Raw genomic sequence first — 56352 nt, forward strand, 5'->3', positions numbered from 1 at the left:
GAGGCCCTGTTTGTATGCGCCCAGCGCCCCGCGACCACCCGATCGGGACTCCCGTTCGATGCGCATCTCTCAAGATCGAAAAGACAACAGCTTCTTAGCGTCGCGTCTGCCTGGGCGAGAGCGCTGGTCCCGTACGCTTCCAGCGCGGCTAGGGTCTTGGTGAGGACCCCGGAAGCGTGTCGGTGCTCTGTAAACAGGTCGAGGAACCGTTGGTAGATCTCGCCGCGACCGGCCGGGAGCGGCTGGTCGGGGTGCTTAGCGTGCAGCTGGCAGAGCATGGCAGCCATGAGCGGGATACGGGCCAGACCGGTCAGATGGGAGCCCAGGTCTGTGGTGAACCGGTCAGCTGCTTGGTCTGGTTCGGGCAGCTTGAGAGCGTGGAACCAGTTACGGACGACCTGTTGCAGATCGTTGGGACTGAAGGGTTGCAGTTCGTGGCGGGGCACCTGGCCCAACCTGCCGAGTTCTTCGTCGGGCAGTGGGCGGGTGGCCACGATGAACCGGTACTGCGAACCGTGCTTGCCCCTGATGATGGCAGCCAGTTTGTCCAGGACCAGTTGGCGGGTCTTCGAGTCGAAGATCTCGTCTAGGCCGTCGACCAGGATCAGCCACGGCACACCCGGGAGCGGCTGTTGGTGGAAGAACGCGGCGGGCAATTCCTCCATCAGCCCAAAGTTGCTCAGCTCAGAGGTGACGGCCTTGGAGAGCGCTTCCGGCAGCACGCCCTCGGCGAGGGCGGCGGCCGATATCAGGACCGGGATCGCGATGACGTTCTCCCCGGACTGCACGCGTTCAAGCATCTCGACCAGGTGAGTCCGCAGCAGGCTGGACTTGCCCCCGCCGGGTCCGGCGAACACCACGCACGTTTCGCCCCGCGCCATGACCTCGCTGGTCGGCAGTGGCGCTGCAGCCGTCGCCAGCGGCTGATTGGCGCCGGTGTGGTTCGGGGTGTGGGAGAGGACCTGCTGACGCAGGTAGACAGCGGTCAGCGGTGGAGTGATACCAGGCAGGACCCCGGCATAGGGGTGTGCGCGTGCCGCGTCGACGGCGACCGTCAGATACCTCTCGAGCGCTTGTGCTGACACGTCCAGTAAGGCTTGCGGGTCAAGGTCACAGTCGAGCGCCTTTTCTAGCCGCTCACGTTCGGCCCGTCCCAGCTTCTCGACCCAGCGGTCCACCCGGCTGGCAGCCAGGCTGCCCAACCCCTCGTCGCCATGGTGCTCGCCGATGACGCCGATGATCCGGCCACCGCTGAACACAGCCGCGCCGGACATACCCGCCCAAGGGTCCGGCGGGGCCATGCTCGCTTCTTTGCTATGAGGCTCGGCGGGCGGGTCGACCTTCAACTCAAGCGTGCCCTGACGACGGTTGGAAAGTACAGAGCAGGTGGCGGGCACGTGTGCGGAGTCGCGGTAGCTCCTGCCCTCCGTATTCTTTCGCAGTTTGAAGCGGGGAAAGCCCATGGCGCGGCAGTGCAGCACTGTGTCGCGTTCGCCGATCCGGCCGAAGCGGACGGGCTCCACCTCGCTCATTCCCGGCATGTCGGGCACGGTGAGCACGGCAATGTCGATCCCAGCATCCGCCCACTCGAGCGTGGCCGCGATCGACCGCTCGCCTGGCCGGTTGGCGTTGAACCGGACCTGGATTCCGGTCGCGTCCGCGACCACGTGGGCGGCTGTCAGTACCCGGCCTGCAGCCACAAGGTAGCCAGAACCGCGGCGGCCGCCGCCGATCGGGAGGCTGACGATGACTTCGCCGACACGCTCGACCTGAAGCCACGAGGAGCCGTTCATACTCCGGTCAGACCTCCCCGTCGACCTCATTACCAGCGATCAGGGCGGTCCCGCGTGTCCCATCCGGCGCGATCAGATGCGGCTGCAGGGTGAGCTTGATCCGTTGTGTCTGCGACGTGTTCTGCTTCCCTGTGCCGCCTGCTTCGACCACCAAGAAGCGGATCTTGCCGCTCGCCCCGGCCTCACGGTCCACCGCCACGGTCGCCTCGATCTCCACGGGGCCGAGCTCGAAGCGGAGCGGGGTGGTCGATCCGTCCGCCATCGAGGCGTACAACTCCTGCCGCAACTGCCGGACCAATTCGGACAGTTCGATCATGTGCTGTTCCCTCGCTTCTGTGCCGGACCGACATCCTACGCAGCCGTCCGCCAGCAGTCGGTGCGTGCGGCGGCGAACATCCCTCGCTCCAGGTCCGGCTGGGACGGCGAGAAGAAGGTGGGCGGCCGCAAGCGGCGTACAAATCCTAGGGAATCTTGACAAACTTGATTCCGCATAATCGCCAGTTCGTCGTTGTGGAGGGCGAAGCCGTGGTTGAGGAGGGGGCGAGGGCGGGATCGCCGGTGAAGGTGCAGTCGGCGAGGTAGAGCGGGGAGACGTACAGGTCCCCGTCGGGCATGGAGGTCGGCATGGTGGTCTCCAAGGCTAAGGGGGAGGGTTAGCGCTGCCGTCGGGAGCCGACGTGCATGGCGAGCGTGGTCGGCGCGGACAGGGACGAAGGCGTGTGGATCGCCGGGGCGCGGGTGCTGCGGGCGAGCGCCGCTGCGGCGCGAGGGCCCGGCCTGGCTATGTCTGCGTGGGTGATCGAGACCAGGGACCGGTGGCGGTCGGGAATCTGGTCCAGGACACGCAGGACAGGGGTGGGGTCCGTGAACGCGGCGGCGGAGGCCGTGATGAGGTGCTGCGGGGTGTACCGGCTGAAGAAGGCCCGCCAGCTCGGCGTGTACACGGGGTCGGGGCCGGCGGACATGCGCCACGTCGACTTCTCGGGCGTGAGCAGCTCGTCGTACTCGTGCAGCCAGCCGTCGGCCATCTGATAGGCGGCGTGGCCGTCGGGGGAGACCGTACGGAACGGCCGGGTGCCACGTACAGCCTCCCACCGGTGTCGCGCGGTGAGGGACGCGGGGCTGATACCTGTGTAGTGCGGGCCTCCGCTGAGGTAGTCGGCGAAGTTGTTGTGCAGTCCGTCGACGAGGATCTCGGTGAAGGCGGCCACGATCTCGTTGGGCGTGTTCCGGTCGAACGTGGTGATCCAGTCGGGCACGCCGAGCGGGTCTTCGGCGTAGGTGATGGTCCACCCGCCGTAGAAGCTCTCCAGGGCGTTGGCGACGCGTACGCGCTGGCATGGGCTCGTGTAGTAGGTGTCGGTGCCGAAGGCGATGGTCTTGGCCCAACCGGGGGCGTGGTCGAGGGTGTCGAAGATGCTGCGGCTGTCGCCGGGACCGGCTAGGTAGCCGGGGCTGACCAGGACATTCGAATGCGGGGCGAGGGCAGGCGGAGCGGGGCTGGGCATGAGAGGGCCTTCGGGTGGTGGGGCACGGGCGGCTGAGCGGCCCGTGTGAGGGCGCGAGGGCGCGGTCGCGCGGAGGGGTCTGGCCGTGGGCACTGGAGTCACCTGGTTCGGGATGGGTGGGAGAGCGCGGTGACGTACGCAGGCACGTGTGGCTGCGAGTCGGGGACGTGCGAGAACAACTCGGGAGATGCCGCGGGACTGCGGCGCGTAGCCGCGCTCGCCTGTACGGCCAGCTGTGCTGGCGGGCTGAGTTGGGTGGGGCGAGTTGTCGTTGGGTGTGCCTTGCGGGCGAACTCCGCGAGTTCTGCGTACACCGGTGTGAGCCCCCGGGCCGCGGACGTCAGGGTGTACTCGGAGCCTCGACCGGAGAAGGGGCTCCTGCGGGGGATGAGCTGGTCGGTCTGGAGCTGCGTGATGCGGTAGTGGAAGGAGCCGGTGGCGAGTGCGGCTTCGGTTCGCAGCGCACCGTTGGGAAGGGGGCCGTGCTGCGCGAGGGCGTGGAGGAGGGGGATCGTGCCCTTCCCGCGGAGCTGGCCGAGGGAGTCTTCTACGCGTTCCGCCTCCGCGAGTGACGCCGTGCCGTCAGCGAGGTGGTTCCGGTGCCAGGCCGAGAGCGCACGGTGGACGTGTCGGGTGTCGCGGGCGAGCGGTGTGAGGTCGTACACCCCGACCTGGGGCCGGTCCCGGAGGCCGCTCGTCTGCATGCGGCGCACGATCTGGGCCATGGCGTGGACGCCTACCCAGGGAAGTGCGGAGTTGATGTCGGCGAGTCGCATGGGGCCGTGCTGCTGGATGGTCTGCAGGGTCCAGGTGGTCCAGTGGGGTGAGAGGAGGGCGACGGCCTGGTCGACGAGTTCGGTGCGACGGGTGGGTGCGGTGGAGAGGGCGGGCACGGTGGGGTTCTCCGAAGGGTGGTTGAGCGCCGTCAGCGGGACCGCGCGGCGCGTGACGACGCGGTGCGGTTCGTGACGGCGGTCGTTGCCGCAGGCTGCTGGGTTGTGGTGGCCGGTCGTCCGGCGCGGTACTGGGGGGAGCGGGCCCTGGCGGCTTGGGCTCGCCGGCCGTGCGGGGACGTGGCGGTGGCCGTCCGTTCGCGCTCCAGCCGGAGTGCCGCGGTGCGGTAGGCGGCCTGGTCCTGGCGTTCGCCGACCGCGAGGAGGTAGATCTCCCGTTTGTGCCGGGAGGAGGCGGGAGCGTCCCGGTACTGGATGACCAGCCGCCAGCGGGTCTCCGGGTCGACGTAGACCTTGTGGCAGCCCGTCAGTTCGCGCTGGAGGGCGGCGCCGCGTTCGTTGCCGTGGACCAGGTGCTGCAGTTCGAGCAGGGCCAGGTCGCGGATGTTCTCCGGTACGGCGCGCAGGTCGGCCAGTGCCTCGGGATGGGCGGCGAAGGCGTACCGTGCCCGGCTCATCGCGCGCTCCGTCGGGAGTGTGTCGGAGCAGGTTCCGTTGATGGCGGTGGGGAGACGGGCGCGGGAGCTACGGCGAGGCCGTCACCGTTGATCGTGGAGCGAGCGCGGGCGGCTGCCGCCCGGCGGCCTACGGCGTGCGGTGGGGCGGGTGCGAGAGGGAGCGGCGAGTTCCGCTCCACCACCCACGTGTCCGCCTCCTCGGCGCTGGCGAAGACGCCCTCCCGGACGGTGTAGGTGCGCATGTCTTTGGTCGTCTCTTCGAGAAAGAGGCGGTACGGCGCAGCTGAGGACTCGGGGTGCCTGTCGTGGACGAGGGTGCGTACCTCGACGCCGACGTCGAAGGAGCACGGGTTGTCGGTGTAGTGGTCGAGGACCTCGTACCGGTTGCCGGGGTTGGTGCGGAGCAGGTCCTCAAGGCGTGCCGTGAGGGCGTCGGCGGGACGGGGCCCGTGGCCGTGGGACACCTCGGCCGCTTCCTGTGGGCAGCCCCGGCGGATCAGCCAGTGCTGCGCCAGCGGAATGACCGGGTGGCGCTCGGACGCGAAGTCGAACGTGCGCTGCTCGACGTCCCGGGTGATGTGCAGCGTGACGTACTCCGCCGCCCCTGGGATGTCCCAGATCGCGGACCGGTCGTACAGCAGCAGGTAGCTGTCGCGGCCGTCGGCACTGTGGTGCTCGGAGAAGGGGACGAACATGTCGTCCGAGAGCGTGACGGAGAAGAAGTCGTCCGCGATCCGCTCGGTGGCGGCTTGGAAGCCGTCGAGCCGGTAGTCCGGCGCAGGGAGTTCGTACGCGTCGGCCATCTCAGACTCCGGCGGGCTCGGGGGAGGCCAGCAGCCGGTGGTGGGGGCGGGCCGCGCTCGTTGTGCAGGCTCCGAACGGGCCTTCCGGGATGCGGAGTTGGAGCAGAGCCGGATCGAGGTGATCGCGGTGCCAGGTGGAAGGGCCGGTGAGGCCGGCCTGGACGTCGGTGAGTTGCTGCCAGGCGAGCCAGAGGGCGTGGAGCCGGGCCACGGCCTCGGGGTGCTCCTGCCACTGACCGCACCACGGGCGGCCGGTGGTGATCTCCCGTCCGTAGACCGGCAGGAGCAGGTTGTGCACCCAGTTGGTCAGCGCGGCCAGTTCCTCGGCGTAGGCCTTGGCGCCGAGCGCCAGGATGAAGACGGAGACCGGGCCGCCGTCGGCGTCGCCTTCGGCCGGGGCGGAGGCCGATGCCGGGCTTTCGGGGTGCACGGGGTCGGCCGCTTCGCCGACGTCCTCGGACGGCTGGTCGTCGGTGAGTCGGGCGAGCGTCTCGTTCTGTTTGCGGCTCTCGGCGGTGAGCCGGGTGACCGTGGCGACGAGGTCGTCGAGGTCGTGGTCCGGTACGCGCACCGGCTCGTTCTCGTGGGCGGGTTCGGACATGGCTACCCCTGGTGCGAGTTCTGGTGGGTGGGGTGTCGAGGGTCCGGAGAAACGGGGGTTTGGCCCGGCCGGGAAACGGGTGTAGATGGCGCAGGTCAGTGCGGCGCACGATGGCGGCACACGGTCCGGGGCGGGGCCAGGATCCGCAGGGCGCGGGCCGCCTGCTGGGGCACGACTCCATTGCCCAGAGCGGTTAGTTGTGCGGGACGGCCCAGCCCGGGTGTGCCGGTCACCCAGCCGGGAGGAAGGCCTTGCATCCACTCCACGAACCGCGGGCTGAGGCGGCCCGCGTCGTCGGTCGGCCGGGGCGCGGGACGCGTGGCGGGCTCCCAGCGGGTGATCGCGGCGGAGTACGGCCCCCAGATCTCGGCCCGTCCTCCGTGGCCGACGGATCCCCGAACAACGGCGCCGACAGCGACCGCGTGAGCGGGGTCCCGTCCGTGGCACCCTTCCGCCGACCGGCCATGCGTGTGGGTGGAGCAGCCGGGGTGGGCCGCAGGCGCGCTGCCGCCGAGGGCAGGGTCAGGTCCCCATTGTCGTGGCGGTGGTTGGGCGAGCCCTTGGTGCCGTCCGAGGCCTTCGGGGTTGGCAGGAGCCACTCGACCTCGTCCGCCAGGTTCGGGCCGTGGCCGCCCTGCTTGCGTTTCGCCGGGTGCTGGCTGCCCCCGTTGACCCCCAGGTTGCTGGTCGGCGTCTTGAGCAGCGGTGATCCGTCCGGACGGCCAGGCGGCGAGGAAGATACGCTCTCGGCGGTGCGGGGCTCCGACATCAGAGGCGCGAAGCACACACCAGCGCGCATCGAACCCGAGGTCGGCCAGGGAGCCGAGTACGGTACCGAGTGCGCGCACAGCAGACTGGCCTGCGGTGTCTCCCAGACACCACGGGCAGGGTTCCACGTCGCCAGGGGAACCGGCGGGCGAGGTGAGGAGCCCCCGGACATTCTCGATCACCACCAGGCAGGGGTTGAGAGCTTCGATGGCACGGACGACGTGCAGCCACAGGCCGGACCGGGTGCCGTCAGCCAGTCCGGCGCGACGGCCGGCGACCGAGACGTCTTTGACAGGGGAACCCGGCCGTCAGGACGCACACCTCCGGGACTCCGGCCCAGTTCGCGGACGTGATGTCGCCGAGGTTTGGCACGGCCGGCCAGTGCCGGGACAGGATCCGGGCCGGTCCCGGATCGATCTCCGCATGCCAGGCGATCGTTCCGCCGATGACCGCCTGGACGCCGAGATCCAGACCGCCGTACCCGGAGCACAGGCTCCCGATCAACGGCGACATCTGGACCGAGGTCAGGTCAGCGGCCATGGCGGGGCGCCGGACTGTAGGCGAGCCGGACCGGACCTGGGGCGGGAGGCTCCACGGGCAGGCGGTAGATCGAGTTCGTCGGCCATGCCGAGCGGCTCAGGGCGGCAAGGACACGGGGCGGGGTGCCGTCGATCCGGTCGGCCGCGCGTCGCAGCGTGACGAACGTTTCCTGCAGCGCGTCCACCGTGAGGTCCAGCCGGTCCTGCGCTACGTCGAAGGCGTCCTGGCGGGCCTCGCGTCGATTCGCCGAGGCCGGGGCTTCCGCGTACCTGCGCAGGAACCCGAGCTGTTCGAAGGCCTCGGTGTAGTTGTTCATGGCACGTCCCACAGGGGCGGACGCGTCGGTGTAGGCGGCGATGACCGGGCCGAAGTCGAGTCCCGGGTCGCTGTCCGTGGCGCGGAAGAGGACCTCGTCCGACAGGTCCTTCACCAGCCCTGTCAGGGCGCGGAGATGATGGGACGCGGCGGCAAGGTCGGGCAGAGAGGTCTGCGTGTACGACCGCACGATGTCGGAACGGAGCATCTCGAACTCCCTTGCCAGGGCGTACAGTTCGTCCTTCTCCAGGCCCGCGCGGCCGGTGTGGTCGGTCATGACGGACTCCGATGGCTGTGTCGTTCGGGAAGCGCGGCGCAGGCGGCCTCGACCGGTACCGAGGGCGCGGGGGTGGCCGCGAGGCGGCTGCGGGCTCGGGCCGCGTCGATGCGGGCGGCGGGCGGCGACGCACCGGGGAGGCTGGCCGGCCGCCGCTGGGCGGGCTCGGATTCTGGTTCGTTCGCGAGGCGTAGGCGGCGGCGCACGTCGTCCAGTGGTCCGAGGGCGTGCAGGGCGTAGCTGATCAGCCGTCCCGGGGCCATGGACTCGTCGTCGGCGAGTGCGCGCACCTGCCGAGCGACGGCGGCGGCCGTGCGGACGAGCGAGGCCTGGACCACCTGCTCGCCGAAGTGCTCGGCCACACCGGAGAAGGACAGCGGATCGCAGATCCGCAGGACGCGTTCTGCGTCCAGTGTTCCGTCGGACAGTGCGCCCCGGCGCTGGGTTTCCCACAGCACGGTCAGCTGATCGATGGGTTCGCCTCGGTGATGCAGTGCGCCCAGGGCGCGGTAGATCTGCTGATGGCCGCTGTCCGCGAAGTCGCCGGGATGCAGCCAGCCGACGACGTCGAGCAGTTGCTCGGGCCGGGCGCTGATGCACCCGAGGAGGAACTCCTCGTCGGCGAGGACCTGTTCGTCGACAACTCGCGGCTGCTGTACTGGCGACGTGACCGGCTCCGGGGACGGCGCAGGTCGTGGCTCGGTGCCCCACCGGTGGGCGAGATCGGCGAGCACGTCGGCCAGGACCCGGGCATGGCGGACCGTCTCCTCGACCCCACGGCGGACGGCGTCGGCACGCGCGGCCTGGTGCAGGCGGATGGCGTGCTGGGTGACGCTGCGGTGGATGGCGCCCTCCAGGACCATCCGCCCGTAGACGGGCGCATGGGTGGGGCGCGGGCAGGCGGAGATCAAGGAGTGGGCGTACGACGCGGTGAGCCCACGGGTCCGGGTGCCGGCCTCCTGGACGGTGTCCGTCACCCAGGACAGCGGGATTGGGCCTCCGCTCTCGCCCGTCGTGGCTGGGTGGCCGTCGGCGTGGAGCCTGAGCATCGCGGCGTAGAGAGCGGCGTGTGCAGGACGGTGGAAGTGTTCGGGCCGCAGCCAGGGCGAGAGATGGTCGAGTTGGGAGGGGTCGAGGAAGACCGAACCCAGGACCGCTTGCTCGGCCTGGACGAGCGGCGTCACCGTCGCTCCCTCAGCGCGGACGTGCGCTCGGTACGCAGCTCTGCGACGGCACGGTCGGCGGCGGCCATGTCGGCGGCGAAGCGGTCAAGTTCGCCGGTGAAGACGGGGTCCGCAGCGCAAATGGTGCCGGTCGGGGTGACCAGCCACCATGCGCTGCCGCGGTGGACAGCGGGAGTGCCGGCGAGCCGCTCGGAAGGGCGGACGGATGCCCAGGTTGGAACGGGGTGGGACATGGGAGCACCTCAGGAAGAAGGGGAGGCCGAGCAGCGACTCGGGGATGCGGCGGGCTGTACTCCCGTGCGTCTCGTGCGCGCGACGCGCTGTTCCGGGGCGGTCATGCCACTGGGCCGAAGTCGTCGCGGTGCAGCTGCTTGGCCAGCGCACGCTCGGTGATGGCCGCGGTCGCCTGAGCGGAGGCGGCGCCGAGCCGCTCGGCGTCGGGCTCGCGGTACCAGGGCTTTAGGCCGAGGAGGGCGGGGCGCACGCCGGTGGCCAGCAGCAGCGCGGAACCCTTGGGCAGGGCCCGGATCGCGTCGGCCGGCAGCACGCGCTCCTGACGCATCGACACCGACGCGGACCTGCCCGACTCGCTTGTGGACACGGAGACGGTGCGTACGTCGTGGTCGCCGACGAGGCGGGAGAGCTTGTCCGCGAAGTCGGCGTCGTCGATGCCGGAGCCGACTAGTTTGATCGTCGCGGCGGACCAGAGGGCGTCCATGCCGGCCTCGCCCCAGACCCGTACGCCCTGACGGTAGGACTGCAGGATCGTGATCGGGATGACGCCGCGCGAGCCGAGGTGGGAGTAGAGGTCCGGGAGGTCGGAGATCTTGCAGACGTTGGCGGCCTCGTCGAGGATCGCGAGCAGTGGGGCGTCGAGGCGCCCGCCGTCGCGCTCGGCCTGGATGACGGCCGCGCGCATCACCGCGTCGGCGGCTGCGGCGATGATCGCCGAGGCGGAGCCGCCGCCGTCCTTCGACAGCAGGAACAGGGTGTCCTTGCTGGTCGCGAACGCCTCCGGCTTGAACTCCCGTACCTTCTCCAGGCCGTCGGGAGGGGTGGCCCAGGCGGCGATGCCCGGGTCGAGGAGGCAGCTGGCGTACTGCCGGGCGGTCTCGAAGATGCCATCGCGGGTCTCGATGGCTCCGGCCACGGTGCCCTGGAGCTGGGCGGCGACGCCGTCGAGGCCGGCGTCCTGCAGGAGGTCGATGGGAGTGCGGTCGGCGGGGGAGGCGAGCCAGGTCAGCACGTCGGTGATGGGCCGGTGGTCGCGGGCCGCCGCGAGGAACAGCGCGGTGAGGGTGTTGGCGGCGGCCGTGGACCAGAAGTCGCCCGCGCTCGACTCGTCCACGGAGGCGGTCACGAAGTGCCCGGCCAGCCGCCGGGCTCCGGCGAGATCGTGGGCGTCGGCGAGGATGTCCCACCACATGGTCCGCGGGGCGTGGGCGATCTGCTGCGGGTCCAGCGTCCACACCGTGCCCACCTGGGCGCGCTCGTCGAGCGTCGCCGTGAAGGCGTCGCGTGCCGCCTTGTTGGAGGTCAGCAGGACCGGGCCGGGGGCGCGCAGGATCGCGGGGATCGCGAGTCCGGAGGTCTTCCCGGAGCGGGGTGCCATGATCGCGAGGAGAACGTCCTCCCAGGAGGAGCGGACCTCGGTGGCACCTGGCTTCAGCGTGCCGAGGAGGACGCCGCGGTCGTCCGGGGCGACGGCTTTGGCCTTGGTGCCCTTCAGGCTGGGCCGCAGGTCGATGGCTTTGGCGGCGATCTTCTTGGGCAGCAGGTCGGCCAGGTCCCGTTGATCGGCCAGCCCGTTGGGGTTCCGGCGAACGCGCAGCCACAGCCGGGCGCAGAGGACGGCTGCCGTGGTGAGCGTGGCGGCGGGCAGCAGGTAGCAGCCGGTGAGGAGGGCGGGCCGGGCGAGATGCGGCCAGAGGAGTTCGGGATGCAGGAGCGCGTCGGTCGGCTGGAAGACGGCCCACGGATCGGAGCCGGCCACGGCGTTGGCGAGGTTGCCGAACAGCCAGGCCAGTGACCCTCCTGCCATACCGAGACCGGCGATGCAGATCAGGAGGTAGAGCAGAAAGTCGGTGCCGGTGGTGGTCGAGGGCGTACTGGTGCGCGGAGATGGCAAGACGGGATCCAGAGGGGTGCGGACCTACGGGTGGCTGCGGGGCGGCAAGTTGCTCTCGTGATCACGAGCGAGCTCCTGGTGGCTGCGGTTGTGAGCAGGAACGGCGGGGTGTCGGTCAGCGCGACCGACCAGGCCGGGGCGTGGTGGGAGGAGTTGCAGCGGGCTCTTCGGCGCCGGGCGCGGTTCCGGTGTGCGGGCGTGGGGCGGTCGCGTAATACCTGGCAACGCCTTCCTGCCAGCCCTGCTTCCGGGGCGACCCGAGCGCCCGCATCTGGTGGCCGGCGCCGCGCACGTCCTCGGCGAGGGAGGTGAGCGTGGCGGCGGCGTCCTCGCAGAGGTGGGACAGGTCCCAACCGGCATGGGTGTCGGCGACGTTGGCCTGTACGGCCGCGGCCTCGAAGAACTCACCGAGGCGGACGAGGACACCGTCGTCCGGGGCCACGACGTGCTCGACGAGGTCGGCCGCCCCCTCGTATGTCTCGGCTCCGTTGAGCCGGTCCGTCAGGGAGAGGATCTGCTGCCCGTAAACGCGTGTGCCCAGGGGATCGGTGGGCGTAGTGATCCGGGTGACGTCCAGGCCGGGATCGAGTTCGACCCGGTAGCCGACCACGGTGAGCATCCGGGCGGCATGGCTGGCCATCTGGTTCTCGCGCTTCTCACCCATGTCCCAGGGCAGGCGGTACCAGAAGGAGAGCGGGGCGGTCTCGATGACGAAGCCGGCGCGCTTGAGGAGTGTGAAGGCCAGTTCGTCCCCGCCCTCGGCGGTGACGTTGCCGGTCGGCTCACGGGTGATGACGACATCGGGCGTGGTGGACATGGGTGCCTCCGCGGGCGGGTCAGAAGTGAGAGTTCTCGGTGGGCCGGTCGCCCTCGGTGGCGGCGGCCAGCAGCTCGGGCAGGTCGCCGGGATCGGCGTCGCGCTGGTCCAGCCACCACCCGGCACGCGTCAGGGGCCGCACGGTGTCCTCGATGGCCACCCACTCCGCTTCGCTGGTGGTGCCTTCGAGGACCAAGGCGGTGTACGCGGTGGCCATGAGCTGGTGGCGGCAGCGGGTTCCCCAGGCGATGGCGCGGTCGGTGCCCTCCAGCGGGGGCATCCGGTACAGCGTCGACCATTCCTCGGCCTCGGCCTGCTCGGCGGCCCGCTTCTTCGCCAGCCAGTCGGCCTTAAACCCGGTGTCCTCGCTCTGGGTGGCGCGCCAGCAGTCGGTGCAGTCGCGCTCGGCGAGCCAGCGGGCGTAGCTGGCACGCCGGTCGGCCGGACGGTCGGACAGATCGGCTTGAGCGGTGTCCCCGCAAGCGTGGTTGATGGTCCAGATCTTCTTGACGGCCATGAGCCGGACTCCTTCGCGGAATCGAGAGGAAGGTCAGCGCGTACGGTGGCGGCTGGACGGGCTAGCCGGTGAACGGGCTGCTTCATCCGGGGAGTTGGGCAGGGAGGTCGGACGGCTTGGGGAGGATGCGCGAGCGGCGCGGGCACGGGCGGTGTGCGTGACCGACGGGAGCTCGTACCGGGGCAGCAGTGGTACGTCGGCCAGGGGCGGGGCGCCTTCCGGAGTCAGGTCCGGCATGACCGCCAGGTCGAGCTGGGCGGTGACGAGCTGATCGCCGAGGAACGCGACGTGGTGGGCGATGGTGCGCAGGTGCTGGCCCAGCTCGCGGCCGGTGGAGGTGTCCAGCCGATCGCACCAGGCGGCGGCCGTGTCGATGAACTCCTCCAAGTCGCCGACGACGCCGTGATGTTCGTCCAGGATCTGTTCCAGGACGTCGGCGACATCGGCCGAGCGGCGCAGCTCGTGCAGTTCCCCGGTCAGGGCGGTCAGCGACTGCCCGGGCAGCGTCTGGCGTTCGGGCACCCCGTCCGGCGCTGGGATCGGCGGCAGCATGATGCGGGGATCGGCGGCGACCGAGAGGCCGACGTCCTGGAACTCGCGGCTGGCACGCGCCACGGCCCGCACCGCCGCGTTGTGCGGGGTGTCGGCGGACAGCACGTAGAGATCGAGGGCACTGCTGTGGCGGAAGTGGTGCTCGCGTAGCACCTCGTCGAGGAACGGGTGATCGTCCGATATGGCGGCGACCACACCGAACTCCGGGTGGACACCGAAGGCGACGTCGGGTTCGAGTTGCGGTTTCATGCGGGAGATTCCCTTCGGGTTCGGATGACCTAGCGGGCGCGGATCGGCTGCCGGGGTGCCTGGGCGGGATGGAAGGCGACTGTGACGTCGGGCCGCTGCGGTACCGAAGTGCTCGCGCGCGCTGGGGAGATGGCGGTGGCTGCCGCCTGAGCCCGGCGCTGCCAGGTCGCCGGAGTCGGATCGGGACGTCCGTTGCCGCGGATGTAGGAGAACGCGTCGAACGCGAGGGCCGTGCTGTCCAGCCGCGTTTCGACGTACCGCAGATCGCCCTCACCGTGCAGCAGCACCCCCTCGCCGGTGCGTGTGTCGGCGCCGACCGCGCGCAACGTGCCGTCCGGATCGCGGACCTGGTCGTGCACGACGATCCGGGCGGCCCGGATGTCGGCATCGAGTGCGCGGGCGGAGGCGAAGACCGCCTCCCTGCCGCCGAGGACCTCCGCGACAGGGCTGTTCTCCGACTCCTCGAAGAGATCTCGACCGGGATCGGGCCGTGTGGCGGGCTTGAGGTCGTACGCGGCATCGGAGGTGACGCTGTAACGCGCGGCGCGCAATGACTGGACCGCCAGCTGTCCGCGCCGCGTCAGGTCGTGGTCCGGCTCGGTCAGCACGTAAAGGCGGCTGCCCGGCAGTCGCTCGAAGCCGACCCGCCGCAGCAGGTGATCGGCGACGTGGTGGTCGTGGGACAGCGCGGCGACGACGCCGTACTGGGTGTGGTGGGCGACGGTGATGTGCGGGCGTGTTTCCGCCACGAGAGGTGCACCTCGCAGAGGTCGGGGCCATGCGGAGGACGAGGATGTGGCCCGAAGACGGATTTGGCGGGGCCGGGGAAACTGCGCTAGCGGGATCGGCGTACGCGATCGTGTGCGAGGAGGCCGGACTGCGCCGCAGCGGCGGACCCCGTCGCTGGCGCGGCGCGATGGCGGTTCGCGTGCGGGGATCGGGCACGGGCGGCCTGGGCCTGCGCGGACTGCTGCGACTGTTCAGGTCGGCCGCGCAGGGCTCGCTCGGCTCGTGCCATCTCGACAAGCACGCCGCCGCTCTCCATCCAGGTCAGGGCGTAGTGTCAGCCCTCGGCATCGCGCTCGGCGACAGCCTTCGCGAACGCGGCCTCGGCGCGGGGGTGACCCGGCACGAGCACACCGGTGACGAACTCGAAGTCGGCCTGGACACGCGCGCCGCCCTCCAAAGCCTCGCGCAGCAGTCGCAGCCGGTACGCCCACCGCCCATCCATACGATCCTGCGGCTCCAGGATCGGGAGCGTCTCCACGGCGTGGGCGACCAGGGCGGGACCGTGGTCGAAGAAGGGAGCGAACACAGCCCACATCTCCGCGTCTCGCCGCTGCTGGCGCAGGTCGTAGCGCTCGTCGAGGGGCCAGTGATCGGCGTCGCACAGGCTGTCGGAGATCGCGTCCCATTCGGCGAGGACCCGCTCGCCGGCAACTACCGCGACGGCGACCTGTTCGATGCGTGCCTCACGCACGGCTTGCGCGTAGCGGGGAAGCAGCCGGTCGGCCACCGCTGAGGCCGCGCGCGCCGGGTCCGCGTCGACGACGATGCCGTGGGGTGCCTTCACCCGGTCCTCGACGTCACCGCCGCTGGGCTGCAAGGTGGCGACCAGGAACTCCCGTGTGCGCCGTGGACGGTCGACGACGACCAGCTCGCAACCGGTGTCGCAGGTGAGCACGGCGCTCCGGGACAGCACGAACTGCTCGAAGGCCCACCGCACATGCCCGAGGACCCAGAGCCGATCCGCGGGCGGGAACTGATCGGCGTATGCGGCGTGCTCCTGGGCGACGACGGTCCAGGAGCCGGGCAGCCGGGCGGCGAGACCCTGGGCGAACGCGGCAAGGTCCGCGCGCTTGTTGCTCCTGCGAGCCGCGGCGGAGGCCCGGTGTTCTGAGGCTGACGCGCCGGAACGAGACACAGACGAGGTGGCCTCGTACGTCGTCTGTGTCCGTTCAGCCATGACGGAGAGCCGATGCGCTGGGAGGCGGAGCCTGGCGGGCGTCGCGCCGCCGAAATTCATCAAGGACGCCGAAGGGGCCCGTGGCCAGGGGGATATGGCCGTGAGAGGCGTTGGCCGCGGTAGCGCGGAGGTAGCGCTGGACAAGCCGATGCACCACGCGGCGGATCTTGTACTGCTGAGGCATGAGGGCGGAGTTCCTAGGAGCACTCTGAGCGGGAAGAATGTGGGGGCTGAGACGTGGCACCGGCCCCCCGAGCGGGATTGATCAAGGACGAGTGATCGCGCCCATCCGAGCGTCCGTGTCGAACAGCTCGCGCTCCTGCGGATGCAAAAGATGTTGGGTAATGAACGACCGGCCTGCCACCTTCCACAGGCCTCGCCCCTTGGTGAGCGCGGAGACCGCCTGCGTCTCGACCCCGGTGAGCCCCAACAGGGAAGCCGTGGAAGCGAGTTGGTCGGCTTCCTGGCGGTAGATGATCCGGGTCGAGCAGTCGGTGAGCAGGCCCTCGGCCAGGGCTCGGCCCCGGGAACCGGCATCACCGGCGGCCAGCAGGTCGCTGAGGCGGTGGATGACCATCAGGTTCGCGATGCCCAGGCCGCGGGAGAGCTTCCACTGGCTCTGCATCCGTTCCAGCAGGGCGACGTGCCGCATCACGCGCCACGCCTCGTCGTAGATCACCCAGCGCTGTCCTCCGGAGGGGTCGGCGAGGGCGGACTCCATCCAGGCCGAGGCGCAGGTCATCGCCAGGACAAGCGCGGTGTCATCCCCCGCGCCGCCGAGGCGGGACAGGTCGATGGACAGCATCGGCGCGCCCGGGTCGAACGCCACGGTGCTCGGTGCGTCGAACATCCCCGCCAGGTCGCCGTGCACGAGCCGGCGCAGTGCGTGGGCGAGGTCCTCGGCGGCATGCCCGAGGTGGCCGGACAACTCGCCGAGCGCGGCATCGAGCCGCTCGGGGAAACCAAGGACATGGGCGACCTCGCCCAGCAGCGGCGTGGTGCCGTTGGCCTCGGCGTGGGCGACGACCTGGTCGAGCGCCACGTCGAGAGCGGTGTGCTCCATGGGGTGCAGCTCGCGCCCCAGGACCGTCTTCGCGAGCGAGCCGAGCAGCAGAAGGCGCCGCTTACGGACCTCGCCCGTCCAGTCGTCCTCACTGACGCCATACGGCCGGCCGGGCGCGTCCAGGGGATTCAGGCGTCCGGGCAGACCTGGGCCGAGCGCGATGGTCTGCCCGCCCAGCCCCTGGGCGACGACAGTCCACTCGCCCTTCGGGTCGCACGGCACGTAGATCCGGTATCCGAAGGCCACCGCGCGCACCGCGAGGGACTTGGCCAGGGCGGACTTGCCCATGCCGATGACCCCGGCCAGCAGGATGTTGGGATTGGTGAAGCCATCGAGATGCCCGTACAAGGCGAACGGGTCGTACGTGAACGCCGCTTCCGCGTGCACGTCGCGGCCGATGTAGATCCCCTGGGCGCCGAGGCCGCCCTCGGCGAGGAAGGGATAGGCCCCGGACGCGGTGGCCGTCGTCATCCGGTGGGCGGGCAGCTTGAGACGGCCGCCGCGGGCGGAGGCCGGGCCCGGTCGACCGGCGGCCGGGTAGGTGGCCCGCAGCTCGGGGTCCAGACCGGGCGCGGTGGAGGAGACTTTGGGGCGTGCGGCGTGCCGGGCCTGCTCCCGGGCGGCGGCGTACTGATGGCGGGCGGCGCGTGCCGTACGGCGGTCGCTCTTGCGCGGGACGAACAGCGGGCTGGCGCTGGCGCGGGTGGTACGAGTGGGCATGCGGGCGGTGCTCCTGGGAGTTCAGTGGCGGGTGAGCCCGGTGAGGGGGTCGCGCAGGTCGGCCGGGGTGTGGTCACGGCGGACGCGGGCGGCGGTGGCGAGGTGGCGCTGGCACACGGTGAGTTCGGGCGCGCCCTCAGGCCGCCGCGCTCGGCACGCGTCCCGGGAGGGGAGGCGGCCGGTGCCGGGGTGCGGGGCGGCGTGGAAGGCGGCGTGGAGGTGCTCGGCTGCCTGCCACAGCCGGATCCGGCACGCCCGAAGCTGGTCGCCCTCCGCCCTGGCCACCGGGGTGGTCCGGGCGGCGTGGGCATCGAGCAGCCCGTACAGCGCGATGACGTGGGCGTGCAGGGAGTCGAGTTCGGCACGGCCGGCGGCGATGGGGGCGACCGGAATGTTGATCGCCCGGTGGAAGTCGAGCGCGGCGGTGGCGAACGGGACGAAGTCCGGAGCCAGTTCGGGCAGGGGCTCGGTCGGCATGAGGGTGCCCTTCGGTAGAGCGCGAGACGGTGGTGCGGGTGCGTGCGCTACGGGCGGGCGAGGGGCAGGGCGGCGTTGGCGAAGGCCTCGGCCTGCTGCCAGGTCAGAAGGCGCAGGTCGACGAGGGCGGCGACGGCGGCCGTCTCGATCGCGGCGCAGGCGGCGTTGAGCTGCTCGTCGGTGTCGGCGCTCACGGTGAGCAGGCCGGTGAGGGCGACGTCGGCGTGGCCGGCGATCAGCTGGCGCTCGCGCTGCTTGATGTCGGCGTACTCGACCGAGTCCTCCTCGGAGTCGACCTGCCCCTTGCGCTGCCGCTCGGCGGCGTCCGCGATCACCGTGGCCTTGCGGCGCTGCACGTCCTTGAGCGCGGAGTCCAGGCCCTTGGGCTCGTACGTCAGCGAGAGGGTGCGGCGCACGCCGGAGGTGAACAGGAGCTGGTGCAGGAAACCGGGGGAGGTCTCGATGCGGGGCCAGTTCTCGATCCAGAACGCGGCGTGGTGGGCCGAGTCGGTCTGGATCCGGTCGGCCTTCTCGACCAGGACGACGGGGCCGCCGGCAGCGGGCTCGGCCTGCGCGCGGCCCGAATCGGACCACTGGTCCAGGGCGGCCGACGCCTTCGGGTCGTAGGCGGTACGGATGACGGCGGCGATCTCGGCCGCGTTCAGCCAGCCACTGGGCGCCAGGCCGGAGTTGCGGGCGGCCTGGTCGAAGGTGGAGGTGAGCTGGGCCAGGACGGCGAAGGCGCCGGTGAGTCCGCTGCCGGCCTGGTTGATCAGTCGGCGAGCGGCCTTCAGATCGAGGGCGAGCGCGACGTACGCCTCGTGCGGGGCGGCGGCCGGGCCAGCGGCGGCCAGCAGGTCGCGGTAGATCGGTCCGGCGAGGTGGGTCGCCTCGTCGCCGTGCTCGTGCCAGTAGCGGTTGAGCGCGTCGCCGGAATCGGGCACCGTGCGCTCCAGGACCTGGACCCGGGCGATGTGCCCGGTCCGCGACAGCGCCGCCAGTGTCCGCCCCCAGCCCGCCACGTTGCTGGACTGGGTGGCCGCGTCGAGCAGCGCGAAGGCACGCGACGAGACCTTCACGACAGCGGTGAGCGTGCCGTGATGCGCATCGTGCACCGCGCCGAACTGTCCGCGCGGGGCGGTGACCACGCGCAGGGACGCCGCCGTGCCCGGGAGATGGAGCAGGCCCTCGCGGCGCGGCCGGGCGGACGGCCGGGCGAGCCAGACCAGCTGGCCCCGGAAGCGACGCAGCATGTACCGAGCGGCGATGGGCGCCCAGTCGGCGAGGGACCGCCCACGATGGCGGACGTACACCGCTGCCAGAACGACCGCCCACAGCGGGATGAGTTTGAGCGCCCCGGTGACACCGGAGGTGAGCAGTACCGCGAGCAGCAGCAGCCCGGTGAGAGCGACGACGATCAGTTGGGGAGCCGACAGGCCGAGCAGGACACCGCGCCGCGAGCGATGCGGGAACTTCACGGTGGCCGGGCCGTCAGGCTGAGAGGTGTCGGAGAGCATGGCGAAGCCGTCCTTGGAACGGGAGAGCAAGAAACAGAAGGGGAGAAGACGGGGCGGACGGCGTCGGAGACGACAGGTGCCGCCCGCCCCGTAGCAAGGCGAGGGCTACGAGCCAGATCCACCCGGCGGCTCGGGGTAGACCCACCGCTGAGGCGTGGCACCACCCTGCGGCGAAGGACCGCTCACCGGTCCTGGACGCCGGGGTGCCGGCGGATCCAGGTGCGTGATGCGCGGCTGCGCCACCGCCGCGCCCTGGGGCGTCGGCCTGGAGGAGACCGGAGCCGCGTCGGCCGCCGCCTCCTGGCCGGGCCGCTGGATCAGCGGCTGCCCGCGGTCACCGTCGCTGGGAGGCCGCCGGATCAGCGCCTGGCCCTTGTCGCCGGTGGCGTTCGGGTCCTCACCGAAGCGGAAGTGGGTCTGCTTCGGCTGGTCGCCGTCGGTCGACCCGCCGGTCGGGTCAATACCGGAGGCGACACCGCCCCAGCCCTGGCCCGGAACCTTCGACGGGCCCTGCGGAGCCCGCATACCGGTGCCGGCCTGCATCGCGAGCTGGCCCGCCGTCTTCGCCGCACCGGCAGCCACCGCGACACCGGCGACCCCCGAACGGTGCAGGTCGTCCTGGCCGCCGCCGTCAGCCGCCCAGTGCACGAACTTGTAGGTGGCGTAGGGGCACAGCATCACCAGAACCATGACGACGATGCCCGCCATGGCGTCGGACAGGGCGGCGAGCCCGTCGGAGGCGTCGCTCTTGCCCATGGCCGAGACGCCCAGTAGGAACACGATCGTCATCAGCAGCTTGCTGACGATCAGAGTCGCGGTCGCCTCGATCCACCCGCGCCGCCAGCGCCGCGCGACTTCCCAGCCGCCGCCGGCGCCGGCGAACACCGCCAGCGTCACCAGGACCAGGATGCCGACCTTGCGGGCGACCATGACCGCCCAGTACAGGAACGCGCCGATGGCACATCCCAGGCCGACCATGGCGGGTATCGCCCAGCCCAACTCGTACATCGGACCGAGGTCGTTGACCTCGATGACGCGGCGGATCGCGTCGTCGACCGACGTGTCCGCCGCCTGGAACAACCCGGCGGACAGCGCGTCGACCACGGTCAGCGCGACGGTGGTGCACGCGATCGCGGCGAACGCGAACAGGACACCCGCCACCGTCCCCGTCACCGCCTGCGCGAGAGCGCGCTCGTCACGGCGCCAGGCGGCCCGCATCAACTGCAGACAGAACGTGCCGACGGTCAGCACGAGACCGATGGGCAGAAGCAACTCATAATTACCGCGGAACCACTCGGCGTTGAGATCGACAGCCGTGGTCTTGTCGACCGCCGTCGAGGCGAGATCCGCGGCGGACTGGGCCAGCTCGCCCATCGACTTGGCGATCCAGGCGCCGATGCCATCGGTGATCGCCTCGCCGGTCGAACCCACGACGCCGCCGACGGTGTCGCACACCGCGCTCATCAGGGGAAGGTCACAAGCCCCCATGAGGTCACCTTCTTTCGGGAATTAGGGGCGATCAGGGCGCGACGCTCGGCAGCACGCCGACCAGGGCACAGGCTTTGTCGGGGCGGCACTGCACGGCGAGCGTCGTGGAGCGGGACTCGGCCCCGGAACCGGAGCCCTTCCAGGCGATGGACTGCTTGCCGGTGACCGTGACGGCGTAGACGTATGCCTCGGTGATCGCGTCGGGATCCTGCGCCAGGGCGGTCTTGAACGCCTGAGGGAAGTGGCCCTCGCCGACCTGCGCGGTCGCGTGCTGGCGGTTGTCGTGCATCCGCGACCACAGCACCGGGCTGGGAACCTGGTCGGACACGGACTCCCAGTCGGCGTAATTCTTCTCGTCGGTCATCCACCGCTTGAGCCCGGCGACGTACTCAGCCCGGGAAACGGAGCGGGTGTCATACGTCCACAGCACCTTGGTGGCCGTCTTGGCGAAGACGATCGGATCGCTCGTATTGGGCGGCGCCGAAACCGCCACACGCTGGCTGGGGGTTGCCGTCGGTGAGGCGGGTCGCTGCGTGGAGTCCGGAGTCGGGGAGGGCTTAGCCGAGGCGGGGCCCTCGGCGCGGGTCAGATACGCGAAGAGCCCGGCAACGGCCAGCAGCACGGCTAGGACGACGCCACCGAGCAGAGCACGCCGCAGGACCGAAAACGGCGCCCCGTTGGTGCGCTCCTGGGCAGAGAGAGAACGCTTCCTCGACATCAGTGGACCTGCGTCCCCATCGCCGAGAAGAACGCGACGATGCCGTTGGCCGCGCCCAAGAGCAGCGCGCACCCGGCGGCGATGACCGTGCCCTTCTTCCCGTTCGCCTCGGCTTGGTGGCCACCGCTGTGGTGACCCCATGCCCAGACCATGGCGGAGATGGCCAGGGCGCCGACCACGGCGACGATCCCGAAGAGGTTGATCGAGGAGACGACGTTCTTCAGCACGCTGAGGCCGGGAAGACCGCCCTCTTTCGGTGTGATGCCGGGGTTGTACGCCAGATACTGGGCGCGCTTCATGAGCTTCACTTGGAACTCCGGTGCGATTTTGGGCGCGCGAGGGCCCGAGGGGAGATGGAGAGGGGGAGGGGGAGAAGAGGCCGGTCAGACGACCCGGCGGGCGGCGACGATCTCTGCACGCCAGCCGGCGAGGGGCGAGATCTTGACCACGTCGCCGGAGTGCGGGGCCTGCAGCACCAGCCCTTGGCCGATGAACATGCCGACGTGTTCGGGCACCTCGGCCGTGCCGCGGGTGAACAGGAGGTCTCCCGGCTTGAGGGCATCGACGCTGACCGCTTCGCCCTCCTTGACCTGCGTGTACGTGGTCCGGGAGATCGAGATGCCGCCGGCCTTGTACGACGCCTGCATCAAGGACGAGCAGTCGCACCGGCCCATCGGGTCCTGGCCGTGGGGAGCGGAACACGTACCGCCCCACTGATACGGCGTACCGAGCTGACCAAGGCCCCAACGGATCGCCGTACGAACCGACTTGGGCGCGCTGGCCGGGATCTCGTAGCCCTCGGGCACGGACCCCGCGGGAATCGAGCCGAAGGAGGACCCGTCGTCGCCGGTGCCGCACACGGCAGCTGCCGAGGAGGTCGGCTGTTCGGCCTCATCGCCGGTGTCGCTGTCCGTGCTCGAACTCCCGACCATGCCAAGCGACTCTGCGATGGCCTTCTGGAGGGCCGTAGCCAGTGGCTCCCACTTCGCGTACGCGTCGCGGTAGCCGCTCTTCTGCACCGCCTGCGCGGCCTGGGTGATGGTCATCGACTGCCAGCCCTTGACCTTGAGCAGGCCCTCGTAGAATTTCGTGGAGGCGTGCACAGGATCACGAACTTCAGTAGGCGTGCCCCAACCCTGGCTGGGGCGCTGCTGGAAGAGGCCGAGCGAATCCCGATCGCCGTAATCCAGGTTCCGCAGCCCCGACTCCTGCAGAGCCGTGGCCAGGGCAACGATCTGCCCCCGAGCCGGCACCTTCATCGCGACGCCGGTGGCCTGGATCGTCTCGGCATTCGGAATCTGCTCCTCGGGGTCATCCAGCCCAGAAACGGACACGGACCCCTTGTCGTCGCCCTTGAGGATCGACTTCACCAGCTTCGCGACCGCCGCGCTGTTCACAGTCTGTGCACCGTCTGCGGAACAAGCGGCCTGAGCACTGCTGGAACCAGCGAGAGCGACGGCGACCGGCGCTATCAACAACGTCGGGCAGAGCGCCACGGCCCCAGCCATGGCTACGACCTTCTTCACGGACGACGGCCGAACGCCGAACCGTAGGACGGAGAACTGGGCCCCGGGGAGGGATACGCCTCGGCATGCTGCATCGGCAGCTCCTTACTCGTAGGCAGCGCGGCGCAGGCGTTCTCGTCGAAAAGGCCACCGGCACCACGCCGGTCATGAATTCGCCATCCCTGAGGGAGGCAGGGGAACCAGGGCCGGGAGCTGATAAATCCCGGTCGCTGGCCCCTTGCTTACTGAAAAGCGGCAGCCAGCCGCGCTCGTAATCTCACTCGCCGCATGAGGAGAGCCCCTTTACCGGTCAGAGAATCAGTCCGTGGAGTGCCATGCGTGCTGCCTCTTGGATGAGGCAGCACGAATTGACACAGTTCAGCAGGGGTGGAACCAGATTCCGTACTGCGAACACGGCGAGACTGTAGAGACGAAATCCGGCCGCACCAAACGCCCGTTGCTTCGGGTAGCTTCGGGCTGCTGACCGGACATCCGCATCATTGGACGCGGCCGGAATTGGGAGTTAACCTCCAGCGCATCGCTCGTCCCGGCAACTGCGTCGACAGTTCCGCGGAGCGACCCATGTCGACGTGCGCGGCCCTCCGCTGGCGGAGAAATGCGCGCACGACCGCCTCCCCGAAAGAGAGAACCGCGCAATGCCGTACACCCTGTACCGAGGCGACGCGCTGACCGCCCTCGCCGGAATCCCCGACAACAGCGTCGACGCCCTGATCACCGACCCGCCCTACAACAGCGGTGGCCGAACGAGCGGCGAGCGCACCGGCCGCTCCGCGCGCGCGAAATACACCTCGGCCGACGCCGAGCACGACCTCGCCAACTTCCCCGGAGAGAACCGAGACCAGCGCTCGTACGGCTTCTGGCTCACCCTCCTGCTCACCGAGTCGTACCGCGCGACCGTCGAGTCCGGAACCGCACTCGTCTTCACCGACTGGCGGCAGCTGCCGACGACGACGGATGCGCTCCAGGCCGCTGGGTGGACGTGGCGGGGAATCGCGTCGTGGCACAAGCCGGTCTCCCGCCCGCAGAAGGGCCGACTCAAGCAGTCGTGCGAGTACATCGTGTGGGGAACCAAGGGACCCGTTGACGCCAACCGTAACCCCGTCTACCTACCCGGTCTCTACACCGCGAGCCAGCCCCGGAAGGACCGCGTGCACATCACACAGAAGCCCGTGGAAGTGATGCAGGAGCTGGTGAAGATCTGTCCGCCGGGCGGCACGATACTGGATCCCTTCACCGGTTCTGGGACGACTGGTGTCGCTGCCTTGCGGGAAGGCCGCCAGTTCATCGGCGTCGAGCTCTCCGAGCACTACGCCGATGTCGCAGAGCAGCGGCTGCGCGCCGAGCTGGCGAAGGACGACTTCGAGCTGGCCGGACCGGAGGCATGAGCACGAGAGCCGAGAGCCCGGGGCCAGCGGCCCGCAGACGCCGAAGGGCGGCTGGCGCATCGAGTCGCCGCTGCACCAGCCGCCCTTCCCGTTGCGTCAGGCCGCTTCGAACGCCCGCCGGATGAGCGGCGCCACTTTCTCCAGGTCGGCCGCCGAGACGACCCGTACCTCCAGGTCTCCGGTCCCCAGGTGCCCGATGCCGCGCATGTCCCGGGTGAAGCCCTCCTCCAACTCGACCGAGTCCGGGTCGAGTCTGAGATACACCAGGATCGCTTCGTGCTTCGGACGGAAGATCACCGAAGCCACGTTCACCAATCGCCGGTAGGCGATGTAGTGCTGCAGGGCCGCGACCTCGACCTCGCCCCACGCCGTGAGTGCCTCGTCCAACTCCCCGTACAGGCCTCGCAGACACTCGGGAACCCGGCTGGCACCCGTAGGCGAAGGAACCGCCGGTGCCGCCCGAGCGCTGTCGTCCACAGTGTCCCGGCCCCGATCCCGCCGGGTGGAAGCGGTGCTCAGCGAGCCGGGCGAGGAGTCGACGAGCAGCAGGCTCAACAGGCCGTCCTCGAAGACCCGATAGCGCACCAGGTCGATCCGCTCGGGCAGCCACTGCACGGCCACGCGGTCGTGGTGGGAGAAGCCGGCCGCGATGCAGACCATTCGTGGTCGACGCCAGTCGATCGACTCGGCGGCCTCGCTTCCCAGCACCTTCCGGACCAACGCTTCGAACTCGTGCTGCGCCGAGCGCAGCCAGGACAGATACGAGACGGCCTGCGACAGCACCCCGCTGTCGGAGCCCTTCTTGAACTCGATCACCACCGGGCTGCCGTTCTCGTCCAGCCCCAGAGTGTCGATCCGCCCCCGGTGCCACGGACCGGTCGCGTACTCTGACGCCACGAACCGGATGCCCAGCATCTGCTCCAGGCCGGCCTCGACCCGCCGCTGCAGCTCCACTTCCAGCGCTACCGTCGAGCCAGACAGCTCGATGTCCCGCCCGTCCGAGTCCTGCCGGAACAACATCAGGTCGGCCACCAGCGCCCCTCCCGTGATCTTTGCAACCAGACCAATCGAACGAACACGCTGGTTATTCCGCCCGAGGGCAGTCCGAAGAGCCGTTTCTAGACCGTCTGGGTGACAACTGGACGGTCTGCCAGGGATCTGGCAGAGGCCGGAGGCCGCTGCCATCCTTTGCAGTACGAGCCGCAACCGACGCCATGAGATGGGGTGTCCCAAGGGGATGTGACCGCACATCTCCCCAAGCGCCGGACACAACGCCGCGGCCTGCGCCTGTGGCCAGTGGGCCCCGTCCTCGCCCTGACCTTCGCCGTTGCCCTCTTGGTGTCCGCCGCGGTGCTTTACACCGGATGGGACCTGCTCGGTGCGCGGGGACTCAAACCCGAGCCTCACATCGACGCCACGACGCTCTTCGACCTGGTCAAGCTGTCCTTCGACGTCGTCGCCGGAACTGGAGCCCTGGTCGCCCTGGTGGTGGCATACCGAGGCCAGCGTGTTGACGAGGACGGTGCACTGCACGAGGCCACTCGCCTGCACACCGAACGCTTCACCACTGCGGTCGCCCAGCTCGGCGACGCGTCCCCCGCGGTACGTCTCGGTGGGGTGCACGCCCTGGCCGGCCTCGCCGACGACGCTCCCACCCGAGGGCTGCGCCAGACGTGCATCGATGTTCTGTGTGCCTACCTCCGCCTGCCTTACACCGCCGAGGCCGACCTTCCGGCGGACGACGATGAAGTCAGGCACGCCTACCTGTCCCTCCGGCAAGTCCGGCAGAAAGGTTAACTTCGCCGGTGCGCGGTTCTCTGCCGGTACGGTCACCTTCTACGCCGCACAGTTCTACGGCGGCACGGTCACTCCGCCGCACAGTTCTCCGACGGCACGGTCACCTTCAGCCACGCGTGGTTTCCCGGCGGCACGGTCGACTTCACGGGGGCGGACGGTGTGGCGCCCATGGGCCTGGTCCCGCCGAGCGGGTCCATCTTCCCCACCGGTCTTACCCTGCCCTCAGTGCGGTGCCCAACCCCGTCCTGACGCGGGAGGCCGCGGGAGTGTCGAACCGTACGTGTGTTCTAGGCGCTGGGCCTGCTGTGGTGAGTGGCTGGTGAGCTCTGTTCCTCTGCCGCGAGCCAGTCGCGGGCTACGACGACGGCGCGGCGGATCACGGCATCGTCCGCCCCGACACGGCTGTAGACGCCGATCTCCTGGTTGATCCGTACATTGACTGTGGGGTGCGGCTGGCCGGTGACGCGCGCGAGCTGGCCGACCAGGGTGTTGAGGTAGGCGCGGGGGGTCGGCCCGAGGTCGATTTTGTCCCTGGCCGGGCTGAAGTCGTCGTCCGGGACGGCGCCCGGGCTGGTGCACGGGGTACCGACGCAGTGGTCACGCGCTGTGCAGAGGATGCACACGTGCTCGTCGCAGCGGGCGCACGAGACGACGGCGCTGTCGCTGTGGTCGTAGGACCGTCCGGGGTTATCCCGGTCCCATTGGTCGGCCAGGGTGATGCACTTCCCGGTGCAGGGCCTCGCTTCCCGGAGGGCCTGCTCGGGCGCGGTCTCGCCCCGGGCCAGGAGCTCGGCGCGCATCTGCTCGAACCGTTCGCGGATCTCCGCGTTCCGGCGGGCGCGGGCGGCCTTGCACTTCTCGCGCTCGTCGTCGGTGAGGTGCTGCCAGCAGGCTGCCACCGGGACCGGCATGCGGTCGTACGCCGGCCAGTCCGTGATCTCGTGGCGGCACGGCCGCTGAGCACGGGTGAGACGGGTGCAGGACATACTGGGCCTCCGGTGGTGCGGGCGTCTGCTCAGCGCGAGACCCGCACCCACGGGGGAGGTATGGGTCTCGGCGCTCCGGGCCGTGTAGTTCCCGGGGTGGGTCGGACCGTGCACGGCTCGTACGTCTCTTGGGGCGGCGAGGCGGGTCGCCTTTCCCGCAGGGCCTCGTATGACCAACGAGGGGGTGGTTGCGACGTTACGCTCATGACGGCGGGGCCGTGCCGAACTCGGCGCGGACGATGGCGGCTTCGGTTCGCGGTCCAGGGCGCCCGGGACATCGGCGCCTGGAACTTCTCGTCAGCTCTCCGCCTGGTTTTCGATACGTGTGACGTGTTCGGGGCCGGGGTGGTCGACGCCGGGGACCATGGGGTTTTCGTAGTCGAATTCAACCTTGCCGAAGGCGTCGCTGGTAATGGGCGGGGGGTCGTTGTCGGCGATGATCAGTTGGAGGCGTTCGCCGTAGGCGTCAGCCAGTGTCCTGAAACGGCTGTAGATCTCGGCCGCGCGTTGCCGGTCGGGGGCGTTGTTGCCGAAGGCCTTGCGCGGTGAGTCGATGACTAGGATCGAGGGAACGAGGACGTCGGCGTGGTCGAGGCCGAAGGCGAGGAGGGTGAGGCTGTAGGCGAGGTTGACGGAGGTGGCGATGCCGCCGCCGGAGGCCTGCAGGCTTTCGAAGGGCTGTCCGTCTACCACGGGCAGGTAGCTGTCGCGGTCGATGACAGCCGTTTGGATCCATGGCAGGTGCCAGCTGGTGAGCAGGCGGCTGAATTCGGTGCTGAGGTCGCCGAGCAGTGTCTGGCTGGCTTTGAGCTGCTCGGTTTTTTCCTTGATGTCCTTGTTGACTTGTCGGCGCTCGGCCTTGATGTCGCGGATGTCCTTGTCGATGGCGCGGACGCGCGCCCAGGATTCCCGGAGCTGGGTGATGGCGTCGATGCTGGCTTTGAGTCCGGCGACGCGGGTGCTCGCATCGGCGATGGCGTCGAAGCGCGGTGCGACCGCATCGCGCGTCTGGGCGTCGAGCTGCCGGCGCAGGCTGGTGACGGTGAAGTTGCGTTGTTGCGACCGCTGTCGTGAGGCCTGCAGGTGCGCTTCGTCCGACTGCTCGATGTGCTGCGCGTCTTCAAGCTGCTGCTGCAGGACGCTGCGTGTCTCTTCGATGGCCGCCGGGTCGACATCATCCTCGACGGGATCGGGCTGGAGGCAGACGACACAGTGCCCGTCCTGAACGGCCCGTGTAGTCAGCGACTGCATACACCGGGGGCAGACGACGAATTCGAATGGGGACAGCTGGTCGATCGCGGTGGCCGACCGTGCGAGACGGGAGAGGTCGAGCTGGACCTGGGCGACCACCGCCCGTCGTGCCTCCACAAGGTCGGCGGCCGCGGAGACTTCCTCCTCGGCGTGCCTGGCAGCGTGGATTGCGGCCTGTAGTTCCTCCCGCAGCGCGGTGTCGGCCGCAGTCTGTTCCTCCAGCTCGGTGCGGAGGCTCGCCAGCGTGGACTGGGCCCGTCCCAGAGTGTCGCGCAGCTGTACGAGTTCGGCCCGTAGCTCGTCGTCGCTGCGGGGATCGGAGGCCGCGAGGAACTGGCCGACGTTGTCGTGCTCGGCGGATCGGGCCTTCAGCTTGTCCGTGAGCTGGCTCGCGGTGGCCTTGAGCTCCAGCAGCACGCTGTCGGTCAGCGTGAACATCAACCGGAAGAGCTCTTTGCGCTTGGGCTCGAACCAGGAGTCCAGGTGTCCGACGACCTGCCGGTCGATCTCGCGGGCTTGGAGATAGACGTAGGCGTACAGGTCGTTGAAGGTGAGGTTCTGCGGCCGCGCTACTCCCTCGCGGCGCGCGGCGATCTGTACGCGGGGAAAGCCGAGAGCGTCCAGCAGGTGGTCGGAGAGGGTTGGTCCGCTGCTGTCCGTGGTGCGCAGGGGCAGGGTGCGCTCAAGGGAGAAGGAGCGCGGGTCGAGGAGGTCGACGGTGTTGGCGGTGTCGCCCTCGATGGTGCGCCGTAGGACGAGGCGTTCGGTGCCGGCCACGACCTCGGCCTGGACGGACAGGACGTGGTCGCGGACGGCCGGGGTGAGCATGGCGGTGCCGCCGAGGACGTGTTTGAAGAGCATCAGGAGGCTGGACTTGCCGGTGCCGATGGGGCCGGTGATCACGGTGGCCGGGCGGTTGAAGCGGTAGGTCTTCTCCGTCTCGGCGGTGGTGACCGTCAGGGAGAGGATGCGCAGGTTGACGGCCATGTCAGATCTCCGTCCGCCAGGGCCGGTCCACCGCGTCGGGCAGACGGTCGTAGATGAGGTTCTTCAAGGCCGATCCTGTTTTGTTGAAATGCTTCTTGAGGAGCTTGATCCGGCTGGCGACGACGGACCACTCCGGTGTGGCGGCCAGGGCGGCAGCGGCAGTGGCGCCCTGCTCGGTGACGCGGAATTCGGCTCGGGCCGTGTCGCCGTAGGTGATCAGGCCGCGGGCGGCGAGGGAGCCCAGAATGCTGTAGTAGCGCTGATCCCAGGGCCCGTACTTGTAGCGGGTCATCCGGCTCTCCACCGCCAGCCGCTCCTCCGAGGACGGGGCGGTTCCTTCCGGCCAGGAGGCCTGACCGGCCGGCAGGAGACGCTCCAGCATCGCCGGGTAGCGCAGCAGGAAGTCGAGTTTGGCGAGCTTGGTCAGACCCGCGAGGCTGCTCTTGGTGGTGGTGAACTGCGCAATGAGCAAGAGAACCCGCGCTTCGTGATACTGGCTCTCGCGCTGCTCGGCCTGCCGCCGCAGGGTTCGCATACGGCGTGCCGCCGCCTCGAAATCAGCGCCCGGCGTCATGACGCTTCACCGTCGGCGTCGAAGCTCTCGGAGAAGTAGAAGAGGCACTCGTCGCAGAGTTGGTAGGCCAGCCCCAGCAGATGCTGGTCTTTCACCAGGAACGGAGGCGGCGTGGACAGCCCGTCGACCTTGAGCCGCTGGGCGAGCAGGTCATTCATCATGCTGCCGTACGCGCTGCCGTCCTGGATCTGCGAGCGGGCGTGGCGCTTGCACTTGAAGACGACTTCCAGGACATCCGTGGACAGGTTCAGAAGATCGATGTCGTCTCCGGCCAGGCCGGAGCGTCGCTCGGACCATGTGGCGTACCAGGCCGAGCGGAGCCGTTCCGCGAACGCCGCCTCGTCCGAGGGGACCAGGCCGCGCGACAACTTGCGGTCGAGTCTGGCGCCCCCCGGCGCCACCAGGGGGACCTGGCCCCGTGGGAACGTGGCCAGCTGGACCGACGTGTACGCCATCTCTGCGTGGAGGACGTCGCGGGTGATGGTCCGTCGCGCGATGCGCTGCCGCATCTGCGTGCTGTAGCGGACGCGGCTCGGATCGGCGAGGTACGCGGCGAGTTGGCCGCGATCGCTCTCGTCACGATTGGCGCGCTCGATCCGGTCCACGATGTTTCGGTAACTGGCCGCCATGTCGACATGCGTCAACTGCAGACGCTCGACCGCGGGCACCAGCAGACTCTGGATGTTGACGTCCGTGATGTGGGCGCGCTGGGGAGGATCGCAGGAGATCTCCAGGACCGCGAGGAACCGTTTGACCTTATCCGCGAAACCTGCCGGTATCTGGATGTCCGCGAGCTGCACCTTGGGAGTTTCGGGAACGTTGCCGTACGGCTCGTCCCAGCGAATCTTCAACATCTGGCGGGCGATCGTGTCGACCATGGCTGACAGGCCGCCTGTGATCTCGGGCTCCGGCCCGCACATCCGAGCTAGGGGACCGGCATTGTCCTTGCCCGGGCTCATAGCGCCGTTGGTGGCCAGCCTGAGCCGCACGTTTGCGGCGCACTCGCAGGCACACCACCGGTCGAAGAGGTGGGTAAGGCCGCCGGTCTTGCACAACTTGACGAGCGTCCAGGGGCCTTGATCCTCCTCGCGGTGCTTGACCGAGACGAGTTCCACGGACCCGTCTGTGAATGCCACTACAAAGTCTTCGTGCCATTCACAGACGACGAAATCGATCGCGTCTTCCGTGAGCATGGCCAAGCAGTCCCGCGCGGCCACCTCCGCTTGGTAGCGGTAACGGCCCAACGTCTCCGAACCGCTGTCTTCACTCGGGGCGAGCCCAAAGACCGCGTGCGGCGAACCGTCCGGGCCTGTAGCAGTCTCAGGAGCCCCGGCCCTGGTGGCTCTGCCCGACGCATCGACCATCAACGTCCCCCGCCCTGGCCCCGCATGAGAGCGCGTACTCTTCCACGTCTGCTCCGCCAGCGGACGTGAAGATCTCTACCCGTATCACACTCCAGGTCCATCACGTAACTGTCCGTCGCGGGATTGATGGTGTCGGTTGGAAGCGGCTCGTCTTGGGCGGTGCTCCGACGGTCGCACGCTTGCCGTCGGTGGCCTTGGGCGATGCCACCTTTGGGCTCTGGACAGGCTGCGTCGAGGCGGGGCTCCTCGCGCGGGTCAGATACGCGAGGAAACCGGCGACGGCCAGTAGCGCGGCGAGCCTAGGCCGCCCAGCAGAGCATGTCGCAGTACCGAGGAGGGGCCCGTAAGTGCGTTACTGCGCGGAGCGGGAACGCGTCTTCGACATCAGTAAACTTGCGCTCCCATCGCCGAGGAGAACGCGACGATGCCGTTGGCTGCACCGAGCAGTAGCGCGCAACCGGCGGCGACGGTGCTCAAGGCTCGACTGGGCATCCCGTTCAGTGCTGCTCACTACCCCCGTGGTGATGGTCCCATCGCCCAACAGTGCACCGAACGTCTTCGCAGCGCACGCCGGCCACTTACTCCCCGCCCCGTGTGCGTGTGTATGGTCCCTGGGCGCGCGCCCTGAGTATCGAGATGGATTGTTCCCAGCACCTGCAGGGATGGTTCCTCGCTGGCGCGCCAGAACGCGCTGGTGACTGACTGTTCCCCGCGCCCGCGGGATGCCTTCTACTTCGCGATCACCCTGGACGGGTATGCACCCTGCTTCCTACACCCGCAGGGACGGTCCCCAGCGCGTGAGCCGTGCGCTGGAGGCGAGCTTCGGAGCGCAGCCGGGTGAACCGCTTCGGAGGCGCTGCCCAGTGTTACGGCGCCCGGGCGTGGCAAGCGCTGCGTTTGTAAACACCCCATAACTGGGACTGCGGTCAGCATCGTTCCTTCAGGGCGAGGTGATTTTCACTGCCCGCGGGAAGGGCCGTCCGTAGGCGAGTCGCGGTGCGAGTCCGAGAACGCCGAGGTGAGTGTGGCGCGCGAAGCCAGAGCGGAGCCCTCTCCGGAGATCTGACAATCTGTCAGTAAAGTCAGCATTGGGTCAGCATCAGTCCGATCAAAGCTGACTACGGCTGGCGAAACCTGCACTTCGACGTGCAGTGGAACGAGTGGTGTGACGGAGGTTTGCTCCAGCCGTCTGTGTGAACCGGGCGGGGTGCGTTGCACCTCGCCCGGTGCTGCGGACGTCGGGCTGTGAAGCTCCTGCTCAGCGCACTCGGCCTCGCGGTTTCAGCGGCACCGGCGGCAGTTCCGGCGCCGGGAGAGGCACTCCGTCGTACCCCTTCACTTCCCCAAACCGCGAACCGTTCATCCAGTCCTCGCGGGCCTGTTTGATATCCTCCTGCGTACGCCCGACGAAGTTCCACCACATGATCAGCTCCTCCTCGAACGGCTCGCCGCCCAGGAGCATGACCGACGCGTCCGACTCCGCGCGCAGGGGGAGCTCGGAGCGGCCGCAGCCCAGGTAGAGCATCGAGCCCGGGAGTACCGGAACGCCGTCGACGTGCACCTCGCCGGACATCGCCAGGACGCCGTACTCGAAGTCGGGATCCAGGGGCAGGCGCAGGTCGGCGCCCTGGGTGAGGGCCAGGTCCGCGCCGACGATGGGGGTGAACGTCGTTCCGGGGGACGACGCGCCGTCGACGGAGCCGAGGATGACCGTCGCGGTCAGGCCGGGGGCCGTGACCGTCGGCAGGTCGGGGTGGTGCTCGAACCTCGGGTCCGTGTGGCGGTGGGTGTCCGGGAGGGCCACCCACAGCTGCGCGCCGTGCAGGTACCGGGCATGCGACCTGGGGCTCTCCTCGGAGTGGCTGATCGCCCGGCCCGAGGTCATCAGCCCCAGCTCGCGCGGGCGGATGGTCTGGAGGCTGCCGGTCGAGTCGCGGTGCAGCACCTCGCCCTGGTGCAGCCAGCTGACCGTCTGGAGCCCCATGTGCGGATGCGGCGGGACCTGCATCCCGGGCTCGTCGGCGATGTCGTCGGGGCCGTAGTGGTCGACGAACGCCCAGGCACCGATCATGCGGCGGCCGAGGTTCGGCAGCAGCCGGCGCACCTCGGTCGACTCACCGAGCTGCACGTGGCGGGGGCTCAGCAGTTCACGGACGGGCTCGGCGACGACGAATCCGCGGCCGCCGCACACGCTCGGAACAGGCGCGCGGTCAAGGTTGCTCATGCCGGACAACTTAGCGGCCGAAGGTCCCCGTTGCCGAGCGCTCAGCCGGTCGTACGGAATCCGTCCCTCACCTTGTCGAAGACCGGACGGTAGGTGCTCCACTTCGCGTCCGGTGCGGAGAGGTAGATGTCGTACTCCCGGCCGCCCTCCGTGCCGTAGCCCAGATCGATGGCGCGGAAGACGCGGGCCCGGCCCCGGAAGGTGAACTCCCAGACCGCGGCCGGCTGCCCGCGGAAGGCGGTCCGCTGCATCCGCAGCCTGCGGTAGGTCGGATAGTTGACCTTGGTGTTGGCCTCGATGTCGGCGAAGTGGGTGACGGGGTTCGCGCCGGCCGGTTCCACCGTGCCGACGGTGACGCCGGCCAGGCCGGTCGGGTCCTTGTAGGTGACCTCGTCGGTGGCGCGGGTGCCGGCGGTCCAGTCGTCGGGGACCGGGAAGGAGACGCCGAGGCTCTTGTCGGTGACGAGGCGGTAGCCCTGGGGGACGGGAGAGGGGGCCGGGCTCGCCGCCGCCGTCCCGGTTGCAGTCCCCGTTGCCGTCCCCGCCGCCGGGTGCTTGTCGGCGGGCGTGCGCGGGAGTACGAGGGCCGCTGTGACCGCGGCGGCTGCCGCGAGGGTGACCGCCGCGGCGGTCAGGGCGAAGCGGCCACGCCGGGCGCGCCGCCGCCGGCGCCCGGTACCGGCGGCCGTCGGCTGCGTCCCGGTCGGCTCCGGGACCGGTGCGGGCGCCGGCTCCGTCGGCTGTCGCCGTGTCGTCTCCGGCACCGGCGCCGTCAGTGTTCCCGACCAGGTCGCCAGCAGCGCGCGTTCGGTCTGCTCGGCCGAGGGGCGGTCCGCCGGGTCCTTGGCGAGCAGCAGCTGGACGAGCGGCTCCAGCGGGCCTGCCTGCTTCATCGGCTCGACGGGGTCGGTGACGATGGCGTACGCCGTCTCCATCGCGGTCTCGCGCCGGAACGGCGGCCGGCCCTCCATCGTCTGGTAGAGCGTGGCCCCCAGCGACCACAGGTCCGAGGCAGGTCCCGGGGTCAGTCCGCGCAGCCGCTCCGGGGCCATGTACGGGATCGAGCCGACCATCTGACCCGTCTGGGTGAGCGTCGACGAGCCGGCGGTCAGCGCGATGCCGAAATCGGTGAGGACCACCCGGTCGCCCGGGCCGAGCAGCACGTTGCCGGGCTTGACGTCCCGGTGCAGGACTCCGGCGGCGTGCGCGGCGCGCAGCGCGCCGATCATGCCGAGGCCGATCCGCGCCGCCTCCTCGGGCGGGAGCGTCCGGCCGCCGTCGAGGAGGTCGGCGAGGGTGGGCGCGCGGACGTACTCCATGACGATGCAGGGACGACCGTCGTCGTCCACCACGTCGTGCACGACGACCACGTTGGGGTGGACGACCCGGGCGGCACTGCGGGCCTCGCGGCGGGTGCGCTCGTAGAGGGTGGCCAGCTCGTCGTCGGACAGGTGCGGGCGGGGGTGCAGCTGCTTGAGCGCCACCTGCCGGGCCAGCACCTCGTCCTCGGCCCGCCACACGGTGCCCATGCCGCCGCGTCCGATCCGCTCGGTCAGCCGGTACCGCCCGGCGACCAGCCGCCCCTCGTCCGACACCGCCCGTCCTCCGCCAGCTCTGTCCGCGTTCGATGAGTCCCGTCAGTCCCGTCACGATAACCGCCTGTTGCTGGTCACCTGTTCGGATCTGTCGGCTGCCGTGGCGGCAGGCCTCGGAAGGTGGGGTCGGCCGGGTCTTTCCGGCTGTGAATCGATCGGAAAGGGGGGTGCGGGGCAACGATTGCCGGTCGTCGCCCCGCGCCGGTGTGCTCGGGTTCACTGCCGCGTACGTCAGCGCGCGGTCAGTTTCCACAGGTGGTCGGCGGTGCCGTTGTCGTCCCACTGGAGGACCTGGGCGCCGGAGGAGGTGCTCATGCCGGTCACTCCGAGCAGCAGCCCGCTGTTGTAGTTGGCGATCTTGTAGTAGCCGTCGCCGGACGGGATCAGCTGCCAGAGGTGGTCGGCGGTGCCGTTGTCGCCCCAGATCAGGGCGGTGCCGCCGTCACCGGTGCCCGCGTTGGTGATGCCGAGCAGCAGGCCGCTCGCCTGCTGCTGGATCTTGTAGAGGCCGCTGCCCGCGGCGACCAGGCTCCAGTTCTGGTCGGTGCCCGTGGTGGCGGCCGCCTGGACGACGGCGGTGCCCTGGGCGGTGCCCGCGCCGCTGGTGTCCAGGGCGAGACCGCTGTTCCTGTTGGTGATCTGGTAGCGGCCGGCCAGCGAGGTGGCGGTACCGCTCGGGGTGATGGTCAGGTGGTAGCCGTCGGAGGCGTTCATCGTGACCGGTACGGTGATCGAGCCGCCGCTGACGGTGTAGTCGGTGTCCGAGATGGTGACCGGCCCGGAGACGGCGGTCGTGCGGCCCTTGGACGGCGTGTACTCCAGCTTGACGTGCACGGTGCTGCCGAAGGCGGAGAGCGACGAGAGTCCGTTGACGGTGACGGCACACGAACCGGTGCAGCCGCCGGTCACCACACTGATCTGGTTGCCCGCGCCGTTGCGGGCGGCGAAGCCGTCGATGCCCGTCTGCGCCGGAGGCGTGGTGACCAGCATGTTCCCCGACATGTCGCCGTACCACTTGTAGAGCCAGTAGGCGCCGTTGGGCGAACCGCCGGTGTCGGTCAGGGTGTCGCCGAGCGTGCCGTAGTGGTTCCAGAAGGCCAGTTCGGCGTCATGGACGCCCGCCCGCTCGAACTTGGCGACATAGCTCGCCAGCGGTCCGGGGACACCGACCTCGCTGGTGGTGCCGTACTCCTCGATGGCGATCGGACGCGGGCTGATGCCGAGGCTGGTCTCCAGGGCGCGGTAGGCGGCGACATGGGCGGCGATGTTCTGCGAGCCCTGCAACTCGTGCCAGGAGACGATGTCGGGCACCGTGCCGCTCGCCTTGGCGTCGGTCAGGAACGTGGTCATCCAGCTCTGGTTCCACGCCGAGTAACTCGGGCCCTGGACCGGGGTGGTGGAGTCCTTGGCACGGACTTCCCTGTACGTCGTCGCCCACCCGGAGTCGAAGGCGCCGGCCGACGAGGTGCTCCAGGTCCAGTCGGGTTCGTTCCACAACTCGTAGGCCGAGATGTTCGTAGCGCCGGAGGACTTCACTGCGGCGACCTGCTTGTCCACGGCCGACAGCCAGTCGCTCCAACTCACCCACTTGTAGGGGAAGTCGGGGTACCAGTCCGGCATGCGTACGACGACCTTGGCGCCGGCCTTCGCCGCCTCGGGTGCCACGGTCAGGGCGTCACCGCCGGGGCCGGGTTCGCCGTTGGGCAACTGCGAGCCGCCGGGCGCCATCTGCACGAGGGTGTTCGGCTTCAGGGGCTCGACCAGGCTGTCCGCCGGCACGCTCGCGGTGTCCAGGCCGTACAGGCTGCCCGATGCCACATGGGTGACCGGGCGCAGGGTCTGGTTCGCGTTCACCGCGAGGGTGGTCGAGGAGGTGGGCGCCGCGTGGGCGGGCACCGCGGTGCCGAGGGCGGCGGTGAGCATCACGGCACCGAGGGCGGCTCTGAGAGGTGTGCGGCTCATGGCATGGGTCTCCTCAAGGAGTTGGGGGTGTCAGTCCTTCACCGCGCCCGCGGTGACGCCCGCGGCCACATAGCGCTGGGCGAGGACCAGGAGGACGGCCGCGGGGACCGATGCGACGACGGCGGTGGCCATGATCGCGTTCCACTCCTGGTTGTTGTTGCCGATGTACTTGTAGATGCCGAGCGTGATCGGCTTCCAACTGCCGCCGCCGTCAAGGGTGTTGGCGAAGACGAAGTCGGACCAGGCCCACAGGAAGCCGAACAGCGACACGGTGACGATCGCGTTGCGGCTCAGCGGGAGGACGACCGATTGGAAGGTGCGCCAGGGGCCGGCGCCGTCGATCCGGGCGGCCGAGAGGAGTTCGCCGGGGATGCCCGACATGAACGCGGTGAAGATCATGACGCCGAAGGGCACGGCGATGGTGGAGTCCGCGACGATCAGTCCCCACCAGGAGTTGAGCAGGCCGAGGTCCAGGAAGATGCCGTAGAAGCCCATCGCCATGACGATCCCGGGGATCATCTGCGCGATGAGGAGCGCCAGTTCGAGCGCCCCGCCGCCGCGCGGGCGCAGCTTCGCCAGTGCGTAGCCGGCCGGGGCGGCGATCAGGAGGGTGAGGGCGACCGTGCCGATCCCGATCAGCAGGCTGGTGCCCAGGTAGGGGAGTTGGTCGTCGAGGACCGCCCGGTAGCCCTCGAAGGTCGGGTGCAGCGGGAGCAGGTCAGGCGGGTCCTTGCGCATGTCCTGCTGCGGGGTGAGGGACACGTTGACCATCCAGTACACCGGGAACAGCATCAGCGCGGTGAGGCAGAGGCCGATCAGGGTGTAGGCACGCGACTTCACGCTTCCTGCCTCCTCTGGACGCGGATGTAGAGGAGGCCGAAGACCAGGGCGATCAGGATCAGGATGTTGCCGACGGCGGCACCGGGACCGAATTTGGGCAGCAGCGTGCCGAAGCCGAGTTGGTACGACCAGGTGGCCAGGGTGGAGGAGGCGTCGCCGGGACCGCCCTTGGTCATGATCCAGATCAGGTCGAACACCTTGAGGGTGTAGACGAGCCCGAGCAGCAGGGTGATCGCCGACACCGGGCGCAGCAGCGGGAAGGTGATCCGCCGGAACTGCTGCCACGCGCCCGCCCCGTCCAGGGCCGCCGCCTCGTACAGCTCACCCGGGATGTTCTGCAGGCCGCTGTACAGGATGACCAGGTTGAAGGGGATGCCGATCCAGATGTTGGCGACGATCACCGAGGTCAGCGCCCAGTCCGGCGAGGTCAGCCAGCCGACGGGGGCGACGCCGGCGAAGTGCAGGAAGTAGTTCACCACCCCCGACTCGCTGTTGAACATCCACGACCAGGTCGACGCCGACACGATCAGCGGCAGCAGCCAGGGGATCAGGAACAGCGCCCGCAGCACGGTCGAGAGCCGGAAGTGCCGGTTGAAGAAGACCGCGAGGGCGAGCCCGATCACGTACTGGAAGGCGATCGACACGAAGGTGAAGACCATGGTGTGCCGCATCGCCGGACCGAACGTCGGATCGTCCAGCACCGTGCGGAAGTTGTCCCAGCCGGAGAACGGCGCGTCACCCGCCACGAAGGAGCGCACGGAGTAGTCGCGCAGGCTCAGGTCGAGGTTGCGGTAGAGCGGATAGGCGTAGAAGGCGGCGAGGTAGGCGATCAGCGGGGTCACGAAGGCGAGCGCGGTCAGCCGACGTCTGCGGCGCAGGGAGCGGGCGTCGGATCCGGTGCCGGTGCCGGTGCCGGTGCCGCTTGTCCGCGCCGCGGCGGCCGGTGCTCGCCGCGGTCGGTCCACCCGGGCGACGGTCATGCCGGACCTAGCCCTTCTGCGCGCTGGACTGGGCGGCCGACAGGGCGTCCTGCGGGCTCTTGCCGCCGGAGAGGGCCGCCTGGACGGCGGTCCACAGGGGCTGCGAGATGGTCGGGTACTTGGTGCCGAGACCGCCGCTGGTGCGGCCCCGCGCCGCCGCGACCGCCGCCACCCACGGCTTCAACTCCGCGTTCTTCGCTACCTGTTGGGTCTGCACGGCGGAGGTCGGCGCCACGTACATGAGCGTGGTGTCGGTGGCCAGCAGGTTGGTGGCGCTGGTCAGACAGCCGACGATCTTCTTGCTGACGTCGTAGCGCGAGGTGTCCTTCTGCACGGGCACCGTGACGAACTCGCCGCCCGTCGGCACCGGCGCCGAACCGCCGTTCTGCGCCGGGATGTTGATGACGCCGTAACCGAACCCGGCCTTGTCGGCGTTGCCGAGCTGCCAGGTGCCGTTCTCGCCGAACGCGTAGTCCCCGGTCGCGAACTCCTGCCAGCTGGTGGTCTGGGTGTTCTGCAGTACGTCCTTCGGCGCGTAACCGGCGTCCACCCACTGCTTCCACAGCGACAGCGCGGCGACTCCCTTGGCGGAGTCGAGCTTCGTGAGGTCGCCGCCCGCGCCCCAGAACCAGGGCAGGAACTGGAAGCTGCCCTCCTCCGTGTTGATCGCCGAGAAGGTGATCCCCTTCTTCCCGGCCGCCTTGACCTTCTTCAGTGCGGCCGTGAGCGACGCCCAGTCCTTGACGGAGGCCGGGTCGACGCCGGCCGCGGCGAGGACCTTCTTGTTGTAGTAGAGCGCGAGGGTGTTGGCGCCGATCGGGACGCCGTAGGAGGCCCCGTCGATCGTGCCGGCGCCGATGATGTTCTTCTGGATCGACGAGGTGTCGAGCCCGAGGTCGCTCGTCTTGTTGAGGATCCCCGCCTCCACCAGCGTGGAGACCACCGGGTTGTCGACCAGCATCACGTCCGGCGCGTTGCCCTGCTGCGCGGCCAGCAGCGCCTTGTTGCCCAGGTCGGTGGTGTCGTACGCGGTGCGCTTGAGCTTTACCCCGGCCGCGGTGCCGCACGCGGTGACCTGCTTGCCCCAGTCCGAGGATGCGTCGAACTGCGGGTACGGGTCCCAGAAGGTGTACGTCCCGCCGGCCGAGGACGACGATCCCGAGGAGCCGGAACCGCCACCGCAGGCGGTGAGCGGGAGAAGCGCGGCCGTGGTGAGGGCCATGAGGGTACGGCGGGTGGGTATCACGGGGTGACCTCGTTGTCGTAGGACGGGGTGTCTCAGGAGGTGGGGAGCCAGACGCGCATGCTGCCGTCCTCGCGGTTGGCCCAGACGTGGTAAGGGATCGCGGTCAACTCGACCGGCTCGCCCTCGGGTTCGGCCTCCGAACCGGTCACGGGGGCGTACGGCCACCAGCCCCGGCCGGCGATACGGCGCCGCCGGCCCGCGGCCACCACGGTGGTGACACCGCCGAGCAGGTCCGGGCGGTGCTTCACCGCGAGCGGACGGGACGGGTCGAGGACGATGTCGTCGAGGCCGCCGCCCGGGTGGTCGACCTGCTCCAGGCAGTGCACGAGCGGCCCGCGCTCGATGGCTACACAGCCGCGTACGGCGTCCACCCGCGGGTCGGCGGCCGTCAGCCGCGGCTCCAGGGCGAGTTCCAGCACCACCTGGTCGCCCGGTGCCCAGGTCCGCGCCAGCCGCAGCCAGCCGTCGTCCGCCGTCGCGTCGTACGTCTCCTCCCCGCACCGCGCCCGGAACTCCCGGCACCACTGAGGGATGCGCAGCGACAGCGTCCACGGGCCGTCGGACGGGGACGGCGTCTCCTCGACGGTGAACGCGATCGTGCCGTGCCAGGGATAGTCCGTCTCGGCGCGCACCCGGACCCGGTCGGTCGCATACGTCCCGGTGACGAACTGGTGGACCTGCAGGCCCTGTTCGTCGCCCGACGCCAGATAGTGCTCCAGACTCGCCAGCAGCCGCATCACGTTGGGCGGGCAGCAGGCACAGCGGAACCAGCGGGTGCGGCGGGCCGACTGGTCGCCGCCGGTGTCGGTGTGGCCGTCACGGACCTGGAGCGGGTTGACGTACAGCCACCGCTCGCCGTCCAGCGAGACCCCGGCCAGGAAGCCGTTGTACAGGGTGCGTTCGATCAGGTCGGAGTAGCGGGCCTCACCGGTGAGCAGCGCCATGCGCCAGCTCCACTGCACGGAGGCGATCGCGGCACAGGTCTCGCAGTAGGCGCGCTCGTTGGGGAGTTCGTAGGGGTCGCCGAAGTCCTCCTGGTCGTGGTGCGCGCCGAGCCCGCCGGTGAGATGGGTCTTGGTGGTCGTCATGGCGTGCCACAACCGCTCGCCCGCGGCCCGGAGTCCGTCGTCCCCGGTCTCCGCCGCCAGGTCCGCGGCCGCCGCCAGCAGGTACAACTGCCGTACGGCGTGGCCCTCGACGTTCGTCGCCTCGCGCACCGGGACCCGGTCCTGGCAGTAGGCCTCGCCGCCGAGCAGGCCGTGGCCGTGCCGGTCCACGAAGTAGCCCGCCAGGTCGAGGTAGCGGCGCTCGCCGGTCTCCCGGTACAGCTCCACCAGGGCCGTCTCCACCTCCGGGTGGCCGTCGATGCCGTCGACAGGCCTGCCGCTGCCGGGGAGGCCGAACACCGAGTCGATGTGGTCGGCGAACTTCCTTGCCACGGCCAGGAGTTCCGGGCGGCCGGTGGAGCGGTGGTGGGCGACGGCGGCCTGGATCAGATGGCCGGCGCAGTACAGCTCGTGCCCCCAGCGCAGGTCCTGGTACCGCGCACCGTCCTTGACCAGCTGGAACCAGGTGTTGAGATAGCCGTCGGGTTGCTGGGCTTCGGCCACCAGGGCGACGATCCGTGCCACGTCCGCGGAGAGTGCCTCGTCGGTGCCCTGGGCGAGGTGCCAGGAGGCCGCCTCCAGCCACTTGTAGACGTCCGTGTCGACGAACGGGTACGCGCCCTGGAACACGCCCTCGGCTGCGCCGGCCGCCAGCCGCAGGTTGTGCAGGTTTCCGGCGGACTCCAGAAGGTCCGGGCCCTGGGGGAGGGAGACGCGGGCGTTGGTCGCCCGGCGGTCGTGCCAGAAACCGCCGTCGACGGTGACGGCCGCCGGGCGCAGCGCGGTGCGGGCATCGGGGGTGAGGCGGACCGGGCCGGCGGGGGAGGGCAGGGCGGAACGGGTGCGGGGCATGGCTCTCCGGGGTGGGGAGGGGCGGGGTGCCTGGACACGCGGTTTCGAAATACCGAACGCAGTTTGAAAAGTCGATCGCACGGCGATGAGGAACCGTTTTGAGCAACCGTTTTCTCGCCGAGAAGTACAGGGCAGTCGGGCAAGGGGGTCAAGACGCCTGGCGCAGTTTTTTCAAGTTGCCCGGCAGGGGTGGTACTTCGGATGGACGGCTGCGACGATGTGGGGCGGCTCTGCCGTCGGGAGACTGGTGGTGGCGTCGAGGATCCGCCGTCCAGGAAAAGGCTTGCCCGTGACCTCTGCTCCAGACTCTCCGCCCGCCGGCCGGGCCAGGCTCGCCGATGTCGCCGCGCTCGCCGGTGTCAGCGTCGGTACCGCCTCCAAGGCACTGAACGGCGCCGGCCGGATGCGTCCGGAGACCCGGCAGCGGGTGCTGGACGCGGTGGAGGCGCTCGGGTTCCGGCCCAACCAGCACGCGCAGAGCCTGCACAGCGGCCGCAGCTGGACGGTCGGCCTGATGACGACGGACGGCATCGGCCGGTTCAGCACCCCGGTCCTGCTCGGCGCCGAGGACGCCCTCGGCGCCGGGAAGATCTCCGTCCTGCTCTGCGACACCCGTGGCGACGCCATCCGCGAGCAGCACCATCTGCGCACCCTCACCGACCGCCGGGTCGACGGCATCATCGTCGCAGGCCGCCGTACCGACCCCCGCCCACCGCTGACCGGCATCGACCCGGCGATCCCGGTCGTCTACGCCCTCTCCCCGTCGACGGACCCCGCCGACACCTCCGTCGTGACCGACGACCGCGGCGGCGCCCGGCTCGCCGTGGAGCACCTGCTCGCCACCGGCCGTACCCGCATCGCCCATGTCACCGGACCCGAGCACCACCAGGCCGCCCGGGACCGCGCCCGGTACGCCGTCCAGCACCTGGCCGAGGCGGACCTGCAACTCGCCGCCGGGCGCGTGCACTTCGGGGAGTGGAGCGAGGCCTGGGGGCGGCGCGCCGCCGACGCGGTGCTGCGGACGGCCCCCGACACGGACGCCGTCTTCTGCGGCAACGACCAGATCGCCCGGGGTGTCGCGGACGCACTGCGCGAGCGCGGCAAGGACGTGCCGGAGGACATCGCCGTGGTCGGCTACGACAACTGGGACACGATGGCCCTCGCCTGCCGCCCGCCGCTCACCACCATCGACATGAACCTGGCCGAGATCGGCCGGATCGCCGCGCTGCGGCTGCTCCAGGCCATCGACGCGGAGCCCGAGCCCGGGGTGCACACGGTGCCGTGCCGCCTGGTGGTGCGCGAGTCGAGTTGACGCAGGACGTCCGCCGAGTCTTCATCGACCTGCCCTTGTCAAACTGACGGTTGCCTAAGTCAATCAATTGACTTACATTCGGCAGGGCCGTGCAGACCCGAGAGGCCCTACGGAGGCCCGACCATGACCCGAGCACAACCCCGGCCGGCAGCGGCAGGGGAGTCCGCCGCGTCGCGGACGAACGCCGTCGTCGCGGTGCTGGCCTTCGGCGGGATCGTGGTCTCGCTGATGCAGACCCTGGTGATCCCCATCGTGCCCGAGCTGCCGAAGCTGCTCGACGCCTCGGCGTCGAACGCGGCCTGGGCCGTCACCGCCACCCTGCTCGCGGCCGCCGTCGCCACGCCCGTCATGGGACGGCTCGGTGACATGTACGGCAAGCGGTTGATGCTGCTGACCAGCCTGTTCCTGCTCGTCGCGGGCTCGGTCACGGCCGCGTTCAGCGACTCCCTCGTCCCGATGATCGTCGGACGGGCGCTCCAGGGCATGGCCTCCGGCATGATCCCCCTCGGCATCAGCATCATGCGCGACGAACTCCCCGCCGAACGGCTCGGTTCCGCCACCGCCCTGATGAGCGCCTCCCTCGGCGTCGGCGGCGCCCTCGGCCTGCCCGCCGCCGCGCTGATCGCCGACCACTTCGACTGGCACATGCTGTTCTGGACCTCGGCCGCGCTCGGTGTCGTCGCCGCCCTGCTGGTGCTCGTCCTCGTACCGGAGTCGAAGGTGCGCACCGGAGGCCGCTTCGACCTGCCCGGTGCCCTCGGCATGGCGGCGGGCCTGGTCTGCCTGCTGCTCGGCATCTCCAAGGGTGCCGACTGGGGCTGGGGCAGCGGTACGACACTCGGTCTGTTCGGTGCCGCAGTGGTGACCCTGCTCGGCTGGGGCCGGTACGAACTCCGTACCCGGGACCCGCTGGTCGACCTGCGCACCACGGCCCGCCGCCAGGTCCTCGTCACGAACCTCGCCTCGGTCGCCTTCGGGTTCTCGATGTTCGCGATGTCCCTGGTGCTTCCGCAGCTTCTCCAGTTGCCCGAGGCGACCGGCTACGGTCTGGGCAGGTCACTGCTCGACGCCGGTCTGGTGATGGCCCCGACCGGCCTGGTGATGATGGCGACGGCACCCCTGTCCGCCCTCGTCTCCAAGAACTTCGGCCCGAAGACCACCCTCATGTGCGGCGCGGTGATCGTGGCCGCCGGCTACGGGCTCAACATCGTACTGATGGACGCCGTCTGGCAGCTCGTGCTCGTCTCCTGCGTCATCGGCGCCGGTATCGGCTTCGCCTACGGCGCGATGCCCGCGCTCATCATGGGCGCCGTCGACCCGCACGAGACGGCCGCCGCGAACAGCCTCAACACCCTGATGCGGTCCATCGGCACGTCGACCGCGAGCGCCGTCGCCGGGGTGATCCTGGCCCAGTTGACCACCGTCTTCGGCACGGCCGCCGTGCCTTCCGAGAACGGCTTCAAGGTGGTCATGGCGGTGGGCTCGGGGGCGGCGGTCCTTGCGCTGGCCGTGGCCGCGTTCATCCCGCGCCGGAAGCCGGTCGCGGCGAAGGGCGCGGTGACGGCTGCGGTGGCGCCTGCGATGGCGCCTGCGGTGACGGCCGAGGCGGCGCGGCCCGTGGCGGAGCCGGGGCCCGAGGTGCCGCCGGGCGCGGAAAGGGACCCCGTCGCCCGCCCCGGGACGTAGTTCGCGGGACCTCTCAGCCGTGCTCGGGCTGCCGGGCCGCCCACAGGCCGCGGACGTGGCCCAGGTGGCGGGTCATGATCTCGTGCACGGCCTGCTCGTCGCGGGCCAGCAGCGCGTCGAGGAGCTCCAGGTGCTCCTCGGCGGAGGCCTTCAGGCGTCCCGCCTTCACCAGCGCCGTCAGCCCGTACAGCCGCGAACGGCGCCGCAGGTCCCGTACCACCGCGACGAGTTGGTCGTTGCCCGCCAGTGCCAGCAGCCCCAGATGGAAGGCCAGGTCGGCCTCGACATAGGCGATGAGGTCGCCCTTCAGCGCCGAGGTCACGATCTCCTGGGCGACCGGGCGCAGCGCCTCCAGGTCGGTACGGTCGGCCGTGGCCGCGAGGGCGACGGTCGTCGGGATCTCGATCAAAGAGCGGACATGCGTGTACTCGTCGAGCTGCTTCTCGGAGACGACGGTGACCCGGAACCCCTTGTTCGGGACGATCTCGACCATGCCCTCCTTCACCAGTTCGAGCATCGCCTCGCGCACCGGGGTCGCGGAGACACCCAGGCGGGGGGCGAGCCCCGGCGCCGAGTACACCTCGCCGGGGCGCAGTTCACCGGCGATCAGCGCGGCACGCAGGACGTCCACGACCCGCTCCCGGAAGTTCGGCTTCCGGCCGCCGAGCGACGGAATGGCGGGCTTGGCGGCGGTGGGCGAGCTGGCGGGCCGGTCGGCCATGGTGGAACTCCTGGAGGGTCGTCGGGGGAATCAGAGTACGAAGCCGGCCGGGAACGGGTCGGTGGGGTCCAGCAGGTACTGCGCGGTGCCGGTGACCCAGGCACGGCCGGTGAAGCTGGGCAGGACCGCGGGCAGCCCCGCGACCTCGGTGGTGCCGAGGAGCCGGCCGGTGAACCGGGTGCCGATGAACGACTCGTTCACGAACTCGGTGTCCAGGGGGAGTTCGCCGCGGGCGTGCAGCTGGGCCATCCGCGCGCTGGTGCCGGTGCCGCAGGGGGAGCGGTCGAACCAGCCGGGGTGGATGGCCATCGCGTGCCGGGAGTGGCGGGCCGTGGCACCGGGGGCGACCAGGTGGACGTGGTGGCAGCCCCGGATGGACGGGTCCTCGGGGTGGACGGGCTCCGCCTCCGCGTTGATCGCCTCCATGAGGGACAGGCCGGCCCGGAGGATGTCGTCCTTTCGGGTGCGGTCGAAGGGGAGGTCGAACTCGTCGAGGGGGAGGATGGCGTAGAAGTTGCCGCCGTATGCCATGTCATATGTTACTGACCGCCCGTCAGAAAGCACGATCTTCCGGTCCAGCCCCACGGAGAACGACGGCACGTTCCGCAGCGTGACGTTCCTCGCCGCGCCGTCCTCCACTGCCACCTCGGCGACGACCAGGCCCGCCGGGGTGTCCAGCCGGATGGTCGTGACCGGCTCCACGACCTCCACCATCCCGGTCTCCACGAGCACGGTCGCCACGCCGATCGTGCCGTGCCCGCACATCGGCAGATAGCCGGAGACCTCGATGTAGACCACGCCCCAGTCGCAGTCGGGCCGGGCCGGCGGCTGCAGGATCGCCCCGCTCATCGCGGAGTGCCCGCGCGGCTCGTTCATCAGCAACTGCTTGATGTGATCGCGGTGTTCACGGAAGTACAGCCGCCGCTCGTTCATGGTCGCGCCGGGAATGGTGCCGATCCCGCCGGTGATCACCCGGGTGGGCATGCCCTCGGTGTGCGAGTCGACGGCGTGCAGGACGAGTTTGCTGCGCATGACACTCCTGGTGAGTAGAGAGTCGGAAGCCGGTCACGCCAGTCCGGCCGCGACGGCCTTCTCGGTGGCCGCGCGGATTACGGCCTCCTGCTCGGGCAGCAGCGGCACGCGCGGCGGGCGGCAGGCGCCGCCGTGCCGGCCGACGATGTCCATGGACAGCTTGATCGCCTGGACGAACTCGACCCTGGAGTCCCAGCGCAGCAGCGGATGCAGCTGCCCGTACAGCCGCTTGGCGGTGTCCAGGTCCCCGCCCACCGCGGCGCGGTACAGCTCGACCGTCGCGGCCGGCAGCGCGTTGGGGTAACCGGCCACCCAGCCCTTGGCACCCGCGATCGCCAGCTCCAGCAGGACGTCGTCGGCGCCGATCAACAGGTCCAGTTCCGGGGCCAGTTCGGCCAGCCGGTAGGCGCGCCGGACATCGCCGGAGAACTCCTTGACGGCGTGGATGCACCCCTCGCCGTGCAGCTTGGCGAGGAGTTCCGGGACCAGGTCGACCTTGGTGTCGATCGGGTTGTTGTACGCCACCACCGGCACGCCCGCCTTCGCGACCTCCGCGTAGTGCGCGAGCACCGAACGCTCGTCGGCGCGGTAGGCGTTGGGCGGCAGCAGCATCACGGCCGAGCAGCCCGCGTCCCGGGCCTGCTCGGCCCAGCGGCGGGCCTCGGCCGAGCCGTAGGCGGCGACCCCGGGCATCACCCGCGCCCCGCCGATCGCGGCCACGGCGGTCTCGACGACCTTGGCGCGCTCCTCGGGGGTGAGTACCTGGTACTCACCGAGCGAGCCGTTCGGTACGACACCGTCGCAGCCGTTCTCTACCAGCCAGGCGCAGTGCTCGGCGTACTTGTCGTAGTCGACGCCGAGGTCGTCGCGGAGGGGGAGGGCGGTGGCTACCAGGACACCGCGCCAGGGGTGGGGGTGGGGGGTGGTCATCGGGGCTCCTCCGTGGTGGTGGGTGGTGGTATGTGACATAGCACTGGTCACTGCTCGTCCTCGGTGCCGCCGGCCCGCCCGAGCACCCCGAGCGGCACCGGCCGGGCGAACGGCCTGCGTGCCGCCGTCTCCGGGCAGCCGGCCAGACCGGCGACCGCCGGCCCGCACATCCGCCCCTGGCACCAGCCCATCCCGGCCCGCGTCAGCAGTTTGACGGTCCGTACGTCTCCCGCGCCCAGCTCGGTCACCGCCCGCCGGACCGCCCCGCCGGTGACCTCCTCGCAGCGGCAGACGACCGTGTCGTCCGTGACCTGCTCGGCCCAGTGCGCGGGCGGCGCGTAGGCGTCGCCCATCGCCGCCGCGAACCGTCGCAGACCCGCACGAGCCCGGGCGGCCCCCGCCCAGCCACGCGCGTCCGGCTCCCGCCCCGCCAGCCGCGCGGCAACCGACCGGCCCGCGATGTGCCCTTCGGCGAGGGCGAGGTCCGCGCCGCCGATGCCGGTGGCCTCGCCCGCCGCCCACACCCCCGGCACATCGGTGCGCTGCTCGTCGTCCACGTGCACCGCGACCCCGTCGATCCGGCAGCCCAGGCCCTGGGCGAGGTCGGTGTGCGGGAGCATGCCGTGCCCGACGGCCAGGGTGTCGCAGTCGATGCGCCGCCGGGTGCCCGGCCGTACCCGGCCCGCGGCGTCGAGTGCGGCGACGGTGACGGCGTCGAGCCGCTGGTCGCCGTGCGCCTCGACGACGGTGTGGTGGACCAGGGTGCGCACCCCGTGCCGGAGCAACCGGGCCGTGTAGTGGGCGCCTTCGGCGAGCTTGGCCGGCCGGGTGGTCAGTGCTGGTGAGTGCCGTACGAAGGCCCGCGGGTCGGCGGACTCCACCAGCGCCGCCACCCGGGCGCCCGCCGCCGCGAGCCCGGTGGCGACCGGCAGCAGCAGCGGTCCGGTGCCGGCGACGACCGCCGTACGGCCCGGCAGCACCAGTCCGCCCTTCAGCATGGCCTGCGCCCCGCCCGCCGTGACGACACCGGGGAGCGTCCAGCCGGGGAAGGGCAGCACCTTCTCGTAGCCGCCGGTCGCGAGCATTACCGCGTCCGCGCGCACCTCGACGGGCTCCTCCTGCACCGGGCCGAGCAGCGCGTGCACGGTGAAACCGGTCCGCCGCCGCGTCACGCACCACACGTGATGGTCCCGCAGATGTGTCACCCGGCCTGCTGTGACGTGCAGTTCGAGACCGTCGCGCAACCGCTCCCAGTCGCGCCACCGGTGGTGCAGTGCCTGCGGGCGGCCGGCGCCGAGCCCGGCGGCGGGCTGCCGGTAGAACTGACCGCCGGCCTCCGGCGCCGCGTCGACCAGGATGACGCGCAGGCCGTGCCGGGCGGCCGCCAGGGTGGCGGCGAGCCCGGCCGGGCCCGCGCCGATCACGGCGAGACGGGGTGAGGTCTCCGGCCGGCTCGCGTCAGTCATCGTGACCGGTGCCCTGCTGCGTGCGGATCGCATCGCCCGGCTGCACGGGCACCAGACAAGCCCGTTGGTTGGGGCGGCCGTTGACGGTGACCAGGCAGTCGAAACAGACCCCGATCCCGCAGAAGACCCCGCGGGGACGGCCCTCGTCGCGGGTGGTCCGCCAGGACGTGACACCGGCGGACCAGAGCGCGGCCGCGACCGTCTGGCCGGGCAGCGCCACGATCTCGCGGCCGTCGAAGGTGGCGGTGAAGGCGGGGCCGGGCCGGGCCCGCGCCAGCTCCAGGGGGTTCACAGGGCCTCCTCGCCGAAACGCTCGGGACGGAACGGGGTCAGGTCCAGCTCGGGGTGTTTGCCGCTGAGCACCTGGGCGATCAACTGCCCGGTACCGGTGGCAAGTCCGATGCCCGCGCCCTCGTGCCCGCAGGCGTGGAAGAGGCCCGGCGCACGGGGGTCGGGGCCGATCGCGGGGAGGTGGTCGGGCAGGTAGGGGCGGAAACCCAGGTAGGTGCGCAGCGCCCGGACCCCGGACAGGAACGGGAACAGCCGGGTCGCGCCCGCCGCCAGCGCCCGCAGGGCCGGCAGCGAGAACGACCGGTCGAAGCCGACGCGTTCCCGGCTCGCGCCGATCAGGACCGGCCCGGCCGCCGTGCCCTCGACGACCGGCGAGGTCTGCAGGGCGGCCGAGTCGCTGGCCACGTCGGCCACGTAGTCGGCGGCGTACACCTTGTGCCGTACCCGGCGCGGCAACGGCTCGGTGACCAGCACGAAGCCGCGCCGGGGGAGCACGGGCAGGCGCACACCGGCGAGGGCGGCCACCTCGCCGCCCCAGGTCCCGGCCGCGTTCACCACGGCCGGGGCGTGGATGTCGCCGTGACCGGTACGGACGCCACGTACGGCACCGTCGGCGCCGCGCAGCACCTCCGTCACCGTGCGGCCGGTCGACAGGCGGGCGCCGGAGGCCCGTACGAGGTGTGCGGCGGCCAGCGTCGGCATGACCTGGGCGTCCTGGGGGTAGCGCACTCCGCCGGTCAGGCCGGGTGCCAAGTACGGCTCCAGTTCGTGGAGTTGGTCAGCGTCGACGTTCTCCGCCGTCACCCCGGCGGCCCGTTGCCCGGCCGCGAACCGCTCCAGGGCGGCCAGCCCTTCGGGGTCGGCCGCGACGACCACCCCGCCCTTGGGCTCGTACTCGATCAGGTCACCCAGCTCCCCGGCCAGGCCGGTCCACAACCGGCCGGACAGCAGGGCGAGTTCGAGTTCGGGTCCCGGCTCCTTGTCGGAGACGAGCAGATTGCCCTCGCCCGCCCCGGTGGTGCCGCCGGCCACCGGGCCGCGATCCACCACGATGACGTCCAGCCCCGCCCGGGACGCGTACAGGGCGCAGGCGGCGCCTACCATGCCTGCCCCGATCACTACGACGTCGCAGGTCAGTCGCATGCTCACGGCAGTAATATGTCACATGGCACACCTCACCGGAAGACCGCCGACCCCCACCGCCCGCGCCGCATCCACACCTCGTTCCGCCGAATGGCGCTCCCGAGTTGACAGGAAGACGATGGAGTGGTGGACGGGAGTTCGAAGGGAGGACACCGGTCATGCTGGAGATCAAGACGGTCGACAAACCGGACGAGCGGCGCGACTTCCCCCGCGGCCACCTGGAGTCCGTGCACCTGACCGGCCTCGACTTCGCCATCGCCACCTTCGAGCCGGGCTGGCGCTGGTCGGAGTCGGTGGCGCCGATCGCGGGCACCGAGAGCTGCATGGTTCACCACAACGGCTATGTGGTGCAGGGCAGGATGCACCTCGTCATGGACGACGGCGGCGAGGGCGAGATCGGCCCCGGCGACGTCTTCGTCCTTCCGGCGGGGCACGACGCCTGGGTCGTGGGGGACGAGCAGTGCATCGTGTACGACTTCGCCGGCGGCATGGCGACGGACTACGCGAAGGCCAGCGAGGGCTGAGGAAGGCCGAGGAGGGCAGGGGTGCCCGGCGGGTGCCGTCACCGTACGTAGGTGGCGGCACCCGGCGTGTCACACCGGCAGCAGCCGCGCGATCAGCCCGCCGAGCTGGCGGGCGGTGCGGCACTCGTGCATCTCCACGAGTTCGGCGTAGTCGGGCGCGGCCGAGTCGCCGGTGCCCCACAGGGAGTGCGGCTCGGGGTTCAGCCAGTAGACGCGCCGCGCCTGTCCGGCGATCCGGCGGACGGCGGCGAGGTTCGGGTCGAGGTTGTTGGTGCGGGCGTCGCCGAGGACGAACACCGTGGTGCGCGGGCCCACCGCGGCGCCGTACCGCTCCGCGAACTCGCCGAGCGCGACGCCGTAGTCGCTGCTGCCGTGCCAGCCGGTGAGCGTCGCCTCGGCGCGGATCCGGGCGCCCAGCCCCTCCGGATCGGCCCGGCCGTGCTCCAGGAGGCCGGTCACCTCGTCGATCCGGTTGACGAAGGCGAACACCCGGACCTTGCTGAACTGGTCGTGCAGCGCCTGCACCAGCAGCATCGTGAAGTCGGAGAACCCCGACACCGAGCCCGAGACGTCACACAGCAGCACCAGTTCGGGGCGGACCGGCCGGCGCCGGCGCAGCACCGGCCGCATCGGCACCCCGCCCGTCGACAGCGAGCCGCGCAGGGTGCGCCGCAGGTCGATGGTGCCCCGCGCGGCCCGGCGGCGGCGCGCGGCCAGCCGGGTCGCCAGCTTCCGCGCCAGCGGCTGTACGGTCCTGCGCAGCTCGGTGAGCTGCTCCCGCCCCGCGGACAGGAAGTCCACCCGGTCGGCGCTCGGTGCCACCGCCCGCCGGGCGATCCGATCCCGGCCGCGCCGCTCGGCCACCCGGCGCCGGGCCTCCGCCGCGACCATCCCCCGGAAGTCCTCGATCCGCCGCCGGATCTCGTCGTCGAGCAGCCGGTCCGCGAACCCCGTGCCGCCGCCCCGCGCCCGGACGTCCGCCCGCACCCGCGCGAGCAGCGTCTGCGGCCGCAGCCGGTCCAGGGTCTGGTACGACGACCAGCCGTCCGAGCCCGGTGAACTCCCGTATCCGCCCAGGCCGTCCACGGCTTCGGCCGCCAACTGCCGCAGCAGCGCCGTGTCGTCGTCCGCCAGGGCGGCGGCGAGCCGCTCCCGCAGCTCCTCCCGGTCACCGGACCCGCCGTCGGAGCCACCGCCGGGCCCGCCCACCGCGCGCGGGAAGTACAGGTCGAAGACCTGGTCGAACACGGCCCGTTGGCCGGTGCCGTGCAGCAGGGTGGCCGCCAGCCCCTCGCGCAGCAGCACCCGGTCCGCCAGACCCAGCGCCGCCACCGCCAGGCCCGCGTCCACGGTCTCCCCGGTGCCGACCCGCACCCCGTGCGCCCGCAGCGCGCCGACCAGCCCCGTCAGCCGGTCGGCGAGGTCGGCCGGAGCATCCGCCGTCACGTCGGCCGGTGTGCTCACAGCGCGTCCAGGTCCAGCTTGGCGGCCGCCTTCTGGATGTCGTCCTGGTGCTTGAGGATCACGCCCAGGGAGTCCCGTACGACCTGCTCGTCCAGCGTGTCGGCGCCCAGGGCCAGCAGGGTGCGCGCCCAGTCGATGGTCTCCGCCACCGAGGGGACCTTGCGCAGGTCCATCGCCCGCAGCGCCCCGACCACCCGGACGACGGACTCGGTGAGTGCCTCGGTGAGTCCCGGCACCTTCAGCCGTACGATCCGGCGCTCCAGCTCCTCGTCCGGGAAGCCGATGTGCAGGAACAGGCAACGGCGGCGCAGCGCCTCGGACAGCTCACGGCTGGCGTTGGAGGTGAGCACGACGAAGGGGCGGCGGGTCGCGGTGACCGTGCCCAGTTCGGGGACTGTCACCTGGAAGTCGCTGAGCACCTCCAGGAGCAGGCCCTCCACCTCGACGTCGGCCTTGTCGGTCTCGTCGATCAGCAGCACCTTGGGGTCGTCGCCCCGGATCGCGGTGAGCAGCGGGCGGGGGAGCAGGAACTCCTCGCTGAAGATGTCGGTGCGGGCCTCGTCCCAGGTCTCGTCCCGGCCGGCGCTGATCCGCAGCAGCTGCTTGGCGTGGTTCCACTCGTACAGCGCCCGGGACTCGTCCACGCCCTCGTAGCACTGCAGGCGCACCAGCCGGGCCCCGGCCACCGCCGCCACGGCCTTGGCCAGCTCGGTCTTGCCGACTCCGGCGGGGCCCTCGACGAGGAGCGGTTTGCCGAGCCGGTCGGCCAGGAAGACGGTGGTGGCGACGGCGGGGGAGGCGAGGTAGCCGGTCTCCGCGAGGCGCGCGGAGACGTCGTCGACGGAAGTGAACAACGGGGCCTCCGGCTGGTCAGGGTCGTGGAACGCACACGGGGAGCAGGTCAGGCTCCTATCTAAGCGCTTGTTCAGCTCCCCTGCCACCCTGTATACCGATCGGTTTCCTCGGGGCGTTCCGCGCGGTAACCTCGGCCGTATGGCCACCACAGACAAGGCGTCCCCCCGGGACCGGCTCCTCGAGGCCGCCGCCGAGCTCTTCTACCGCGACGGCGTCTCCATCGGTGTCGAGGCGCTGTGCAGGTCGGCCGGGGTCTCCAAGCGCTCGATGTACCAGCTCTTCGACAGCAAGGACGAGATGCTGGCCGCCAGCCTGGAACGCCGCAGGCACCGGTACGAGGCCCAGCTCACGCCCGCCGACACCGCGGCGGCCACGCCCCGCGAGCGGATCCGGTACGTCTTCGAACGGCAGGCGAAGGGCGCCGCGGACCCCGATTACCGCGGCTGCCCCTACCTCGCCGTCCTGGTCGAGCTGAAGGACCCCGAACACCCGGCGAGCGTGGTCGCCACAGCGGTCAAGGACCGGTTGGAGAGCTTCTTCCGCGAGCAGGCCGAACAGGGCGGCGCGGCGGACCCCGCCGTCCTCGCCCGGCAGCTGATGCTGGTCTTCGACGGCGCCAGCGCCCGCGCCGGTGCCCGCATCGAACGACTGGACGACGGCCTGGCCACCGGAACGGCCGACGCCCTCATGGACGCGGCCGGCCTGGAGTAGCCGACCCGGACGGATCACCACAACGAGCCGGGCCGGTCGCCCAGCCGATGCAATGGAGGCGTGACCGCGCCCCCGAACGACTGCCTCGTGCGCAACGAGTGGATCTGCGGTGCCTATCTGACCAGCCGCCGCCAGATCCTCCTCGACGCGGTCGGCCAGCACCTGCGGCTCACCGCGGTCGCGGTGCTCATCGGGCTCGTCATCGCCGTCCCGCTGGCCGTACTGGCCCGCCGCTGGCGCTGGTCGGCCGGACCCGTCCTCGGCGTCACGACCATCCTCTACACCATCCCGTCCCTGGCGATGTTCTCCCTGCTCCTGCCCCTGTACGGGCTCTCGGCCACCCTCGTCGTCGCCGGCCTGGTGCTGTACTCGCTCACCCTGCTCGTCCGCAACATCCTCGCGGGCCTGCGGGCCGTCCCCGAGGAGACCCGACAGGCCGCCCGCGGCCTGGGCTACGGCCCGATCCGCCTCCTGCTCACCGTCGAACTGCCCCTCGCGCTGCCCGCCGCGATGGCCGGCCTGCGCATCGCCACCGTCTCCGCGGTCTCCCTGGTCACCGTCGGCGCGATCGTCGGCTTCGGCGGACTCGGCAACCTGATCTACGCCGGCATGAACACCTACTTCAAGGCCCAGGTGCTGACCGCCTCCGTGCTCTGCGTGCTGATCGCCGTCGCCGCCGACCTGCTGCTGCTCGGGGTGCAGCGGCTGCTCACCCCGTGGACGCGGGCGGCCCGCGCGTGAAGACGCTCACCGACGCGTGGGCCTGGCTCACCGACGCCGCGCACTGGGCCGGCGACGACGGCATCGCGCACCGGCTGCTCCAGCACCTCGTCCTCACCGTCGTCTGCCTCGTCATCAGCTGCCTGATCGCGCTCCCGGTCGCGCTGGTCCTCGGCCACCTCGGCAAGGGAGGCGCGCTCGCCGTGAACATCTCCAACGTCGGCCGGGCCGTCCCCACCTTCGCCGTCCTGGTGCTGCTCCTCCTCACCCCGATCGGCAGCTGGGGCGAGGGCCCCACCGTGGTCGCCCTGGTGCTGTTCGCCGTACCGCCCCTGCTCACCAACGCCTACGTCGGCATGCGCGAGGTCGACCGGAGCATCGTCCAGGCCGCGCGGGGGATGGGGATGACCGGGCGGCAGATGCTGTTTCGCGTGGAACTGCCCCTTTCGCTCCCCATGATCCTCACCGGGGTGCGGATCGCCGCCGTCCAACTCGTCGCCACCGCCACCATCGCCGCGCTCGCGGGCGGCGGCGGACTCGGCCGGATCATCACCGCCGGATTCAACCTGGCCAGCACGCCCATGGTGGTCGCCGGAGCGATCCTGGTCGCCGTGTTCGCCCTGATCGTCGAGGGCGTCTTCGAACTCGTCGAACGGCTCGCCCCGGTCTGGCTGCGGGGCTCGCGATGAGACTCCGCACGGCGGCCGGCGCCCTGCTCCTCGCCCTCACCGCCTGCACCACCGGCCCCTCCCTGGAGAACCGCGGCGAGGTCACCGCGCCCCCGGGCGACAGCAAGCACCTGACCATCGGCTCCGCCGGCTTCACCGAGAGCGACCTGCTCGCCCAGATGTACGCCCAGCTTCTCGACCAGGCCGGATACCGGACCTCCCTGATCACCGTCGCCAACCGTGAAATCTACGAACCGGCCCTGGAGTCCGGGCAGATCGACGTCGTCCCCGAATACGCGGCCACCTTCGCCGACTGGCTCAACGCCAAGACCAACGGCCCCGACGCACCCCCCGTCGGCTCGCCCGACCTCGCCACCACGATGAAGGCACTGCGCCGCCTTGCCACACCCCGTGGCCTCACCGTCCTCGACCCGGGACGGGCGGTGGACCAGAACGCCTTCGCGGTCACCGCCGCCTACGCCCGGCAGCACCACCTCAGGACGCTCAGTGACCTCGGCGCCTCGGGACTGAAGGTACGGCTCGCGGCGGGGGACGAGTGCGTGCAGCGGCCGTACTGCGAGCCGGGGCTGAAGAAGGTCTACGGCATCGACATCACCGGCGTCGATCCCAAGGGCGTCGGCACCACCCAGGCCAAGCGGGCCGTGCAGAGCGGGCAGGACCAGATGGTGCTGACCACGACCACCGACGCGACGCTCGGTCAGTTCGGCCTGGTCCTCCTCGC

At 70.6% G+C, this 56352-nt stretch carries 54 protein-coding genes (1 of these 54 only partly in view); 9 read left to right on the forward strand and 45 right to left on the reverse strand.

Translation table 11 applies throughout. The annotated features are described in order from the left end of the window. From ACWGKQ_RS02540 to ACWGKQ_RS02660, 25 genes are all read right to left on the reverse strand, one after another. Positions 1–1793 (reverse strand): trypsin-like peptidase domain-containing protein (locus ACWGKQ_RS02540; protein ID WP_453290011.1); only part of this gene is annotated, 1793 nt, incomplete at its 3' end. Positions 1794–1800: 7 nt separating this feature from the next. Next, on the reverse strand, positions 1801–2109 hold the full coding sequence (locus ACWGKQ_RS02545; RefSeq protein ID WP_453290012.1) for a trypco2 family protein: 309 nt from the start codon (positions 2107–2109) through the stop codon (positions 1801–1803). A gap of 337 nt (positions 2110–2446) precedes the next feature. Next, positions 2447–3301: a DUF317 domain-containing protein gene (locus ACWGKQ_RS02550; protein WP_453290013.1), complete on the reverse strand. Its 855-nt coding sequence runs from the start codon at positions 3299–3301 to the stop codon at positions 2447–2449. A gap of 98 nt (positions 3302–3399) precedes the next feature. After that, the gene (locus tag ACWGKQ_RS02555) at positions 3400–4194 is read right to left on the reverse strand and encodes a winged helix-turn-helix transcriptional regulator (protein ID WP_453290014.1); all 795 of its coding nucleotides are present in this window, start codon (positions 4192–4194) and stop codon (positions 3400–3402) included. Positions 4195–4226: 32 nt separating this feature from the next. Beyond that, positions 4227–4712, reverse strand: a complete 486-nt coding sequence (locus ACWGKQ_RS02560; protein ID WP_453290015.1) for a hypothetical protein — start codon at positions 4710–4712, stop codon at positions 4227–4229. Continuing rightward, positions 4709–5515, reverse strand: coding sequence for a hypothetical protein (locus tag ACWGKQ_RS02565; RefSeq protein ID WP_453290016.1), 807 nt, complete (start codon positions 5513–5515; stop codon positions 4709–4711). Before ACWGKQ_RS02565 ends, ACWGKQ_RS02560 begins: the two co-directional genes overlap by 4 nt. A gap of 1 nt (position 5516) precedes the next feature. Beyond that, positions 5517–6116: a DUF4913 domain-containing protein gene (locus tag ACWGKQ_RS02570; RefSeq protein WP_453290017.1), complete on the reverse strand. Its 600-nt coding sequence runs from the start codon at positions 6114–6116 to the stop codon at positions 5517–5519. Positions 6117–6211: 95 nt separating this feature from the next. Next, a complete protein-coding gene (locus ACWGKQ_RS02575; RefSeq protein WP_453290265.1) occupies positions 6212–7141 on the reverse strand; it encodes a DNA cytosine methyltransferase in 930 nt (309 codons plus the stop codon). Next, positions 7134–7424, reverse strand: coding sequence for a DNA cytosine methyltransferase (locus tag ACWGKQ_RS02580; protein WP_365351051.1), 291 nt, complete (start codon positions 7422–7424; stop codon positions 7134–7136). Before ACWGKQ_RS02580 ends, ACWGKQ_RS02575 begins: the two co-directional genes overlap by 8 nt. Further along, the gene (locus ACWGKQ_RS02585; protein ID WP_453290018.1) at positions 7414–8016 is read right to left on the reverse strand and encodes a hypothetical protein; all 603 of its coding nucleotides are present in this window, start codon (positions 8014–8016) and stop codon (positions 7414–7416) included. Before ACWGKQ_RS02585 ends, ACWGKQ_RS02580 begins: the two co-directional genes overlap by 11 nt. Next, the gene (locus tag ACWGKQ_RS02590) at positions 8013–9200 is read right to left on the reverse strand and encodes a DnaB-like helicase N-terminal domain-containing protein (RefSeq protein WP_453290019.1); all 1188 of its coding nucleotides are present in this window, start codon (positions 9198–9200) and stop codon (positions 8013–8015) included. The genes ACWGKQ_RS02585 and ACWGKQ_RS02590 overlap by 4 nt, the downstream gene beginning before the upstream one ends. Then, positions 9197–9433, reverse strand: a complete 237-nt coding sequence (locus ACWGKQ_RS02595) for a hypothetical protein (protein ID WP_453290020.1) — start codon at positions 9431–9433, stop codon at positions 9197–9199. The genes ACWGKQ_RS02590 and ACWGKQ_RS02595 overlap by 4 nt, the downstream gene beginning before the upstream one ends. Before the next feature lie 101 nt (positions 9434–9534). Beyond that, positions 9535–11328 (reverse strand): type IV secretory system conjugative DNA transfer family protein, encoded by a 1794-nt coding sequence (locus tag ACWGKQ_RS02600; RefSeq protein ID WP_453290021.1) that lies wholly within the window; start codon positions 11326–11328, stop codon positions 9535–9537. Positions 11329–11443: 115 nt separating this feature from the next. Beyond that, positions 11444–12145 (reverse strand): hypothetical protein, encoded by a 702-nt coding sequence (locus tag ACWGKQ_RS02605; protein ID WP_453290022.1) that lies wholly within the window; start codon positions 12143–12145, stop codon positions 11444–11446. A 19-nt stretch (positions 12146–12164) separates the two neighbouring features. Beyond that, entirely contained in the window at positions 12165–12662 is a 498-nt protein-coding gene (locus tag ACWGKQ_RS02610; protein WP_453290023.1) for a hypothetical protein, read from the reverse strand. A gap of 33 nt (positions 12663–12695) precedes the next feature. Next, complete coding sequence (locus ACWGKQ_RS02615; protein ID WP_453290024.1) at positions 12696–13463, reverse strand: hypothetical protein; 768 nt, start codon at positions 13461–13463, stop codon at positions 12696–12698. 29 nt (positions 13464–13492) lie between these two features. Next, positions 13493–14212, reverse strand: coding sequence for a hypothetical protein (locus tag ACWGKQ_RS02620; protein ID WP_453290025.1), 720 nt, complete (start codon positions 14210–14212; stop codon positions 13493–13495). Positions 14213–14526: 314 nt separating this feature from the next. Beyond that, positions 14527–15429: a hypothetical protein gene (locus ACWGKQ_RS02625; RefSeq protein ID WP_453290026.1), complete on the reverse strand. Its 903-nt coding sequence runs from the start codon at positions 15427–15429 to the stop codon at positions 14527–14529. 265 nt (positions 15430–15694) lie between these two features. Continuing rightward, positions 15695–17212, reverse strand: a complete 1518-nt coding sequence (locus ACWGKQ_RS02630) for an ATP-binding protein (protein ID WP_453290027.1) — start codon at positions 17210–17212, stop codon at positions 15695–15697. 21 nt (positions 17213–17233) lie between these two features. Next, complete coding sequence (locus ACWGKQ_RS02635; RefSeq protein ID WP_453290028.1) at positions 17234–17689, reverse strand: DUF6238 family protein; 456 nt, start codon at positions 17687–17689, stop codon at positions 17234–17236. A 47-nt stretch (positions 17690–17736) separates the two neighbouring features. Then, entirely contained in the window at positions 17737–19206 is a 1470-nt protein-coding gene (locus tag ACWGKQ_RS02640) for an SCO6880 family protein (protein ID WP_453290266.1), read from the reverse strand. A gap of 105 nt (positions 19207–19311) precedes the next feature. Further along, positions 19312–20694, reverse strand: a complete 1383-nt coding sequence (locus ACWGKQ_RS02645; protein WP_453290029.1) for an SCO6881 family protein — start codon at positions 20692–20694, stop codon at positions 19312–19314. 31 nt (positions 20695–20725) lie between these two features. Beyond that, positions 20726–21412 (reverse strand): hypothetical protein, encoded by a 687-nt coding sequence (locus ACWGKQ_RS02650; RefSeq protein ID WP_453290030.1) that lies wholly within the window; start codon positions 21410–21412, stop codon positions 20726–20728. Then, positions 21412–21711, reverse strand: a complete 300-nt coding sequence (locus ACWGKQ_RS02655; RefSeq protein WP_453290267.1) for a DUF6112 family protein — start codon at positions 21709–21711, stop codon at positions 21412–21414. Before ACWGKQ_RS02655 ends, ACWGKQ_RS02650 begins: the two co-directional genes overlap by 1 nt. An 84-nt stretch (positions 21712–21795) precedes the next feature. Continuing rightward, a complete protein-coding gene (locus ACWGKQ_RS02660) occupies positions 21796–22938 on the reverse strand; it encodes a C40 family peptidase (RefSeq protein WP_453290031.1) in 1143 nt (380 codons plus the stop codon). Between the two features lie 635 nt (positions 22939–23573). On the opposite strand from ACWGKQ_RS02660, the gene ACWGKQ_RS02665 reads away from it, so the two are divergent. Further along, positions 23574–24323: a DNA-methyltransferase gene (locus tag ACWGKQ_RS02665; protein WP_453290032.1), complete on the forward strand. Its 750-nt coding sequence runs from the start codon at positions 23574–23576 to the stop codon at positions 24321–24323. Between the two features lie 96 nt (positions 24324–24419). Here the strand turns inward: ACWGKQ_RS02665 and ACWGKQ_RS02670 are convergent, their stop codons facing one another. Further along, positions 24420–25355 carry a DUF5655 domain-containing protein gene (locus ACWGKQ_RS02670; RefSeq protein WP_453290033.1) on the reverse strand — a complete coding sequence of 312 codons (936 nt, stop codon included), beginning with the start codon at positions 25353–25355 and terminating at the stop codon, positions 24420–24422. A gap of 207 nt (positions 25356–25562) precedes the next feature. Here ACWGKQ_RS02670 and ACWGKQ_RS02675 point away from each other — a divergent pair, with 207 nt between their 5' ends. After that, positions 25563–26120, forward strand: a complete 558-nt coding sequence (locus ACWGKQ_RS02675) for a hypothetical protein (RefSeq protein ID WP_453290034.1) — start codon at positions 25563–25565, stop codon at positions 26118–26120. A 287-nt stretch (positions 26121–26407) separates the two neighbouring features. On the opposite strand, the gene ACWGKQ_RS02680 is transcribed toward ACWGKQ_RS02675, so the two are convergent. From ACWGKQ_RS02680 to ACWGKQ_RS02730, 11 genes are all read right to left on the reverse strand, one after another. Beyond that, a complete protein-coding gene (locus ACWGKQ_RS02680) occupies positions 26408–27106 on the reverse strand; it encodes a hypothetical protein (protein WP_453290035.1) in 699 nt (232 codons plus the stop codon). 297 nt (positions 27107–27403) lie between these two features. Then, entirely contained in the window at positions 27404–29344 is a 1941-nt protein-coding gene (locus tag ACWGKQ_RS02685) for a hypothetical protein (RefSeq protein ID WP_453290036.1), read from the reverse strand. Position 29345: 1 nt separating this feature from the next. After that, positions 29346–29918 carry a hypothetical protein gene (locus tag ACWGKQ_RS02690; protein ID WP_453290037.1) on the reverse strand — a complete coding sequence of 191 codons (573 nt, stop codon included), beginning with the start codon at positions 29916–29918 and terminating at the stop codon, positions 29346–29348. Further along, entirely contained in the window at positions 29915–31135 is a 1221-nt protein-coding gene (locus tag ACWGKQ_RS02695; protein WP_453290038.1) for a dsDNA nuclease domain-containing protein, read from the reverse strand. The genes ACWGKQ_RS02690 and ACWGKQ_RS02695 overlap by 4 nt, the downstream gene beginning before the upstream one ends. A gap of 1405 nt (positions 31136–32540) precedes the next feature. Next, entirely contained in the window at positions 32541–33506 is a 966-nt protein-coding gene (locus tag ACWGKQ_RS02700; RefSeq protein ID WP_453290039.1) for a pirin family protein, read from the reverse strand. A gap of 41 nt (positions 33507–33547) precedes the next feature. After that, positions 33548–35101 carry a serine/threonine-protein kinase gene (locus ACWGKQ_RS02705; RefSeq protein ID WP_453290040.1) on the reverse strand — a complete coding sequence of 518 codons (1554 nt, stop codon included), beginning with the start codon at positions 35099–35101 and terminating at the stop codon, positions 33548–33550. 231 nt (positions 35102–35332) lie between these two features. Next, the gene (locus ACWGKQ_RS02710; RefSeq protein WP_453290041.1) at positions 35333–37063 is read right to left on the reverse strand and encodes an RICIN domain-containing protein; all 1731 of its coding nucleotides are present in this window, start codon (positions 37061–37063) and stop codon (positions 35333–35335) included. Positions 37064–37093: 30 nt separating this feature from the next. Beyond that, entirely contained in the window at positions 37094–37855 is a 762-nt protein-coding gene (locus ACWGKQ_RS02715) for a carbohydrate ABC transporter permease (RefSeq protein ID WP_453290268.1), read from the reverse strand. A gap of 44 nt (positions 37856–37899) precedes the next feature. Beyond that, a complete protein-coding gene (locus tag ACWGKQ_RS02720) occupies positions 37900–38883 on the reverse strand; it encodes a carbohydrate ABC transporter permease (protein WP_453290042.1) in 984 nt (327 codons plus the stop codon). Positions 38884–38890: 7 nt separating this feature from the next. Further along, positions 38891–40129 carry a sugar ABC transporter substrate-binding protein gene (locus ACWGKQ_RS02725; RefSeq protein WP_453290043.1) on the reverse strand — a complete coding sequence of 413 codons (1239 nt, stop codon included), beginning with the start codon at positions 40127–40129 and terminating at the stop codon, positions 38891–38893. A 32-nt stretch (positions 40130–40161) separates the two neighbouring features. After that, positions 40162–42087 (reverse strand): glycoside hydrolase family 127 protein, encoded by a 1926-nt coding sequence (locus ACWGKQ_RS02730; RefSeq protein ID WP_453290044.1) that lies wholly within the window; start codon positions 42085–42087, stop codon positions 40162–40164. A gap of 289 nt (positions 42088–42376) precedes the next feature. Between ACWGKQ_RS02730 and ACWGKQ_RS02735 the strand changes: the two genes are divergently transcribed. Both ACWGKQ_RS02735 and ACWGKQ_RS02740 read left to right on the forward strand, forming a co-directional pair. Beyond that, a complete protein-coding gene (locus ACWGKQ_RS02735; RefSeq protein ID WP_453290045.1) occupies positions 42377–43399 on the forward strand; it encodes a LacI family DNA-binding transcriptional regulator in 1023 nt (340 codons plus the stop codon). A 123-nt stretch (positions 43400–43522) separates the two neighbouring features. Next, positions 43523–45085 (forward strand): MFS transporter, encoded by a 1563-nt coding sequence (locus tag ACWGKQ_RS02740; RefSeq protein WP_453290046.1) that lies wholly within the window; start codon positions 43523–43525, stop codon positions 45083–45085. A gap of 13 nt (positions 45086–45098) precedes the next feature. On the opposite strand, the gene ACWGKQ_RS02745 is transcribed toward ACWGKQ_RS02740, so the two are convergent. Genes ACWGKQ_RS02745 through ACWGKQ_RS02770 form a run of 6 tightly spaced genes read right to left on the reverse strand, consistent with a single transcriptional unit; the run spans position 45099 to position 50674 of the window. Beyond that, positions 45099–45806 carry a GntR family transcriptional regulator gene (locus ACWGKQ_RS02745; protein WP_453290047.1) on the reverse strand — a complete coding sequence of 236 codons (708 nt, stop codon included), beginning with the start codon at positions 45804–45806 and terminating at the stop codon, positions 45099–45101. 30 nt (positions 45807–45836) lie between these two features. Next, complete coding sequence (locus ACWGKQ_RS02750; RefSeq protein ID WP_453290048.1) at positions 45837–46838, reverse strand: proline racemase family protein; 1002 nt, start codon at positions 46836–46838, stop codon at positions 45837–45839. 33 nt (positions 46839–46871) lie between these two features. Further along, a complete protein-coding gene (locus tag ACWGKQ_RS02755; RefSeq protein ID WP_453290049.1) occupies positions 46872–47768 on the reverse strand; it encodes a dihydrodipicolinate synthase family protein in 897 nt (298 codons plus the stop codon). Positions 47769–47815: 47 nt separating this feature from the next. Beyond that, entirely contained in the window at positions 47816–49234 is a 1419-nt protein-coding gene (locus tag ACWGKQ_RS02760) for an FAD-dependent oxidoreductase (RefSeq protein WP_453290050.1), read from the reverse strand. Next, positions 49227–49526 (reverse strand): (2Fe-2S)-binding protein, encoded by a 300-nt coding sequence (locus tag ACWGKQ_RS02765; RefSeq protein WP_453290051.1) that lies wholly within the window; start codon positions 49524–49526, stop codon positions 49227–49229. The genes ACWGKQ_RS02760 and ACWGKQ_RS02765 overlap by 8 nt, the downstream gene beginning before the upstream one ends. Further along, positions 49523–50674 (reverse strand): NAD(P)/FAD-dependent oxidoreductase, encoded by a 1152-nt coding sequence (locus tag ACWGKQ_RS02770; protein ID WP_453290052.1) that lies wholly within the window; start codon positions 50672–50674, stop codon positions 49523–49525. The genes ACWGKQ_RS02765 and ACWGKQ_RS02770 overlap by 4 nt, the downstream gene beginning before the upstream one ends. A gap of 152 nt (positions 50675–50826) precedes the next feature. Here ACWGKQ_RS02770 and ACWGKQ_RS02775 point away from each other — a divergent pair, with 152 nt between their 5' ends. After that, complete coding sequence (locus ACWGKQ_RS02775; protein WP_453290053.1) at positions 50827–51192, forward strand: cupin domain-containing protein; 366 nt, start codon at positions 50827–50829, stop codon at positions 51190–51192. Positions 51193–51261: 69 nt separating this feature from the next. Here the strand turns inward: ACWGKQ_RS02775 and ACWGKQ_RS02780 are convergent, their stop codons facing one another. Then, positions 51262–52656 carry a VWA domain-containing protein gene (locus tag ACWGKQ_RS02780; protein ID WP_453290054.1) on the reverse strand — a complete coding sequence of 465 codons (1395 nt, stop codon included), beginning with the start codon at positions 52654–52656 and terminating at the stop codon, positions 51262–51264. Then, entirely contained in the window at positions 52653–53510 is an 858-nt protein-coding gene (locus ACWGKQ_RS02785; protein ID WP_453290055.1) for an AAA family ATPase, read from the reverse strand. The genes ACWGKQ_RS02780 and ACWGKQ_RS02785 overlap by 4 nt, the downstream gene beginning before the upstream one ends. Before the next feature lie 139 nt (positions 53511–53649). Here ACWGKQ_RS02785 and ACWGKQ_RS02790 point away from each other — a divergent pair, with 139 nt between their 5' ends. The 4 genes in view from ACWGKQ_RS02790 to ACWGKQ_RS02805 are tightly spaced (at most 60 nt apart) and all read left to right on the forward strand, a layout consistent with a single transcriptional unit that may run on beyond the window. Beyond that, positions 53650–54222, forward strand: coding sequence for a TetR/AcrR family transcriptional regulator (locus tag ACWGKQ_RS02790; RefSeq protein WP_453290056.1), 573 nt, complete (start codon positions 53650–53652; stop codon positions 54220–54222). Between the two features lie 60 nt (positions 54223–54282). Next, positions 54283–54963 carry an ABC transporter permease gene (locus ACWGKQ_RS02795; protein WP_453290057.1) on the forward strand — a complete coding sequence of 227 codons (681 nt, stop codon included), beginning with the start codon at positions 54283–54285 and terminating at the stop codon, positions 54961–54963. Next, positions 54960–55631 (forward strand): ABC transporter permease, encoded by a 672-nt coding sequence (locus ACWGKQ_RS02800; RefSeq protein ID WP_453290058.1) that lies wholly within the window; start codon positions 54960–54962, stop codon positions 55629–55631. The genes ACWGKQ_RS02795 and ACWGKQ_RS02800 overlap by 4 nt, the downstream gene beginning before the upstream one ends. Further along, on the forward strand, positions 55628–56352 hold the 5' portion of the coding sequence (locus ACWGKQ_RS02805; protein WP_453290059.1) for an ABC transporter substrate-binding protein. The gene runs 214 nt beyond the window's last position; the window shows 725 of its 939 coding nt (coding positions 1–725); the start codon lies at positions 55628–55630; its stop codon lies off the right edge, out of view. Before ACWGKQ_RS02800 ends, ACWGKQ_RS02805 begins: the two co-directional genes overlap by 4 nt.

Source organism: Streptomyces sp. NPDC054770, assembly GCF_053611985.1.

Coding starts and splice junctions, on each gene's coding strand:
- ACWGKQ_RS02545 (WP_453290012.1), bottom strand. CDS start 2,109: ATGATCGAACTGTCCGAATTGGTCCGGCAGTTGCGGCAGGAGTTGTAC.
- ACWGKQ_RS02550 (WP_453290013.1), bottom strand. CDS start 3,301: ATGCCCAGCCCCGCTCCGCCTGCCCTCGCCCCGCATTCGAATGTCCTG.
- ACWGKQ_RS02560 (WP_453290015.1), bottom strand. CDS start 4,712: ATGAGCCGGGCACGGTACGCCTTCGCCGCCCATCCCGAGGCACTGGCC.
- ACWGKQ_RS02565 (WP_453290016.1), bottom strand. CDS start 5,515: ATGGCCGACGCGTACGAACTCCCTGCGCCGGACTACCGGCTCGACGGC.
- ACWGKQ_RS02570 (WP_453290017.1), bottom strand. CDS start 6,116: ATGTCCGAACCCGCCCACGAGAACGAGCCGGTGCGCGTACCGGACCAC.
- ACWGKQ_RS02580 (WP_365351051.1), bottom strand. CDS start 7,424: ATGGCCGCTGACCTGACCTCGGTCCAGATGTCGCCGTTGATCGGGAGC.
- ACWGKQ_RS02585 (WP_453290018.1), bottom strand. CDS start 8,016: ATGACCGACCACACCGGCCGCGCGGGCCTGGAGAAGGACGAACTGTAC.
- ACWGKQ_RS02595 (WP_453290020.1), bottom strand. CDS start 9,433: ATGTCCCACCCCGTTCCAACCTGGGCATCCGTCCGCCCTTCCGAGCGG.
- ACWGKQ_RS02605 (WP_453290022.1), bottom strand. CDS start 12,145: ATGTCCACCACGCCCGATGTCGTCATCACCCGTGAGCCGACCGGCAAC.
- ACWGKQ_RS02610 (WP_453290023.1), bottom strand. CDS start 12,662: ATGGCCGTCAAGAAGATCTGGACCATCAACCACGCTTGCGGGGACACC.
- ACWGKQ_RS02615 (WP_453290024.1), bottom strand. CDS start 13,463: ATGAAACCGCAACTCGAACCCGACGTCGCCTTCGGTGTCCACCCGGAG.
- ACWGKQ_RS02625 (WP_453290026.1), bottom strand. CDS start 15,429: ATGGCTGAACGGACACAGACGACGTACGAGGCCACCTCGTCTGTGTCT.
- ACWGKQ_RS02630 (WP_453290027.1), bottom strand. CDS start 17,212: ATGCCCACTCGTACCACCCGCGCCAGCGCCAGCCCGCTGTTCGTCCCG.
- ACWGKQ_RS02635 (WP_453290028.1), bottom strand. CDS start 17,689: ATGCCGACCGAGCCCCTGCCCGAACTGGCTCCGGACTTCGTCCCGTTC.
- ACWGKQ_RS02640 (WP_453290266.1), bottom strand. CDS start 19,206: ATGCTCTCCGACACCTCTCAGCCTGACGGCCCGGCCACCGTGAAGTTC.
- ACWGKQ_RS02645 (WP_453290029.1), bottom strand. CDS start 20,694: ATGGGGGCTTGTGACCTTCCCCTGATGAGCGCGGTGTGCGACACCGTC.
- ACWGKQ_RS02650 (WP_453290030.1), bottom strand. CDS start 21,412: ATGTCGAGGAAGCGTTCTCTCTCTGCCCAGGAGCGCACCAACGGGGCG.
- ACWGKQ_RS02655 (WP_453290267.1), bottom strand. CDS start 21,711: ATGAAGCGCGCCCAGTATCTGGCGTACAACCCCGGCATCACACCGAAA.
- ACWGKQ_RS02665 (WP_453290032.1), top strand. CDS start 23,574: ATGCCGTACACCCTGTACCGAGGCGACGCGCTGACCGCCCTCGCCGGA.
- ACWGKQ_RS02680 (WP_453290035.1), bottom strand. CDS start 27,106: ATGTCCTGCACCCGTCTCACCCGTGCTCAGCGGCCGTGCCGCCACGAG.
- ACWGKQ_RS02685 (WP_453290036.1), bottom strand. CDS start 29,344: ATGGCCGTCAACCTGCGCATCCTCTCCCTGACGGTCACCACCGCCGAG.
- ACWGKQ_RS02690 (WP_453290037.1), bottom strand. CDS start 29,918: ATGACGCCGGGCGCTGATTTCGAGGCGGCGGCACGCCGTATGCGAACC.
- ACWGKQ_RS02700 (WP_453290039.1), bottom strand. CDS start 33,506: ATGAGCAACCTTGACCGCGCGCCTGTTCCGAGCGTGTGCGGCGGCCGC.
- ACWGKQ_RS02710 (WP_453290041.1), bottom strand. CDS start 37,063: ATGAGCCGCACACCTCTCAGAGCCGCCCTCGGTGCCGTGATGCTCACC.
- ACWGKQ_RS02715 (WP_453290268.1), bottom strand. CDS start 37,855: ATGCTGTTCCCGGTGTACTGGATGGTCAACGTGTCCCTCACCCCGCAG.
- ACWGKQ_RS02720 (WP_453290042.1), bottom strand. CDS start 38,883: ATGACCGTCGCCCGGGTGGACCGACCGCGGCGAGCACCGGCCGCCGCG.
- ACWGKQ_RS02730 (WP_453290044.1), bottom strand. CDS start 42,087: ATGCCCCGCACCCGTTCCGCCCTGCCCTCCCCCGCCGGCCCGGTCCGC.
- ACWGKQ_RS02740 (WP_453290046.1), top strand. CDS start 43,523: ATGACCCGAGCACAACCCCGGCCGGCAGCGGCAGGGGAGTCCGCCGCG.
- ACWGKQ_RS02745 (WP_453290047.1), bottom strand. CDS start 45,806: ATGGCCGACCGGCCCGCCAGCTCGCCCACCGCCGCCAAGCCCGCCATT.
- ACWGKQ_RS02750 (WP_453290048.1), bottom strand. CDS start 46,838: ATGCGCAGCAAACTCGTCCTGCACGCCGTCGACTCGCACACCGAGGGC.
- ACWGKQ_RS02755 (WP_453290049.1), bottom strand. CDS start 47,768: ATGACCACCCCCCACCCCCACCCCTGGCGCGGTGTCCTGGTAGCCACC.
- ACWGKQ_RS02760 (WP_453290050.1), bottom strand. CDS start 49,234: ATGACTGACGCGAGCCGGCCGGAGACCTCACCCCGTCTCGCCGTGATC.
- ACWGKQ_RS02775 (WP_453290053.1), top strand. CDS start 50,827: ATGCTGGAGATCAAGACGGTCGACAAACCGGACGAGCGGCGCGACTTC.
- ACWGKQ_RS02790 (WP_453290056.1), top strand. CDS start 53,650: ATGGCCACCACAGACAAGGCGTCCCCCCGGGACCGGCTCCTCGAGGCC.